Source organism: Lamprobacter modestohalophilus, from assembly GCF_016583905.1.
Lineage (GTDB): Bacteria > Pseudomonadota > Gammaproteobacteria > Chromatiales > Chromatiaceae > Lamprobacter > Lamprobacter modestohalophilus.
In genome coordinates this window covers 1-57298 of the sequence record NZ_NRRY01000030.1, presented here as the reverse complement: position 1 = coordinate 57298, position 57298 = coordinate 1, and the positions used below count along the sequence as shown (strand labels likewise).

Genomic DNA, 57298 nt, shown 5'->3' with positions numbered 1-57298 from the left:
GCGCATGTGTGTGGTAGCAACCGGCGCGAGCCAGAGCAATCCGCGTCGAATCCAGATCAGCGCCGGTGATCCGCATCAAGGCCGTGGCCTGCCGCCCCCAGCGCTCCTGCACCGTCATGGCCAACGAATAGGGCTCCTCGCCGCTCGAGCAGCCCAGCGACAGGATGCCGATCGGCTCAGCGCCCTTGCGCGCGGCGAGCAGACCCGGCAACAGATGATCGGCAAGCAGCTGCAGATGATGAGGTTCACGATCGAAGAAGGTCTCGTTGATGGTCACCAGACTGGCCAAGGCGTCCATCTCGGGCGCGCTGCGACGGAGCAGCTCAAGATAGGTCGCGGGCGAGGCCGACGTCGTTGCCTGCAGACGCTGCGTCAGCGCTCGCCGCAACTGGCGCTCGCGCAGCCCCTCGAACCGAAGCCCCAGCCGCTCGTGGATCAGACGCTTCGCAATAGCGAGCTGCTCAGTCACCTTGGTTTGCTCGGTGGGCAGGCGACGACACACACCGGAATTGATGCCTTACTTGGTCGATTCGTCATGCGCTTGATCCTTTTGCTCTCGCACTTTTGCTACCGCACTTTTACTGCCGAACTTTTACTGCCGAACTTTTACTGCCGAACTTTTACTGCCAAACTTTTATTGCCGCATTCACTCTTTGCGTGACAGTGCGGCGAAGGCAGCCTCCAAGGACGGCTCCATCGCGACCTTGCCGTTTTGGCTCACAATGACCCGTTTGAGCTGCGGGATCGCGACATTCCCAGCCGACTTTAAGTACACCGGCTGAACATAAGTGATGACGCCGTTGACCATGATCAGAATCAATTTCCCACGGTGGATTTCCGCGCCCCCGCGTCCCCACAGGGTAAACTGTTCCGCAATATCGGAATCCTGATCGATAAGCGCATCAATTTGTGATGGACCGTGAATCAGCGCTCCGGTTGGGAAGCTATAAACCATGATGCGGCCATAATTATCCCCATCCGAGCTGACCAATCCGATGGCACGCATGTTCTCGCGACCCTCTGGATTCATTGGTGCGAGCAATAGATGCTCGAACCGTGCAGGATCAATCAGATTGAGGGTGACATAGTAAGGCAGTAGTGTTTGCACCTGCCCCTCACGCGAGACGCTTGGAAACATCCAGCGGTCCTCTTGGCCGTAAAAAGCACCGGGGTCCGTTTGATGATACTTCGCGTAGACCTGCATCTGAGTGACGAATAAATCCCGTGGATAGCGAATATGCGCCCGCAGCGCGGCGGGAAATGCATCCATCTCTTTGATCAAGCCGGGATACATGCGCTGGTAGGCACGCGCGATGGGATCATTGGGATCAGCCAGATAGTAGGTCATGTCGCCGTTATAAGCGTCAACCACGATCTTCACGGAATTACGTATGTAATTGAATTCTTTATCGATCGGGCTAACCATGGAGCTATCTGGATCAGTCCCCAAGCCACGGTTTACCGGTTCCGCATAAGGGTAGAGATCAGACAGGGTGTAGGCATCGACGATCCAAAACAGCCGTTTCGGCGTGATCACGAGATAAGGATCGCTATCAAGCTCCAAGAACGGCGTGACAACCTCGATCGTACTCGGCACATTGCGCCTAATCAGGATCTTACTCTCGGGAATAATGGCTTGGGTAAAAAACAGCTTGTAATCGCGATAGTAGAGCGCGAAGATCGCGCGTCGAAACCAGTTGTAAATTGGAATGCCTCTTTCACTACTATAATCGTCAAGCACCACCCCATCCTTACCTGGGTAGGAGATTTCCCGCAGCGCATTTGGCGCGATCACATCGTAGAGATCCTGCATGCCAAAGTAGATGGCAGACTGCTCCAGCGTCACGCCAACATCCGACTGTGGTGGAATATCCTTGAGAAACCACTTTTTGGTATCTTCACCAACCTGTGCGGCCGGTGACATCACGGCACCATAGCCATGAGTATACTTGAACCAGCGATTGACCCAATTGCGCGAGTCCGGCGGCAGGCGGTCGAAATCAAGCTCCCGCGCGGCGACAAACACCTGCTGATATTCGCCCGCAATGGTGTAGCGATCACTGTTCACCTGCGGGAAGCGATAATAGGTGCGCAACTCCTGGAGCTCGCGATAGACATCGATCAACATATCCCGGTCCCACACCGGAATATTGCGCAGCTCGAGCTCGCCCGGTTCCGTGTTTGACGGCCCAGCGTCGACTACAGCGACATAGGGACGGGTTTCCACTTCAGTCAGATCGAAGGCATTCAGGGTGGCATCAATGTTGTTGCGGATATAGGGCTCCTGGCGTGCAAGCTCGTCCGGCTCAACCACAAAATCTTGCACCGTCTGCGCTAATTCATCCCATTGGCGCAGGCCGATCGTCGCGACGAAGAACAAAACAGAGATGAGTACAAGGAGACGACCGCTGCGCTGATTGATATAGAAGACCACAGCTGTCCCCAGCATGATCAAAGCCATCACCGATGCCCAGATGAGCGGCAGCACGACCGTCATATCGGTATAGCCCGGACCAAAGAATAACGGCGTGTTACTGTCACGATACAGGAGCAGATAGCGCTGAATCAGCAGCTCGAGAATGGCAACCAAAAAGATGAGCATCATGATCACGCTCAGATGCCGTCTGACACCAGGTGGCAAAAACAGATGGCGCTTGGTCAGGGTCCGCAATTGCAGATAATAGACAACGGAAAGAATGATCAGCAGGATGCCCAGCGCCAACAAGAACTCATAGACGATGGTGCGAAACAATGGCAGGCCAAACAAATAAAGGCTGATATCAAGCCCGTACACGGGATCAGCGATACCCGCAGGCGGCGCGAACAGAAAGAGAAGCGCGCTCTCCCAATGGTGATAAAGCGGATAGGCGACGAACAGCGCCAGTATCAGTGACGCCAGCACAGAGAAGCGACGCGAGCCAATGATCAGCCATCCCCACGACCGCCTGCCTTTACGCGGATCACGCAGCGCGCCCGCCTGGTCGGTGATGACCAAGGCGTTTCTCGGCGCTGCGCGTTTAAACTTGCGTCGCAGGCGCAGGACGAATTTCGTCGATCCTAACGGGCGGACCCTGAGTAGGCGTGAGGCGGTGATGAAATTATAATAGAAGAACGCAAAGAACAGCGCTGTTGCGCTGCCAAATATCAAATAGCTGTAAAGCAGCCGTTGCCAGAAATAAAAGCCGAGCCCGAGAGACTGGTACCACCAAAACTCGACCAGCGTATCCGCATAGAAGGCAGCAAGGGCAGGCACCAACACCAAGAGCACGAGAAGCACACCGAGTCCAAGGAGCCAAAACCGGCGTGCGTGCGTTTTTTTGCCCATCGATCAAAACCTCTGTCGCCGAGCCCTTCGCGCAAGCGCCGCCAAGCGGGACGCAGGCGAGCCTGGCAGCCGAAAACCCAAATCTCAGTATATTTCTTTGCCCCAGACTTTGCCCCATAACAACGCTCACTGCTCGAGCGCGGTCATGTGTAAAGACGAGCGCATCGCAATGTCGATAGACATGGACGCAACGCTCGACCCGGGGTCTCGGAGGCGTCCAGAATCGCCCGCGACCAAAGGCCCAGTCCTCGAGACCTTGAGACCCAGTCCTCGAGACCCAGTCCTCGAGCCCCTGTCACGGAGCGACATCACGACAAGACGCCGATGCAGCATAGCTTGGGCTGTCGCTGTACTATCTCCGGCAGGGCGGCGTTGACCGCCCCGCGATGCGCGCAAGGTACGCTGAGGCTTCACCCCACCTCACCCCCCAGCGCCCGCTCGCTCTGACCAAACAGGCACAGGTTAGGATAAGACCCGGCAATGCATTCCCCAGCGACGATACAGATCCCCCGCTACCTCGAGATCTACATTAGGACGATCAATTCGGAGCTCGATCGGTTCTGGTCGCGGTTTAACCTGTACGCGGCGATCGAGATCCTGGCCGTTGTGGCGCTGATGCTCGCGTTCGACAAGGTTCAGATCCATCCGGATACGGCGCGGGCAGCAAACACGGTCGTCTGCCTTTGGTCGATCACCGGAAGTCTCTTCATTTGGCAGTCGATGGAGATCCAGCGCCGACTGGTCACGGCAATCGTGGCAGCCGAAGCGAACCTGCCAGACGATGTCGGCCTCTTCCGCGAGGCGTTACGGTCGGTCAGCCCGTCACATTTCCTGATGTTCCGCGCCTGTTTTTCTTTTTCGGTCGTCTGCTCGATCTTCTGGGGAGGGATGATCTTTCTCGGTCCTTACGGTTAACCTGGATCTCACAGGATTCATCTGCCGGGGGCCTCCCAGGTCCGCCGACCAAGCAGTGCCGCGACCAGGCTGACAGGGACCGCAAGCGCCGGTAGCGCCCAAAGTGGATCATCGAGCCCCAACAGCAGCAAGCTGACGACCAGACACCAAAGCACAGGAACCGGCATCAATAGCAGCCCGAGGCGTGGACCGAGCATGGCGGCAAGCCCCAGTGTTCCAATCGCAGTGGGGGTCGCCGCGCTGCCGAAGAACGAGAGTCCCTGCCAAGGCTGCCCCACAGCAAGCTCAATCAGCGGCAGTAGCAGGACGGCAAACACCAGCATCCCAGCACCCAACCAGACGCCCAGTCGAGGCTGACCGGCCGGTGACTGTGCTGCCAACCCCCGCACCACCCAGTGTGGCGTCAAGCGAGGCTCCATGTGGTGCTTCAAGCGAGGCTCCCTGTGGTGCGCCAAGCGAGGCGTCGAATAGACTGCGCTGGCAAGCAACAACCCGCTTTGCAGCGCAAAGGCGATCGCGAACAGCTCGCCGGCCCAGAGCAGTGGCGCCAGGGTTTGCAGTTGATAGGCCCAGCTGATCCAGAGCCAGCACAAGCCAAGGCCAGCGAGCACCAAGCGCAGGCGTAGCGGCGTCGGCCGCCAAAGCAGCAACAACGCGAACAGGCCGATCCCGAGGCCAGCGACAACGGCAGCGCTGAAGCGTGCGTTGTAGAGCAGCCCAAGCCGCTGATAGGTCTCGAGCGAGAACGGCAGAAAATCGCTCAGCGCGTAACTCGACCAATCAGCCATCAGCTTTGCTCCTCTCCCCGTCGCGATCGAACCTACGAACACACCGGGCTGCCTCCGCACAGCTCAACGTCAGATACGGCTAAATGGGGTAATTTGCGGCTAATCGGGGTAATGCGGCAGCTCAATACCCTTTTATGCAGTACGCTTACCCCATTCCCACCGTCAACAATGAGCTAATGCATTCACTCTCACCCGGCTACCTTGCCAGATTGCGCTTTGACACGCAGCAACTGGCGACATTGCGCGCCTATGCGCTGGAGATTTAAGCGATGAGTGATGAACGCAAAGTCATCATCATTGCCGGGCCGAACGGTGCAGGGAAAACCACCTTTGCTCGCGAATTTCTGCCCAATGAGGCAAGCTGCCCGGTGTTCGTCAATGCCGATCTGATCGCGGCAGGCTTAGCCCCTTTTGCGCCGGAAACCGCCTCTGTGCAAGCGGGACGGCTCATGCTGGGCGAACTACAACGACACTTCAACAACAGCGAAAGTTTCGCCTTTGAAACCACGCTCGCCGGCAAAGCCTATTTGCGCCACATCAAGGCATGGCAGGTGCACGGCTACCGGGTGGAATTGATCTTCCTGAGCTTGGACAGCGCCGATGAGGCAGTGGCAAGAGTGGCGCAGCGCGTCAAACAGGGTGGCCATGATATTCCCGATGCAGTGATTCGTCGGCGCTTCGCCGCCGGCCTTGACAACTTTACGCGGCACTACGCAGCTGCCGTCGATGCTTGGGCGCTCTACGATAACTCGGCTGAGCTGCCACGGCTGCTAGATTGGAGGGACAACGCATGAAAACGCCAAACCCCATAGAGCAAGCCATCAACCCAGATTTGCGGGGTTCATGGCCAGCCTTACTGCGGGCTGCGCAACGCGCCCGTGCGCTGGCAATCCAAACTGGCACGACCATTGTCGTGTGCCGCAATGGCGTCATCGAGCACATCCGTCCCGAGCCGGAGCCAACAAGCCCGCAAGTGCGGGAACAGCAAGGCTCGCATCCTGAAAAGTCATGACAACCTCCGCGCCAAAAACCCATCGACATCACAGGGCTTCAGAGTGCAGCAAAATCCCGCGCCATCCGCCGCCGCAGCGCCGCATCCGGTAACGGCTCGCTCGCCGCGGCCATGTTCTCCCGCATGTGTGCCACCTGGCTTGTGGCCGGGATGGCGCAGGTGACCGCAGGATGGGCGACGATGAACTTGAGCAAGGCCTGCGCCCAGCTCTCGCAGCCGATCTCAGCCGCCCAGCTCGGTAGCGGATGACCCTCAGCCCGATGGATCAATGCCTTGCCCTGGAACGGTCGATTGGCAATCACCGCGATCCCCCGCTCCTGCGCCAAGGGCAGCAGGCGTTGCTCGGCCTCCCGATCGACGATGTTGTAGGTCAGCTGCACGAAGTCGATCGGCTCATCGCGCATGATCTGCTCCAGCTCGCGATGGCGCCGTCCGTGCGAAGTGGTGATGCCGATGTAACGCACACGCCCCTCGGCCTTCATCTGCTTCAAGGTCTCCAGATGCGCCTGCCAGGCGAGCAGGTTGTGGATCTGCAGCAGATCGAACCGCTCGACGCCCCAGAGCCGGGCCGACTCAGCGATCTCGATCGGCCCCGCTGGTCCGGAGCGGGTCCAGACCTTGGTTGCCGAGAACAGGCCCTGGGTGTCGTCGATCCGCGGTAGCACGCGCCCGAGCACCACCTCTGCGGAGCCATACATCGGCGAGGAGTCGATCATGCCGCCACCCGCGGCAAAGAAGGCACGCAGGATCTCGGTGCGGACCGCCAGCGCAGCAGGGTCATCGCCGACATTGAAGGTGATCCAGGTGCCCATGCCGATCACCGGCAGCGGCTCGCCACTGCTCGGGATCGGCTTCGTCAGCGGCGCCCTTTTCAACGCAGCAGCCAAATGGGGCGAACCGCTCGCAGCTGCCACGGCCAGGGCCAGCTGCAGGAACTGTCGTCGACTGAGTCTGTGCTTGGTCAATGGACCGATCTCCATGCTGATCACTTGCTCACCCAAGTGCGATGCCCTGATCAGCAACGCTTCCAGAGCCACCTGAACGGCCGGATGAGCGAAACCGCTGCATGCCCGGAACCATTGCGCTTGTTGCAGCGACGCCTGCAGCGCTGTGTTGCATCCTTACGCATCTTTACCCCGTGGCATCCTGAGCGCGCCGGCGACGGACCCTGCCCTTCTCAGACTCAACAATGAACAACACCGAGGAGGCAACCAACACGATCAGCAGCCAATGGCCAGCGCTCAGCGCGGCGGTCCCAAACAGCGTCTGCAGCGGACCCCAGTAGGTGAAGGCGAGCTGGAACAGGAGTAGCAAGCCCACCGCGAGCAAGACGTAACCATTGCCGAACAGCCCGCGCAAGTTGAGCACTGGCGCCTCCATATAACGCGAGTTGAACAGGTAAAAGATCTCGAACATCACCAGGGTATTCACCGCCACGGTGCGCGCATGCTCGATGCTCGCGCCTTGCCAGCGATCGAGCAGGAACAGGCCGAAGGTGCCGATCATCAGGATCAGCGAGACATAGCCGATGCGCCCGAGGAAGGTCAAGCTCAGCACCGGCTGTCGCGAGTCACGCGGTGGGCGGCTCATCATGCCCGGCTCCGGCGGCTCAAAGGCCAGCGCCAGCGCCAGGGTCACGGCGGTGATCATGTTCACCCAGAGGATCTGCACCGGCGTCAGCGGGAAGTGCTGAAAGCCGAACAGGATCGCGCCGAGCACCACCAACGCCTCGCCGCCATTGGTCGGCAGGATGAACAGGATCGCCTTGCGCAGGTTGTCGTAGACCGTTCGCCCTTCCTCGACCGCGTTGGCAATCGAAGCAAAGTTGTCATCCGCAAGCACCATCTCGGAGGCCTCCTTGGCCGCCTCGGTGCCATTGATGCCCATGGCCACGCCGACATCAGCGCGCTTGAGCGCCGGCGCATCGTTGACGCCGTCGCCGGTCATCGCGACCACGGTTCCGGTCTGCTGCAGCAGCTTCACCAGCCGCAGCTTGTGCTCCGGCGTCACGCGCGCGTAGACATCCACCTCGATGACGCGACGCTGCAGCTCCGCGTCGTCCATGGTATCCAGCTCGCGCCCGGTCAGCGCGGTCTCGGTGCTGAGCAGGCCGATCTGGCTCGCGATCGCCTTGGCCGTCGTCGCATGATCGCCGGTGATCATCTTCACCCGGATACCGGCTTGCTGACAGACGCGCACCGCCGCGATCGCCTCCTCGCGCGGCGGGTCCATCAGCCCGAACAGGCCGAGCAGCGTCAGCCCCTGCTCGACATCCTTGAAATCCAGGTCGCTTTGATGCGGCTGACCCGGCTTGACCGCCACCGCCAGCACGCGCTGACCCGCCGCGGCCATGGTCTCCATGCGCTGTTGCCAGGCCACCAGGTCCAAGGGCTGATCGCCTTCCGGCGTGCGCTCGCTCGCGCAGCGTTCCAGCACCACCTCAGGCGCGCCTTTGACGAAGATGAATGACTCCGAGGTATGGTTATGATGCAGGGTCGCCATGAACTTATGGCTGGACTCGAACGGGATCAGATCCGTGCGCGGTCGCTCCTTGGCCAGCAGCTCGGTATCCAGCCCGGCCTTGACCGCGGCGACCAGCAGCGCGCCCTCCATGGGACCGCCATGCACCCGCCACTCGCCCTCGTGCAGCTCCATCGAGGCGTCGTTACAGAGCGTCACCCCGCGCAATGCTGCCGTCAGCAGCGGATCGGCCTGTGCATCGATCGGCTCATCCTCAGCCAAGAAGACGCCATGCGGGTCATAGCCGGCGCCGGTCAGGCGCAGCTCGCGCGCTTGGGTGGCGATGGTGCCGACGGTCATCTCGTTGCGGGTGAGGGTGCCGGTCTTGTCCGAGCAGATCACGCCGACCGTGCCCAGTGTCTCGACGGCGGGTAGCCGCCGGATGATGGCGTTGCGCCCGGCCATCCGCTGCACGCCGATCGCCAGGGTGATGGTCATGATCGCCGGCAGACCCTCCGGGATCGCCGCCACCGCCAGCCCGACCGAGGCCAGGAACATCTCGGCGGCACTGTAATCACGCACCAGGTAGCCAAAGGCGAAGCTGGCCGCCGCCAGCACCAGAATCGCCAAGGTTAGCCAGCGGCCGAATTGCGCCATCTGCCGCAGCAGCGGCGTGGTCAGCTGTTGCACCTCGGCGACCATGGCACTGATGCGACCGATCTCGGTACCGGCGCCGGTCGCGACGACGATGCCGGTGCCCTGCCCGTGCGTCACCAAGGTGCCGGAATAGGCCATGCAGCGGCGATCGGCGAGTACCGTATCCACCCCGAGGGATGCAGTCCCCTTCTCGACCGGCACCGACTCGCCGGTCAGCGCCGCCTCTTCGATCTCCACCCCCTTGGCGCGCAGCAGGCGCAGATCAGCCGGCACCTTATCGCCAGACTGCAGCGCGACCAGATCACCTGGCACCACCGCAGTCGCATCGACGGTCAGCAGGCGGCCATCGCGCCAAACCCGCGCATTCGGCGACAGCATGCCGCGGATGGCCTTGAGCGCGTCTTCGGCCTTGCCTTCCTGCACGAAGCCGATGATGGCATTGACCAGCACCACCGCAAAGATGACGCCGGCATCCAACCAATGCTGCAGTAGCGCCGTCACCACCCCAGCGACGATCAAGACATAGATCAGCACGTTATGGAACTGCGCCAGGAAACGTATCAAGGGCGTGCGCGGCTTGGCCTCGGGCAGCTTGTTCGGGCCATGCTCGCTGAGCCGCCGCTCGGCCTCCGCCTGCTGCAACCCATCCTCGCTGACGCTGAGCTGTTGCAACACCGCGCCGGTCTCCAGCGCATGCCAATCCGGCACCTCTTCAGCTTGCGATGTTTCTGCTTGTGGCATGGCCGTATTGCGCCCTCGCCACCACCAGAGCACAGCCCCAGCAGCAAGCGCCAGTATGAGAACAGCCAGGAGGCCGAGCGACAACAGCCAGGGAAAACCAGAAGAGGTTGCAACGGTTGGGTCGGGCATCGATCGTCTCGCAGTTAGCGCCTCTAGCCGGGCTTTGACCGCATCCTAACAAGGCAAGGGCCATTTCCAAAAACGCTTGTACTGCAGGCTGCTGGACTTGACGGATCATCAAACAACAACAGCCTACCTTTAAGAAGAACCACGGATGAACACAGATGCACACAGATCCTCGCTGTTCTCAATCGCACCTCAATCTGAAGCCTGATGCAGGGTGATATGGGTGAAGGGGATCGCCCAGCCATGGCGGTTGCAGGCGTCGACCAAGATGCGCTGGATGCCGGCACGGATCAGCTCGCTGCGCGGGGCAGCTGCACCCGCAAGCTGAACCTCGATGCGGTAATCCAGTGACGATGCGCCGGCACTCTGGAAGATCACGCTGACCGCACGCAACTGACCCTCATCGAGCAACGACGACAGCGCCTCTTCAAGCGCCGCTTGCATCCGATCCGGCACCTCGGTGGTCGCAATGGACAGATGGCGATAATCGATGCCGAAATGCTCGACGATGCGGAAGCGCTCGGCGAGCCGCTGCGGATGCTGCTGCAGAAAGTCCGGGGTCGGAAAAAGGATCTCGGCGCCCCCCAAGTCGGTCAGGCGCACTGCGCTGGGGCTTTGATGACTGATCTGACCGAGCAGCCCATCCTCAAGCAGAACCCAATCGCCCTGACGCGTCGGGAACCAGGCCTCACCCTCGCCCGCCGGGCGCGAGTGATAGCCCACCAGGTCGCGAACCGGCAGCTCCTGTACACCGCCGTCAAGCTCGGGATTGACCAACTTGGCCCGGAAGGCAAGGGATTCGACCCGATACGGCACCGCGTTGAAGAGGATGCGCTCGCCCTCGCGCACGGTACCCAAGTTGAGGATCAGCTTCACCGATTCGATCTGGCTCGGTAGGGTGTGGATGCTGGCCCATCCGATACCGAGCAGGAAGATGATGATGATGCCGAGCATGAACCAGTCGCCGGCGGCGTTGAACACCGCCATCATCGCCAGCAACCCACCAAGCACGCTGAACGCATGCAGCAACAACAACGCCAGGCGGCTACTGAATTGATTCTCGGCCTGTGGCTTGCGTAAGCGCATCAGCTGGGTCGCGAGCCAACGCACGCCGACAAAGACGACGGCGAAGGCCGCCACCGCGAGCAACAGGTTCAGCCCACGGGTTTGGACGAAGTGGCGTGCATAAGAGGTGGTCTCGTCAAGCAACGATTGCCGCTCTTCGAGCTTGTTCTGTAACTGCAAGTCGAGCGCGGTATAGCGATTCTTGGCCTCGCCAGCGAGCCGCTGCCAATGCTCCAAGCGCGCCTCGAGACGCTCCCGAAGCGAACCTGATGGCGCTTGCTGGAGCAGCCATTGCAGCCGATCCACCGCTTGCTGGGCTTGCGTCTTGCGCTCGCCGATGGTGTCGAGCTCAGCACGCAGATCGCCGATGGCACGCGACTCCGCAGTCGCGCTCTTGAGCTCTGCCAGGATCGGCTTGAGCAGGTTGCTCAGCTCCTGCTGCCAATCGAAGGATTCCGCCTCCTCCTCGATGAAAGGGCTCAGATCGATCTCCAGAGCGTAGCGATCGAACTGGCGACGATCCTCGTACAATTCCGCGCGCAGCTCGCGCAGACGATCCGCCAGCTCCTCACGGGTGACCTGGTCCTGGGCGGCCACCAGCTGCTGCTGAACCTCATCGACCTGTTGCTCTTTACTGACCAATGCCTGGTGCAGGGCCTTAAGCGATTCGAGCGCCGTAGGGTCGAGCGGATCACCCTGCTCTGCCTCAAGCTCAGCGGTGAGACCAACCTGCGGGTTGGCGCGCTCGCTGCTTGGCGAGGGCTCGCCGTCAACAAGAGCGGCCGACGCCAGCGCAGCAGACTCCTCAACAGCCGTCTGCGCCTGAGCACCGTCTTCCGGAGCTGACGGCTGGCCCAACAGTGGCCCTGCGGTGCCAGCCCAGACCAGGATCAGCAGGATCGCAAGCGTCATCGATTGGAAAAAACGTCGGGACATCGCAGAACCTCAGCCTCGATTTCAAACAGGCGATCCGGACAGGATCGCGGCTAACGCCACTTCAGCGCTCGAGCCCGCGAAACCGGCCGGGGCGCAGCGCTCGTCGCCGACCTGCAACAACTGGATCAGACGGCAGCGCAGCGGGATGCGGCGCGCACGCAGCGCGATATCGGCGCCAGCAGCTCGACGGGCGCCTGAGAGCGGCACCGACGAAGACTGTCCGGCGCCGCCGGCATGTTATTGATACCTCGCACAGCCGGACTTGTCTTTGATCGCATCTAAGAACATCGCGTCGTACCAGGGCACCTCTAAATCGCAGATGTGGTAGAGGTTGACTGAATTGGAGTGCCCCTTAAAGAAAAAGCCAATTCCGACGATCACGATAGCGAACAAAAACAGCGGGATCAGTGATCTCATCAACGTTTCTCCTCATTTGATGGCCGAGAAGCCAATTGTTAGCTCGATCTCACTGTGAATGGGAAACCGAAGGCGATTGCTGGAAAAGCTCGTACCGAATTGCGCCGGGTTTTCGTCCACCTTCAAGGAACCCCGCCGGGAGCATAGCCGGGCTATGTGGCCGGTGATGCGAGGCGGAAGGTGGGCAAAAAGGCCAGCAAGGCGGTATAAGATTCGACAGAAACCGCCCAAGCACCCCGGCGAGCCTTCAGGGCACTACTCCCTGAGGTTAGCTGTGGCTGCAGGAGGGGTCAACGCTGAATCCATACGATTCCTGACCTTTCGAGCGGCGCCTGAACCCGGTTTGGGCGCTATTCGGCATCATCACTGATGCGGATGAGCGACGACGGGACCGCACCCATTCGTCAAGCCGCCGCTTCAGCGCCGTCAGCACATCACCGAACAGAGTCGCCGCGAGCCCTCAAATGCCAGTCAAGTTGTTTGCCGACAACAAACGTCCGATCCAGGCCTTGCTACTGGATATGGACGGCGTCCTCTATCACGGGAATAGCCTGTTAGCGGGCGCGACGGCACTGCTGCAACGCATCAAGACAACTCGGCATCTGTTCCTGACCAACAACCCGAGACGCACACCCGAGGCGGTCGCGGACCGGCTCGAGGCGATGGGATTGCCTCGCCCTGATCCAACGCAGATCCTGACCTCAGCACTGGCTACAGCCGAGCATTTGGCCAGACTCAAGCCCGGCTTCTCCTGGTACGCGATCGGCGAGGACGGGCTCGAGACAGCACTGCTTGCGGCCGGCGGCAGACTGGATGCACAGCAAGCCGATTTCGTCATCGTCGGCGAAGGACCTGGGATCGACTTCGATTGCCTCACAATCGCCATCAACCTGGTGTTGAAACAGGGCGCTCGGCTGGTAGTGACTAACCCTGATGCCAGTGTCGACGATCAGCATGAGGGCGAGCACCGGGTACTACCCGGCGGTGGTGCGCTCGTCGCCCCCATCGCCATTGCCTGCGAGGTCGAGCCATGGGTAATTGGTAAGCCGCAGCCCGCGCTGTTCGAAATGGCCTGCGCTCGGCTCGACGTTGAGCCGGCTGACTGCCTGATGATCGGGGATCGGCCTGACACCGACATCGCCGGTGCCTTGGCCATTGGCATGCGCGCTGCACTAGTGCGCACCGGCCGCTTCGGGCCTGATGCCAGCTGGCCCGCCGGACTGCCGCGGCCGCACTGGGATGCGCCCGATCTGCCGCACCTGTTGCAGGCCATCGAGCCTTGGCTGCCTTGAGCGAAGGCGCCCAAGGCGGCATCAACAAAGACCTGTCTAGCGCAGAGAGCGCATCGTCACCCAGCCCCTCATTCGGCCCCCTCATCCGGCCGGTGGCCACTGCATGTTGACCGTCTTTAAGCCGCTAGCCGGCACCGTCACTTGCCGGCCGAAAAAGAACGCCAACGGCAGCGCCGGGGAGCTGCCACTGATGATCCATCCACACTGGCGACAGCGGTAGCTGAACGATGACTCAGCCACCGCTATGCTCAAGGCGCACTGTCTGACCGGCCCCAGACGCTGCGCCTAGGCGCACATAAAAATGCGCGGAGAGATCCTGCCGATTGCGACGCATCGGCGTGACCTCAGTCTGCTCGAGCAACTGGCCATCCGCTCCAAGCAATGAGATGCGCACCTTGCCCGGGATCATGCCTCGATGCGGGATCACACGGGCAACCTCGCCGCTGACGCTGATCGACCCTGCCTCCGGCTCGACCCTGACGCGGCTGAAGTGATAGTGGCTCGAGGTTGCGCGCTCAACCACCAATGCGTCTGTACGCTCGCCAAGCGGCTGATTGGCACAGGCTGAGCCTACGACGACGCTGAGCGCGATGAGCAGCGAGATCCGAGCGATGCGCGTTGGGTTGTTGATCATGAGGTCATCTCCAATGGTTAAGCGAAATGATGGACGAAGCGAAACGGCCCGCCACAGCGCGCCGATGGGTGATCAGTCGATGTGGCCAGCCGCGAGCATCGGCAGCAGCCAGTAATGCAGCCCACTGCCGCTGAAATCGGCGCGCACGGCCTCGAGCAACGCACGCGCGGCCGGCTCCGGCAGCTCAAGCAGAAACATCACGCGTCGGCTGCGTCCGGCGACCTGCTCGGCCAGACTCATGGAATGCTCGGAAGAGCCATGACCGGCGATCGGCAGGCTGGTAAAACCGGGCACCTCGGCACGCTCGAGCAACCATTCGGCTAGGCTGTCCTCAAGCTTTGGTGAGCAGATCAGGTGCAGCAGACAATCAGCCATTCGCGCTCTCCAGTCAGGCTTGTGATCAAGTGGGCAATCACGTCGGTCAGCATGTTGGCCGACGGGCTGCCGAGGCTCAGGTCAACAGTCATCGGGTGAGTGGTGGTCGACTCCAGCATCGAGGTCATCCGTGGTCGCGGCCATCAGCATTGGCCCCGCTTAGCCGAAGCGCCGATACAGGATCGGCAGCAGCACCAGCGTCAGCAGCGTCGACGAGACCAGCCCGCCGATGACGACGATCGCCAGCGGGCGCTGGATCTCCGAGCCGGGGCCGGTCGCGAACAGCAGCGGCGCCAAACCAAAGGCGGCCGTGGTGGCCGTCATCAGGACCGGTCGCAGGCGGCGCTTGGCGCCTTCGACGACCACCTCCTGCATCGGCCGCCCAAGCGCACGCAGCTGGTTGAACCAGGTCACCAGCATGACCCCGTTCAGCACCGCGATACCGAGCAGCGCAATGAAGCCGACCGAGGCCGGTACCGACAGGTACTCGCCGGTGACGGCCAAGGCCACCACGCCGCCGATCAGCGCAAAGGGGATATTCGAGAGCACCAGCAACGACTGGCGCAGCGAGCCGAAGGTCGAGAACAGCACCAGGAAGATCAGCACCAGCGCCACCGGCACCACTAGCGCCAGGCGCGCCGCGGCGCGCTGCTGGTTCTCGAACTCGCCGCCCCATTCGATCCAATAGCCGATCGGCAGCTGTACCTGCTCGGCCACAGCCGCGCGTGCCTCCTCGACGAAGCCGACCAGATCACGCCCGCCGCCGACATTGGCGATGGCGACCGACATGCGGTTACCGAGCTCGCGCGAGAGCACCACCGGCCCCTCGACGCGCTCGATGCGAACCAGGTTCTCGACCGGCACCGAGCGCCCGTCCGGTAGCGCCAATTGCAGCCCACGGAAGCGCGCCGGCGAGGCTCGCAGCGCCTCGGAGGCACGGATCACCAGCGGCCGGCGCTTGCCCTCGCGATAGACAGTGCCGACCTCGAGCCCCTCGATCTGCGCGCGCAACATCGCCGCCAGCGCGTCGGCATCGACACCGAGGCGCCCGGCCTCGAGCCGATCGACGACCAGGTTCAGGTACTGCGCACCCTCATTCTTCGGCGTGAACACATCCTCGGCGCCGTCGAGCTGCTCGAGCACCGTGACGATCTCCTCGGTGATCCGATTCAGCTCATCCTGATTGCCGCCGAAGACCTTGACTGCCAGATCGCCACGGACGCCGGTGAGCATCTCCGAGACCCGCATCTCGATCGGCTGGGTAAACGCATAGTCGAGCCCCGGGAAGCCCTCGAGGACACTGCGGATCGCATCGACCAGCCCGTCCTTGGTCGCAAAGCGCCAGTCTTCGCGCGGCGCCAGGATCAGGAAGCTATCGGTCTGATTCAGCCCCATCGGATCCAGACCCAGCTCATCGGAGCCGGTGCGCGCCACGACCCCGCGGACCTCAGGCACCGCTTGCATGATCGCCTGCTGCACGCGCAGGTCGATGTCGAGCGATTGCTCCAGGTTGATCGACGGTAACTTCTCCAACTGCACGATCAGATCGCCCTCGTCCATGGTCGGCATGAAGGTCTTGCCGACGCGCAGATAGAGCGCGCCAGCGCCGACCAGTAGCGCCACCGCGAGCCCGACGATCAGCCATTCGCGCTTCAGCGCCCAGGTCAGCGAGGGGCCATAGACCTTGAGCAGTTGACGCACCACCCAGGGCTCCTCGGCGCCGCCCTTGCCGAGCAGATAGGAGGCCAGCACCGGGATCACCGTCAGCGACAACAGCAGCGCACTCGCCAGCGCAAAGACGATGGTCAGCGCCACCGGCACGAACAGCTTGCCCTCGAGCCCCTGCAACGTCAGCAGCGGCAGGAACACGATGACGATGATCAGGGTGCCAGACGCGACTGGGAGGGCGACCTCGCGCGTCGCCCGATAGATCAGATGCAGCCGCGGCAGCCGGCGTGCGCCGGTGTCACCTCCGCTCCCATTCGTGCCGTGACGAGCAAGCTGAGTGACCACGTTCTCGACCACCACCACAGCCGAATCGACCAGCATGCCGATCGCGATCGCCAAGCCGCCGAGCGACATCAGGTTGGCCGAGAGCCCGAACACACGCATCAGCACGAAGGTGGCCAGCGCCGCCAACGGCAGGATCAGGGCCACCGTCAGCGCGGCACGCAAGTCGCCGAGGAACACCACCAACAGGATCACGACCAGGACCACCGCCTCGACCAAGGCCATGCTCACCGTCGACACTGCCCGGTCCACCAGCACGCCCCGATCGTAGAAGACATCGATCTCAATGCCCTCAGGCAGGCCGGCCGCGAGCTCGTCGAGCTTAGCCTGGACGCCCGCGACCAGCTTGCGCGCGTTGGCGCCGCGCAGTCCAAGCACCAGCCCCTCGACGGTCTCGCCTTCGCCGTTGCGCGTCACCGCCCCATAGCGGGTCAGCGCCGCACGCCGCACCTCGGCGACATCGGCGACGCGCACCGGCTGGCCGGCATCGCCGCCAACGACGATCGCGGCCAGATCGTCCAAGGTCTGGATCGCGCCCTCGCTGCGCACCAGCAGGACCTCCTCGCCGTCATCGAGCCGTCCAGCACCGTCGTTGCGGTTGTTGGCCTCGATCGCCGCACGCAGCTGCCCGAGACTGATGCCGTAGGCGCTCATCCGGGCGTTGTCGGGCTCGACCTCGAAGGTGGTCACGAAGCCGCCCAGGGAGTTGACGTCGGCCACACCGGTCACCGAGCGCAGCGCCGGGCGGATGGTCCAGTCGAGCAGGTCGCGCTTCTCCGCCAGCGTCAGCGCATCGCCCTCGATGCTGAACATGAACATCTCGCCGAGCGGCGTGGTCAGCGGCGCGAGGCCGCCCTCGATACCAACCGGCAAGTCGCCACGGATCGCCGCCAGCCGCTCGGCGACCTGTTGGCGCGCCCAATAGATATCGGTGCCTTCCTCGAAGTCGACGGTGATGTCGGTGAGGCCGTACTTGGCGATCGAGCGCAGCATGACCTGATTCGGGATACCAAGCATCTCGATCTCGATCAGGCTGGTGATCCGGGTCTCGATCTCCTCTGGCGTCATGCCGGGTGCCTTCATCACCACCTTGACCTGCGGCACCGAGACGTCCGGAAAGGCATCGATCGGGGTCTGTTGGAAGGCGCGCCAGCCGGCCCCGACCAGGGCCAGGGCCACCAGCAGCATCAGCAGCCGCTGGGTGAGTGCGAAACCGATCAGGCGAGCAAACATCAGCCGGCGGCTCCTTGCTCGGACTCGGACTTGGTACCGGCTCCCGGAGTAGGCTCGGCATCAGGTTCAGGAGCAACATCAACAGGTTCAGGCGCGGCACCAGCATCGGCCCCGGCGCCGAGCCAGGCCGCCTTGAGCTCGACCACGCCCTTGACCACGACCCGATCTGATGCCACGAGCGAGCCCGTGACCACGGTCTCTCCCTCTTCCTCGGCGATCAGCCGCACCGAGAGCGGCTCGAACCCACCCTCGCGCGCGACGAACAAAATAGCCTCACCGGCATGGCGCACGACCGTCGCAGCCGGCACCCGCCAGCGGCCGCCCGCCTCGGTGGTCGCGGCGAGCTGCACCTCGATGAACTGGCCCGGACGCAGCTGCTCGGCACCATCGGCCACCTCGGCGCGCACCAGCACGCCCTGGTCCTGGCTATGGACCAGACGACCGACGGTGATGATGCGACCCTCGATGCCAAGCGTCGGCAGCAACGCCCGGTCGCCCGGCGCGAGGCCCGCAACCCGGTCGACCGGCACATGCACCTCGATCCACAGGGGCTTGAGGTCGGCGATGCGATACAGCGGCGTGGCCGCGGTCAATGATTCACCGGTGCTGACCATCTGCTCCAGCACCACGCCAGCGATCGGCGCACGCACGGGCAGACTGGTGGTCAGGGCTCGACTGCGAGCGAGGGTATCGATATCGGCCTCGGACATCCCGGCCAGCGCCAGCACCTGACGGCGCTGCTGGACCATGGTCGCGAGCTCGTCGCGACCCGCCTGGCTCTCAATCAGCCGCCGCTCGGCGATCACCCCTTCGCGCTGCAGCATGCGATCGCGCGCCACTTGGCTCTCGGCCAGCGCCAGGCGGGTCAAGGATTCGAGATAGTCGCTCTGCGCCGAGACTAGATCCGGACTCTGCAGACGCGCCATGATCTGCCCTGCGGTTACGCGTTCGCCTTCGGCGACCAGCAGCGTCTCGACCACCCCGGCCTTGCGCGCGGCCACCACCCGCAGTTGCGGATTAGGCACCGCGACGCGTGCCGGATAGCGGCGGGTCAAGGTGGTTTCAGCGGGTTGCGGCGAGGCGAGCTGGATGCCGAAGCGGTCCTGCTCGGCTGGTGTCAGTGGGATCAGATCAGCCGCGGCTGCACTCGTGGCGCTCGTGGCACTCAAGATAAGCAGGGTCGCTCCTAGTGCGAGGCCAAGCCCCGAGTCGAGCCGTGAGCCGAGCGCGCTCACCATGCACTGAATCTGACTCGACCAACGAGCGATGCGCTGATTGATAGGCGATCCTGACCAACAGCGAGCCGGTCCGGGACGCGGGGCTGCCGTCAGCGTCCGGCACTGCTGATGCCTCCCAATCAAACGAGGCGTCCCCGCCTGCACAGATGACACTGATTTGGTAAGCGTTTCCCTAGCGGCATTCAGCCGGCGCAGGCGACCGTTGCGATTGGAGCACATCATTGCGGGATCATCCCTAAGGCTTGATTGACTCGCGCCAGCGCCTGGCCTTGTTCGGCGCGGCGCAGGGCGAGGTCGAGATGGGCTTCGCGGGCGCGTCGCTCGGCAAGCAGCCGCTCGGCGAGATCGGTTTCTCCGAGATCGAAGGCACGCTGGGCGACCGACAGCGTATCGGCGGCCAAGCTTGCGCGCCGTTCGGCGACCTGCAAGGCATCCGCGGCGCCGCGCCGACCGAGTACCGCCGCCACCAGCTCCCGCTCGGCCTCGCGGCGCATCCGGTGCAGCTCAGCGAGACGCTCGGTCACCTGCCGCTCACTGGCGGCGATCTCCGGTGCCGATTGGCTGGCGAGGCCGAACGGGATCGACAGCTCCAGCTGCAGGGCATCGTCGTCAGGAAAGGCACGCGCGTCGCGCGTCCGCCTGCCACCGAGACTCAGAATGGGATTGCCACGGCGATCGCTGACGACCTGCTCACGCTCGGCGCGTGCGCGCGCCAATGCGGCATCGGCCTCGGCGAGGAGCGGATGATCGTTGGGTAGGCCGCCAGCGCCCTGGCCGTCATCGGAAAAAGCCCCAGCGCCCTGGCCGTCATCGGAAAAAGCCCCAGCCCCCTGGCCAGCAGTGATCGGTGGCACGCTGGGCCAGTTCGGTGGCTCCGGCAACTGCAGCCGACCAGTGATCTGCACATAGGCCGCTCTCGCCTGCTCCCAGTCCGCACGCGCCGCAGTCAGTTCGGCCTGGCGAGCGAGTGTCTCCTGCTGCGCCGTCAGCAGGTCAAGCCGCGCCAGCTCGCCGGCGTCGTAGCGCTTGGCCACCACTGACTCGAGCCCTCGTGCGGCCTCATAGGCGGCGTTCGCCTGCTGCAGCTGGACCTCAGCGAGCTTGGCTGCCCAGACCGCACCACGTACCGTACCGGTAACCTCCCAGCGCAATAGCCTCGCTAGGGCCTCGGCCCGCAGGCCGAGCGAACTCGCCAGCTCCAGACGCGCGCGGCGCTGGCCGGGCAGCCAGAGCGGTAGCTCGAGCAAGGCCTCGACCTCGTAGGCACCGTCATCGCCGGTGAAGCGATCGGACACCCCTTTAAGGCGCAGCGCCGGATCAGCAGCGGTCCAGGCACCGGCCTGGCGACGTACCGCGTCAGCCTCGCCGCGCAGCGCATCCGTGCGGATCAGCTGCCCGGCTTGCTCCAATGCGGCAGCGACGGCCTCAGCGAGCGTCATAGGTGATGCCGCATTGGCTCCAACGGCACGAGTCTTATCAGCCGTACCAGCAATAGCAGCAGCACCAGCAGCGTTAGCAGCACTAGCAGCACTAGCAATACCAACAGAACCAGCGATATCAGTAGACGCTAAAGCGCCGGCAGGCGAAGCAGCGTCAACCGTCATGGGTGCTGTCAGAACCAACATCGACAGCAGAAACCAGGCTGCACTAAAGCGCGCACTCAAGCTCTTGCAACGCCATCCAGCTGGCACCTGCACGTGCGCACCCGCTCGCCCAGTCAGGCGCCGAGCACCGGGAGCGACTTGGCGCCAAGAACCAGCACAGGGGACGCGTTGGCACCCAAAAGCGGCCGGCAGATTCATTGGCCGAGCGGTCGTTTGCGACCAGTGACCATGCTGCGTGGCAGGTTCTCGCGCGTGACGATGCTCGCGAAGACGACGCCTACGATGTGCAGCAAGACCAGTATCAGGACCAGATTGGCGAAGACTTCGTGCAGTTCCTCCCAGAGCTCCTCGGCGCCCTCGTGCGCTTCGCGCTGCCCAGACCCGCGCTCGGCATAGCCTTCACCGGCGCGCTCACCGGCTTTACCCCGCTCACCGCGCTCAGCATGTTCTTCGTCGTCATCATCATCAGCCTGAGCCGTCGAGACCAGTGCAAAAGGCGCAGCACCCTGGTTGAACTCATCGGTACTCACGAAACCCGCGAGCGGCCCGGCGTTCTCCTCCAGTGCATACAGCACTAGCCCAGAGCCAACGATGGCGAGCAGGCCAGCCAGCAAAGCCCAGACCATCACCGCACCGGCCGGGCTATGCCCGATGTGTCGGATCGCCTTGAAGCGGACCAGGTCGATCAGATACGCCAGCACCGCCTTGAGCGGGAAAGCGAAATCGGAGAACCGCGCGTGCTGCGGTCCAACGAAGCCCCAGATGATCCGTGCCAGGACCAGAACGCCGATCAGATAACCGGTCCAGACATGCAGCAGCTGCACGTCCTCGCTGAAATAGGCGACGAAGAACCCGACCGCGAGGGTCCAATGGAAGACGCGGACGAAGATGTCCCAGACCTGAATCGAGTCCGGCTGAGGGGTTGTACCGCTTGGATCGGCCATGGCGTTTCTCGCTTGGTCACAGAGCGTCACCCGCCTGCGGTCAACCGGTGAACGGCCGCTCGCGGGGACTCGAGATGGAACTTGATCGCGAGAGCCTAATGGTTGAAGCTGAAACCAAACTGAAAGGCGACCATGGCCGGGTCGCAAATCCCGTCTGGGCCCTGGACTTCAGCGGCTAGCGACCTGTCCCTGCCCCAGTGGCAGCCCCAGTAGCAGCCCAGTAGCAGCCCAGTAGTAGCCCAGTAGTAGCCCAGTAGTAGCCCCACCATTAGTAGTCCTAGCGGCAGCTCGTCGGCCCCCTCTCTCTTGGAGCTTTGAGCCATGTTTCTCGATCCTTTCCACGCCGTCGAAGACGGCGGGCTGCGTATCTCCGGAGCGCAAGGCAGCGCCTTCGCGAAGCAGATCGCGGGTGATTTCAATCCGATCCACGATGCCACGCATCCGCGCTTCTGTGTCCCGGGCGATCTGCTCTTTGCGCTGGTCCTCGCCCGCTGTGGTCTGGCGCGTCGGATGACCTTTCGCTTCACCGGAATGGTCGCAGCAGATGCCGCGTTGACAGTCATTGAGCAAGACGACGGTATCCTGGTCGAGACGGCCGAGGGCAAGCCCTGTCTCGAGGTCGAGCGCTCAGGGCCGGTAACCAAGGATTTGGCCTTGATCGAATCGCTGGTGCGCCGCTACGTCGCCTTTTCGGGGCAGAATTTTCCGCACATCCTGGTGCCGTTGATGGAGCAGCAGGGGGTGATGATCAATCCGGATCGGCCGCTGGTGATCTATGACCGGATGGCGTTCGAGCTGGACCGAGTGGACGACCCGGACGTGGACATTGCGCTGGAATCGACCGAGCTGGAGGTGAAAGGCAAGCGCGGCGAGGCCCGACTCGGATTCCGCCTCACGACGGCCGGAGAGCCGGTCGGACAGGGCGCCAAGACCCTCATCCTGAGCGGGCTGCGGGCCCATGAGCCCGCCGTGTTGCAAGGGTTGGTCGAGCGCTATGCCGAGCGCAAGGCCGCTGGGCTCGCTGGGGCCTGAACGCTTTGTGGATGGTTTTCCAACGTCAGAGAGGTCGTTGGTGTCGAATTCGCCCCAAATGCCGGTCAGACACGACCGGCCGATCGAGCACCATCGCCAACGACCTCGCCGTGGAGCCACAGCACTCGCTGATCGGGTTGCGGCAGCTTGAGTGGCCGTACCCCCAACTGACGGGGTCTGCCCGGCTCAAGGTGAGGGCTTCACAGGCGCTGCCCAGGGGCGGATGACGACCACCGAGAGGCTGTTCTTCGGCGAGCCTTCGATGATGCGGTCGCTAAAGTTCAAGTAGACGAGGGTATTGCGCGGGGCATCATAGAAGCGGACCACCTGCATGCTCTTCGTGAACAACGAGGTGCGCTTCTTGAACACCTCGTCACCGTCACGCTTGCCACTGGCGATCTCGTCGGGGAGACTGATCGGGCCGACTTGGCGGCAGGCCAGCGAGGCGTCCGAGGTGTCCTCAGCGACGCCGACGGCGCCACTGACGCCGCCGGTCTTGGCCCGGCTCAGGTAGCAGGCGACGCCGGGGATATCCGGGTCTTCGAAGACCTCGACGACGATCTTGTCGTTGGGGCCGACCAGCTTGAACTTGGTGCCGACCTCGCCGACCAGTTCGGCATGGGCGGCAAAGGGCAGGACCAGGACAACGAACAGGATTAGGTTCAGGGTGCGAATGATCGGGAGCAAGGGCGTCTCCAGGTTGTGGGTCGTCGGGGGCTTCGCCGGCTTCAGACGGATTATCCCTCAACCGCAGCGGGGCTTCTCAGCCCTTGCGTTAGCGGGAAGCCATGCGACGCTGATAGGCGGACAGAGCGCACCTGTTAAGGATAGCGGTTTGCGGTGCTGCTGCCGAGCCCTATGGGCCCTTTTCCCTGACCCTTTGGCGAGTCGTCGGGCCTCCCTGAACATAAAGCGATTCACAGGTTGATAGAATGCGCCTGATGGACACTCTGATCGACACCGGGGAACACTGTGCTTGCGACCGTTCGTGACGCCTGCCAAATCCATCCGATAGTCCACGACTACCGGATGACCGAGGCCATCGAGAACCTCTCCGACCTCATCACCGACCAGGGCGACGGACGCGCCTTCTTCGACCGTAACTACATCACCCAAGGCATGGCGGACCTGTTCCGCGAGGGCCTGTTGCGCCTGAGCGGAAAGTCGGATCAAGCCACCTTCGAGCTGGCTCAGGCGATGGGCGGCGGTAAGACGCACATGATGACCGCCTTGGGACTGCTGGCGAAGCACCCTCACCTGCGCGCCGAAGTGCTTTCCGCCGAACTGGCAGAGCGCCTCGATATCAGTCCAGCGCGCATCGCGGCGTTCAATGGTCGCAACGACCCGGATCATTACGTGTGGGGCGAGCTGGCTGAGCAGTTAGGGCAGGCGGAGCAGATTCGCCCTCACTGGGTTGATGGTCCACGCGGCGTCGATGAGGCCAAATGGATGGCGATCATCGGCGAGACACCGACCCTGATCCTGCTCGACGAACTGCCGCCCTACCTGCTCAACGCCAGTACCCGCGCCGTCGGCAAGGGCTCGCTCGCTGATGTGGTCACCTACAGCCTGAGCAACCTGCTCACTGCCGCGATCAAACTCCCGCGCTGCTGTGTGGTGATCGCCAACCTCGCCGGCAGCTATGAGGCGCAGACCAAGGACCTGGCGCGGGTCATGTCCAATCTGAAGCAGGAATCCAACCGCCAAGCCCAGTCCATCACGCCGGTACAGCTCGCCGGCAACGAGATCTACGAGATCCTCAAGAAACGCCTGTTCACCGACTTGCCCGATGACCGGACTATCGAGGCCGTGGCCGAGGCCTTCGCCGAGCAGGTCAAAGCGGCTGAGGACGGCGGCTACATCACCGCCCGCTCCATGGAGGAGGTGGCGGGAGAAGTCCGCAAGACCTATCCCTTCCATCCCTCATTCAAGAACCTGGTGGCCTTGTTCAAGGAGAACGAAGGCTTTCGCCAGACCCGCGGACTGATGCAGTTCACCGCCCGCCTGCTGCGCAGTGTCTGGACCCGAGAGGCCAATGATGTCTTCCTGATCGGCACCCAGCATCTCGATCTCAACAGCGTCGAGGTGCGCGATGAGATCCAGCGCATCAACCCCGCGCTGCTGCCGGCGGTGGTCAACGACATCGCCGACCAAGGCAACGCGCGCGCCGAAGAGATCGATGCCGATCTCGGCGGCGATGCCACGGCTCAGGTCGCCAGGCTGGTGCTGTCGGCCTCGCTGTCACGCGCGGCGGAAGGCCGTTTCGGTCTCACCCAGGCCGAGATCCTCGAATACCTGGTCGCCCCCCACCACAAACCCGACGAGTTCCTCACCGGACTCGAACGCCTACGTGATCGTGCCTGGTATCTGCACCGCGAGAACGAACAGTTCTATTTCAAGGAGACCGAGAATCTCGGTCGGCGCATCGAGCGTGATGCCCGCCAAGTCCCGGCACCCAAGCTCGAACAGGCCCTGATCAATCGCCTGACCGGCCTGTTCCAGGCGCAGAGCAAGTCGCGCGCCGCCTACCAGGAGGTGCAGATCATGCCGCGGCTCGACGACGTGAAGCTATCCGGCAGCCGCATCCTGCTGGTGGTGCAGCCCGATGGCCGCACGCCACCCGAGGCGATTCGGGGCTTCTATGAGTTCCAACAGGAAAAGAACAACGTCCTCATCCTGTCCGGCAACGACAGCCATCTGGCCAACGAGGTCGAGGCCCGGCTGCGCGAGCTGTACGCCATCGAGAAGATCCACGCCAACCTCAAGCCCGGCGACAGCCTCTATGACGAGGCCCGCGACAAGCTCGAGGAACTCGAAGAACGCTTCACCAAGGCCGTCTCCGGCGCCTACAACCGGCTGTTCTATCCTGGTCCCAGCGGGGGCGGCGAGGGCGAGCTGGTCATGGCGACCATCGACAATGGTCTGAGTTTCGGCGAAGGCGACTACGCCGCTGAGGCGCAGATCGAGAAACTGCTCGCCAGCGCCCGCTGCGACAACAAGCTTGCGCTCGATATGCAGGACGAGCTGCCGAACTACTGGTCCATGGCCGAGACCTTCCTCTGGCCTGCCTCGGATCGGCGCGTGCCCTGGCGTGATCTGGTGATGCGTGCCAAGACCGATCCCACCTGGCCCTGGCTGCCCGGCGCGCGTGGGCTGGAGCTATTGCGTGATGAGGCACTCAAGCAAGGCCGCTGGCGGCAACACCCGGACGGCCAACTCGAGAAGGGACCCTTTCCAGCCGAGAAGACCTCGGTCAACGTGATCACGCTCAGCACCAACCGCGAGACTGGAGAAACCAGCCTCTCACTCACCCCGCGTAATGCCGGGGAGAGTCCACGCGTCTATGTCCTCAAGACCGCATCCGTTTCTGAACAGGACGAACAGGTCGAGGATCTGGAGGAGTACCGCACCACCGAGGCGGCGCTGTATTTCATCGCTGTCGACAGCAGCGGCAAGTACCAGACCGGCGAGCCAACGCGCTGGACCGCCGAGCTGACCATCCGCCATGAGCTGCACCAGGTCGCGGACGGGCGCAAGCTCGAGCTGCGCTGTACGCCGGCTGCGGAGATGCACTACAGCCTCGACGGCACCAACCCCAAGGAAGGCAGCCTCTACCGCGAGCCCTTTGCGGTTCCAGCCGCGGCCACGACCCTCTTGGTCGCCGCCAAGGCGGGTGAGGTCGAGAAGACCACCCGCATCAGCATCCCAGCCGATGGCGACGACCGGCTGATCATCGACGACGCCAAGCCGGCCCGGATCAGCGACAGTAAACGCATCGCCATCGACAACACCGACAAGGTCTTCGAGCTCATCAATACCTTTCAGGATCGCGCCGACATTCGCCTACGCGGCGTGATCATCGTCATCGGCGAAGGCGAGCATGGCGTGCAGATCCGCTTCAATGAACGGGAACTGACGCCCACCGCCATCGAGACCGCCATTCGCGGCGTGCGCGAGGCGATCGGCGACGAACAGGCGAGCGTGCAGATCACCATCCGCGGTGGTATCGACTTCGGTGACGGCTATGCCCTGAAGCGATTCGCGGAGCTGGTGGGGATTGGGTTGGCGGCTGGCGATGTGGATCAGGAATAGGGATCGCCTGTAGCGGACCATGCAAGCGCTTGCTAGAATCCAGTCTTTGTCTTACTGAGTAAGAAGCGGGAGGGGTCGATGTCAACCGTGACCATATCCGAAAAGGGCCAAGTCGTCATACCCGCTGCCATTCGCCGGCGGCTTGGTCTCGAGCCAGGCAGCAAGCTCGATTTCGAGTTGGAAGGCGATAGCATTCGGGTTCGGCCACTGAGATCGATACCCCGATCGCGGACCGAGGATGGCTACGGACTCCTGCGGTGCGAACGGCCCGGCGAGCGGCGGTTGGCGGATTTCGATGTCGCCAACGCGATGCGCGAACAAGCGCAAAACGCTGCAGAATGATTGCCCTTGATACCAACATCCTGGCGCGCTTTTACGTGGATGATCCTGGCGATCCTGAAGCGGTCAAACAGCGTCCCATCGCCCGGCGCATCCTGATGGACAGTCCGAGTCTGTTCGTCCCGCTCACGGTGACGCTCGAGCTCGAATGGGTCTTGCGGGCCTTCTACCGTTTCGCCCCCGGTCAAATCGTCGCTGTCTTTGAGCATCTGCTCGGACTCGATCAGGTGAATACGGAAGAAGCGGAGCGCATCGCCATCGCCCTACCGCTGACCGAAAACGGCATGGACTTCGCGGATGCGTTGCACTTGGCGGGCAGTGGCCACTGCCAGGCGCTCTACACCTTCGACGACCGAGGTTTTGCGCGCCGGGCTCGGCGGTTGACCGACGCCACCGCGGTCGTGGTGCCAACCCAGCAGCTCGACAACCCGTGACCTCGCGCCATGAGGCCGAAACAGGTCGGCCAGCCCAGCGCGTCGCCCACGCCCACCAGACGCTGGGCTTCGGGGTACCGGCCACCTCCGACCCGCACCACTTCGTCGTCAGCATCCCACGCGGGAATACCACCGCCGTGCTGATCAGCGAGCACTTGGGCATGGGTGCCGGCACGGCCCCAGAGCAGGTGTTGGATCGCGTGATGCTGCAGCGCCTGCGTTGGACCGCCATTCGCGCGGAAGTGCAGCGTGCCTTCAACGCCCGGCTCAAGGCGCACAACCTAGCGTCCAGCACCTGGAAGGTGGGCGACAATCCGGTCGACCGCCTGCTCGGCAAGGAGCTTTGCGTCCTCGCTTGGGCGATTGAGCAGCTCGATCCACAGAAGATCCCGCTCGCCGTGCGCAACTGGCTCGCCCTGCGCCCGGAAGAACGCTGGTGGCTGTTTGGCATGACCGCCGTTGCCAGTGGTGGCCTGCAAGATGGCGAGCACGGCTGGCGGGTTGCCTTGCGTTATGCGCTGGGCGATGTGGCGCAGAATGCTCAACTTCACTCACGGCTCGAGACCCGCAAGCCCGATTCCAAAGGTCCAAATCAGACGTTGGGATTATTCGATTAACTACGTTTCAAGAGGTTCGAGACCAAATGCCACAGGTCATGCTCGATTTTGATCCTGGCGCGCTCTCCGCGCTGCGACAGGGACCAGACGAATTTGCTCGCGAGGTCAAGAGCGCAGCAGTTGTTCAGTGGTATGCAGAGGGACGAATTTCCCAAAGCAAGGCGTCCGAGATTCTCGGGCTCAGCCGATCCGCTTTTCTCAATGAACTTTATCGGCGCCGCGTGCCTGCCGTGCAAACAGACATGGCTGCGTTGCGCAAAGAAATCACATGCCTGACAAGCTGATCGTCAATGCATCACCGTTGATCTTTTTGCATCGTGTCAATGGATGGTCATGGCTATGTGAGTTCAGTGCCTCAGCGGTTTTGGTGTCTGATGCAGTGATGCGAGAGATTCGCGCCGGTTGGGATGGACCCGAGATCGCCGATGCCGTTGCACGCGAGTCTCGACTGGTGTCTGCCGACGACGTTGCGATTCCGCCGCTCGTGGCGGCCTGGGATCTTGGCGCCGGCGAAACGCAGGTTCTGAGTCATTGTCTCCGCTGTTCTACTGCGGTTGCCGTTCTGGATGATGCCGCTGCGCGTCGCTGTGCGCAGAGTTTGGATATTCCTGTTGTTGGCACCCTAGGCATTCTGCTTGCTGCCCGACGCAAGGGGTGGATACCAGCCGCTCAACCGGTCATTGAGCAGTTGATCAGCGAAGGCCTGTACCTCAGCCCTTCGCTGGTGGCTGAGGCTTTAGCGGAGATCGGCGAAGCGCTGCCTCACTGAGCGGATGCTCAGCAGAATCGCGAAGCGGAGAAGGAACAATACCGATGTATCCCAGACATGATCAACCTCAGCTCGAACCGTTTGCCCTCAAGGACGCCCCGGCGTTGATCGAAGCCGTATTTCCGGCGCAGAAGGTGTCGTTCGAGGCGCAACGCGAGCGCAAGGCCGGTGCCGGGCAGACGCTGACCGCCCTGGGTTCCTACTGGAAAGGCCGTAAACCGCTGATCTTGGTGCGCGCGATCCTGCTCGGCAGTCTGCTGCCTCAAACCGATGATCCGGAGAAGGATCTAGAGATTTTTGAACGACTGATGGCGTTCGATAACGGCGGATTGGCACGGCGTGAGCCGAAACTCAAACCTGCCGACATCGCCGAGCGGGTCGCCTTGGTCCATCCCTGGCACGTTTTCAGCTACACCCTCAAGGGCACCTCCCACAGCGTTGAGGAGATCGACCGGCTGCAGCTCCCCATTCAACTTGCGGACTACCCAGGGTTGACCCTGCGCTGGCAGCGCGATCTCCAACCGGACGCCAAGCTGGAGTTGCTGGCTCAAGCACTCGCGACCTTCTCAACCTACGAGGAACGCGCTGCCCTGTGCAAACGTCCAGAGGAGCTGGATCAGGCCGCGCTCTATGCGCCGATCTGGCCGGCGGTGAACGCCCATCTGGGGCGCTTCGGCATTCAGGCCCAATCCCATCAGGAACTGGTCGAACAGCTCGGTATTCTGCGCTTTGGCCATCGACCCAAGGTGGGCGACACCTTCTGTGGCGGCGGCTCCATTCCGTACGAGGCGGCGCGCCTCGGTTGCGATGTCTATGCCTCGGATCTGAACCCCATCGCCTGCATGTTGACCTGGGGGGGGCTGAACATTATCGGTGCAGCTTCAGAGAAGCACGTTGAGATCAAAAAAACACAAAAAAAGCTATCAGATAGAGTAGAAAAAATAATAGAAAAACTAGGGGTTGAGCATAACGAAAGCGGAGATCAAGCTCGCATTTTTATATACTGCAGTGAGGTTCAATGTCCAGAAACAGGCTGGAAGGTTCCTTTGCTTCCGACATTAATAATTTCGACGCGATCAAAATGTTGCGCAACCTTAAATTACAACTATGAAAAAAAATGTTTCGATATTGAAATAATTAATAATGCTTCCTCAGCTGATATGAAACGAGCAGAACTTGGTACAGTCCAAGGCGGTTATCTGGTCTACGAGCTGGACAGCAAGACGTATCGCACCTCAATCAAGACGCTGCGCGGCGATTATCGCGATGCCGAGGGTAATACCGCGAATCGACTGCGACGCTGGGAGAAGCACGACTTCAAGCCGCGCCCGGAGGATGTCTTTCAGGAGCGGTTGTATTGCATTCAGTGGATGACGCGCGACACGTTGGGATCACATCGACCAGAGACCTTTTTTGCGGCGGTGACCGATGAGGATCTGCAACGTGAGCGCCGGGTTGAGGCGATGGTTGCCAAGCACCTGGCCGACTGGCAGGAACAAGGGCTGGTACCGGATATGGCAATTGAGCCGGGCTACAACACGGATCAGCCGATTCGCGAGCGCGGCTGGATGTATTGGCATCAATTGTTTAGCCATCGTCAGCTATTAGTTAACTCTCTAGTTCTGAAGTATAGCAACTTAGAAGAAGGCCGTTTATTATTTCCAAGGGTTCTCGATTTTAATTCTAAACTCACACCGTGGGTTGGTCCTTCAGACAGGGACAAAAACAATAATACTTTCTCCCAGCAAAAACTCAGCACATTATTTAATAGGGGCGAGCGCGGTTGGTATTTTTTACGGGACATTGCTGAATATTCAGGATGCGAACAATACATTGGGACTATGAGTAGTACCGTCGAATGCATAAGCGCTTGTGACACAAAAGAGCTCTCTGATTTGTGGGTTACTGACCCCCCCTACGCCGACGCCGTCCACTACCACGAAATCACCGAATTCTTCATCGCCTGGCTACGCAAGAACCCACCACCTCCCTTCGATCAATGGACCTGGGACTCCCGCCGCGAGCTGGCCATCAAAGGCTCCGGCGACGACTTCCGCCGCGGCATGGTGGATGCCTACAAGTCGATGACCGAGCAGATGCCGGACAACGGCATGCAGTGCGTGATGTTCACCCATCAGGACACCGGCGTCTGGTCCGACATGGTCAGCATCTTCTGGGCCGCCGGCCTGCAAGTGGTCGGCGCCTGGTACATCGCCACCGAGACGACCTCCGAGCTGAAGAAGGGCGGCTATGTGCAGGGCACCGTGATCCTGATGCTGCGCAAGCGCCCGGCCGGTGATCGCCCCGGCTTCAAGCAGCGCATCCTGCCGGCGGTGAAACGCGAGGTCGACGAGCAGATCAAGCAGATGCTGCATCTGAACACCGAGACCGAGGCCAAGATGGGCGCACCGGTGTTCAACGACTCCGACCTGCAGATGGCCGGCTACGCCGCGGCACTCAAGGTGCTGACCGGCTTCACCAGCATCGGCGGCGAGGATGTCACCAGCTTCGCACTGCGCCCGCGCCGCAAAGGCGAGACCACGGTCGTCGATGAGATCGTCGGACAGGCCGCCGAGACCGCCAATAGTCTCCTGGTTCCAGACGGCCTCGACGCCGAGACCTGGGGCGCGATCAATGGCATCCAACGCTTCTATCTGCGCATGCTGGACATGGAGACCACCGGCGCCTCCAAGCTCGACAACTATCAGAACTTCGCCAAGGCGTTTCGCGTTGCCGACTATGCCGCGATCATGGCGAGCATCAAGCCCAACGCCGCCCGCCTGAAGACGGTCACCGAGTTCAAGCCGCGCGACCTGACCGAGCGCACCGAGATCGGTCCAACCCCGCTCGGCGCCCTGATCATCGCCCTCCAGGAGTTCCTCGCCGACAAGGAACCCGAAGTGGTGATGGCCAACCTGCGCGACGCGGTCACGGACTACCTCGGCCTGCGCCCCAAGCTGATCGACATGGCCCAGTTCATCGCCGCCAAGGCGCGCCAAGCCGAGACCCGACGCGCCGCCGAGGCCATCGCTGGTCGGATGCGCAACCAGCGGTTGCAGTAGGGGTCCGGCTAGATCGTCATGATCAAGAGTTTCGCCGATGCCGAGACGGAGCGGTTTTTCCAAACCGGCAAATCGCGTCGCCTGCCACCGGATATTTTGAAACGTGCCACCATGCGCTTGATCCAAATCCAAGCAGCCACACAAATCGGCGACCTTCGCCTTCCGCCCTCCAACCGGTTGGAAACCTTGGCGCACGACAGAGTGGGACAATGGAGCATTCGCATTAACGATCAATGGCGAATTTGCTTTCGATTCGACAATGGCGACGCCTTTGATGTGGAAATCGTCGACTACCATTGACATTGAGGTTCAACGACATGTTCACGAGTGGTCTTCCTGCAGTTCACCCTGGCGCATTTCTCGACGAACTGCTGCATGAGCTGGATCTCTCTCAGAGTGAGTTTGCTCAGGCCCTGGAGGTCGCACCGAATCGGCTCGAGGCGGTTATCCGGGGCGAGCAACCAGTGACAGCTGACCTGGCCTTGCTGTTTGCTCAAGCGCTGGATCAGTCGCCACATTATTGGCTAAACCTTCAAGCGGAATACGATCTAGCAACGGCATCGCTCAACATGGGCGCTCAGCTCAAGCGCGTGCACAGGATCACCGAGTATGATAATCGTCTATCACGAGAACGATGACATCCTGTTCATCGAGATGTCGAAGGAGCCGATTGTGCGAGATGAATCCCTGAGCTGGAACCTGAACATCGGCTATACCGCCGATGGCATTGGTGAGATCACGATCCTGGATGCCCAAAAAAGCGGTCTCTACCCACTGCAGATCGAGCGGGTTGTCTCCGAGGCGGCTTGATCGAGGAACCGCTGGGCGTCCAGTCGCCTGTTGATCCCATGGCCCTCCAACGCTTCTCCTCCCGCACCCACCGCCTCGACCAGAGCTTTCTCGCCGAGCAGCTGCAAGGTGCGCGTCGCTATTGGCGCATCGCCGGCTATTTCACCAGCTCGCTGTTTGAGATCGCCCACGAGTGGCTGGAGCCGATCCCGGAGGTGCGCATCGTCTGCAACGTGGATCTGTCACCCGAAGACCTGAAGGTCGCCCAGTTGCGCGAGATGCGTCTGCTCGGCCGCTGGAACGAGCGCTCCATCGAGGCCGAATCCCTGCTCAATCGCGAGCGCTATCAACGGCTGGATGCCTTTCTGGCCCAGCGCGGCCAGGTGATCCGGGTCGCACCTGATAGCGTCTGCGGCTTCGTCCACGGCAAGGCCGGTGTGATCGAGCGCGCCGATGGCCGCACACTCGGCTTCATCGGCTCGATGAACGAGACCCGCCACGGCTGGCAGCAGCACTACGAGATCCTCTGGCAGGACGACTCGCCCGAGGGTGTCGCCTGGATCGAGGCCGAGTTCGAGTTCCTCTGGAACGCGGCGCGGCCCTTACCGGAGGCGGTCTGCCATGAGGTGTCCCGCCGCGGCCGGCGTGTCGAGGTGCGGTTGCCCGCGCTGGAGCACGAGGAGACGCTCACCCCCGCCGCGCTGATCGAATCACCGCTCTACCGCGAAGGCATGGCCCTGCAGCCCTGGCAGCAAGGCTTCGTCAGCGAATGCCTGCGCCATTACCAAGAGCACGGCCAGGTGCGCCTGCTGCTGGCCGATGAGGTCGGCCTCGGCAAGACCCTCTCGCTGGGCACTGCGGCACTGACCCTCTGTTTGCTGGATGAGAGGCCGGTCGCCACCGGGGGCAAACGCCGCAAGCCAATCGTCATCTTCGCCCCGGCGACCCTCTGCGAGCAGTGGCAAACCGAGCTGCTCGACAAGCTCGGCATCCCCTGCGCGCGCTGGCATTCGACTCGAAAGGTCTGGCTCGATCCCGAGGAGCGGGCGATCTCCCCGAGCGGACCCGAGCAGATCGCCCGCTGTCCCTTGCGCATCGGCATCGTCTCCACCGGTCTGATGATCCAGCCCTCGCGCGAGAAAGAGGTCCTGCTCGGGATTAGCTACAGGCTGGTGATCCTCGATGAGGCGCACAAGGCGCGCTCACGCCAGGGCATCGGCGCCAAGGCCGGCGAGCCCAATGCCTTGCTGAGCTTCATGCTGTCGGTAGCCAACCGGGCAGAGCATGTCCTGCTCGGCACTGCGACCCCAATCCAAACCCGTGCCGAGGATCTGTGGGATCTGGTGCGGGTGCTGCATCGGGGCAGTACCGGGTTCGTGCTCGGCCATGAGTTCTCGCCCTGGCACAATCCGAGCGATGTCCTGCCTATCCTCTGCGGCGAGACGCAGGTTGAGGGGATCGAGTATGGCTGGCGACTGCTGCGCTCACCGCTCCCCACCATGACCTCCACCAACGAGCCGAATGCGCGTCGCCTGTTCCGCAATCTGCGCGAGGAGCTGGACATGCCGCCCAAGACCCATCTGGCCGGCGCGCTGAGCGAGCTGCCGGCGGACCTGCGCGAGGATCTGGACACCGAGCTGGAGCGCGTCATCGACGGTGCGACCTTCTTCCAGCGCGAGAACCCCTTCGTGCGCCATGTCGTGCTACGCAAGCGCACGACGCTGGAGGAGCGTGGTCTGCTCGAGCGCATCGCCGTGAACGTCCACCCCGATCAGGGGCTGGTCCAGTCGCCGTATCGCTTCTCGGCGCTGTTCCAGGAGGTGGCGCTGCGGACCACGCCGGACTTCGACCGCGCCTATGAGGAAGCGCGCCGCTTCGGGCGCGTTCTGGCCAAGCGCGGCAAGGGCAGTGGCTTCATGCTGACGCTGATGCAGCAGCGGGTCTGCTCCAGTGTCATCGCCGGTCTCAACACGGCGCAGACCCTGTTGGCGGGGCGTGAGGTCTCTGAGGCGACCGAGGAGGGCGACCAGACACTAGCGCTGCAGAGCGATGCCGAGCGCGAGGCCCTGACGCGCTTGATCGCCGTCCTAGAGGCCATGGACGAGGACCCGAAGCTGGCCGCAGTGCGGTTTTATCTGCACGACGAGGGCTGGCTCGACCTGGGCTGCATCATCTTCAGCCAGTATTACGATACCGCACGCTGGATGGCCGACGCCTTGGCGTCCGCGTCTCCAGCGGAGACCATCGGTCTCTACGCCGGCGCCGATCGCAGTCGACTCTATCGCGACGGACAGGCGGTCGGCATCGTCCGCGAGCAGCTCAAGCGCATGGTCGCCGATCGCCAGGTCCGGCTGATGGTGGCCACCGATGCCGCCTGTGAGGGTCTGAACCTGCAGACCCTGGGCACCCTGATCAATGTCGATCTGCCCTGGAATCCCACCCGCCTAGAGCAGCGCATCGGGCGCATCAAGCGCTTCGGTCAGGTCCGCTCAGCGGTGGATATGCTGAATCTGGTCCACCAGGGCACGGTCGATGAGGTGGTCTATGCCCGGCTCTCCGAGCGCATGCGCAACCGCTACGACCTCTTCGGCGGCCTCCCCGACACCATCCGCGACGACTGGATCGACGACCTCGAGACCCTGGGCGAGAAGATGGACCAGTACATCGAGGAGCGCCGCCAAGCCACCGGCTTCGATCTGCGCTACAACGACAGCCTGCAACCCAGTGAAGACGCCTGGCGTGATTGCGCGACGGTGTTGGCGCGTCGGGATGTGGAGAATCTGATGCGCAAAGGTTGGGGTGGGTGACTTGGACGATCACGCCGAGGCGTCAGTGCCGTGATGTCACTACCGCCCTAAATCGTCTTAAAGCATCGGCATAGCCTCTGGTTGATGTTGATGATACAGCCCTTGTTCCGACGGCGAGCCCTGGCTGCGACCATTTTGGCTGCAGCCACCAGATCAAGAGGCCGAACAGCAGCACGCCGAGCAAGGTCAGCAGCAGGAGGGATATCAGCTTAGCGAGCATAAGGCGTAACGATATCAGTGATGCCAAACGCCAGCTTGCAATCGGCACAACCTTGATGCTGAGATCGATTGCTTGACTGTGCGACATCAAAGACACTAGCCCTCATATCGCCGACCACTGACTCAGTCATTAGGACACCATGACCATCAAACAAGTCATCACCGAGGGCGAGAAGCCAGTCAAGATCTGGACCGATGAGCTCGACCCGCGCTCGCGCGAGCAGCTAGTGAACATCTCCAAGCTGCCGTTCATCCATCACCATGTCGCCGCGATGCCGGATGTGCATGCTGGCATCGGCGCCACCATCGGCAGCGTCATCGCCACCGATCGCGCCATCATCCCGGCGGCCGTCGGCGTCGATATCGGCTGCGGCATGGCCGCGGCACGGACCTCGCTCAGCGCCGAGCAGCTCGATGAGAAGCTGCTGAAGAAAATCTTCGACCAGATCAGCCGCGATGTCCCCGTCGGACGCAATCAGCACAAGGACGAGCGCGCCCTTGCCGAGGCGGCCCAACCCTTCGCCGCGCCGCTCGCGATCCTGACCGAGAAACATCCGAAACTGCTCAAAGCCTTCGGGCGCTTCTCCAACTGGGTCAACCAGCTCGGCACCTTGGGCGGTGGTAACCATTTCATCGAGGTCTGCCTGGATGAATCGAACCGGGTCTGGGTCATGTTGCACTCGGGCAGCCGGGGCATCGGCAATGCGATGGGCACCTACTTCATCGAGCTCGCTCGACGCGACATGGAGCGCTGGATGATCCAGCTCCCCGACCGCGACCTGGCCTACCTGCCGGAGGGCACCGAGCATTTCGATGACTATGTGGCGGCAGTCTCTTGGGCGCAGGCCTATGCACGCGAGAATCGTGATCAGATGATGCAGCTGGTGCTGGCCGCCCTCGCCCGCCATCTGCCGGCGTTTACGGTCACCGAGGAGGCGGTCAACTGCCATCACAACTATGTCGAGCGCGAGCATCATTTGGGCGCCAACGTTTGGGTGACCCGCAAGGGCGCGATCCGCGCGCGTGAAGGCGATCTTGGGATCATCCCCGGCAGCATGGGCGCCCGCAGCTATATCGTGCGCGGCAAGGGCAACCCGGAGAGCTTCAATTCTTGCGCCCATGGCGCTGGTCGGCGCATGAGCCGCACCGCCGCCGAGAAGCAGTTCACCCCTGCGGATCTGGCCGAGCAGACCCAAGGCGTGGTCTGCCGCAAGGATAAGGGTGTGCTCGATGAGATCCCGGGTGCCTACAAAGACATTGATCAGGTGATGGCCAACCAGACCGACCTGGTCGAGGTTGTGCACACCCTGAAGCAAGTGGTCTGCGTGAAAGGCTGATCCATGACAGCACCCGGAATGGCCTGGATCGCACTGATCATTGCTGGAATCTTCGAATGGGGCTGGCCGCTCGGGCTGAAGCTTGGCCTCTCCGAGCAGGGTCTGCGCTGGGGCTGGCTCAGTTTCAGTCTGGTCTCGATGCTCGGCAGCGGCACGCTGCTGCTGATCGCCCAGCGCACGATCCCGATGGGTACTGCCTATGCGGTCTGGACCGGCATCGGCGCCGTTGGTGCCTTTGTCATCGGACTCTTGGTGTTCAGCGAGCCGGCAACCCTGGCGCGGTTGTTCTTCGTTGGTCTGATCGTCGTCGGCATCGTCGGCCTGAAGCTGGCGTCGTCCTAATCAATCAACCGTTATCATCCTTTTGCTACAGTTCGCGCTCTGTCAAGCCGTGGCCAGTATGAGTTACTTGCGCAGCGCTCGTAGGAGGATGTGGTATCAGCGTTGTGTCGGCGTCAACTGCTTCGCAGTTAACTGCAGGCCTCAGTCTCTTCCCAACCTGACCATTTGCTGACAGTGACGATCAGCGTTCGGTCAGCGTCACCCCGTTAGTCTGCTCCCAAGGTCACGACCGATCGTGACCGACTGACCAACCGTCAATCAGGGGAGCCAACCAATGACGACGCACGCCGCCATCCCAACTGGGGTCGATTCACTCAACACTGACACAGCCAACCCCAGCGAGAAGGTCCGCGTCTGGGACCCGCTGGTCCGCATCTTCCACTGGTCGCTGGCGGCTGGCTTCGCGACCGCCTTCATCGTCGAGGACGACCTGCTCGGCGTACACGTCTGGGCCGGCTATCTGGTCCTGGCCCTGATCGCCATCCGTCTGGTTTGGGGTGTCATCGGCACCGAACATGCCCGATTCGGCGACTTCGTGCGCGGACCGGGACAGGTTTTGGCCTATGTCAAAGATGCCCTGCGGTTTCGTGCCCCTCGCTATCTCGGTCACAATCCCGCCGGCGGGGCGATGGTGATCGCTTTGCTGCTGTCGGTCGCTGCGACTGGGTTGACCGGTATGGCGCTCTATGGCGCCGAGGAGCTCTCGGGGCCGCTGGCCGGGCTGATGAGCGGGCTGCCGGCCGCCTCGGGTGAGGTGTTGGAAGAGGTCCACGAAGTCCTCGCCAACCTGACGCTCGGCCTGATCCTGCTGCACATTGTGGGCGTGGTCTTCTCCAGCCTGTCGCATGGCGAAAACCTGATCGGCTCGATGATCAGCGGCTTCAAGCGGAGGGAAGGTTGATGAAAGCAGCACGCACCATCGTTCTGATCGTCCTGGGCACGCTCGCGCTCCCCAGCGTCCTGCTCGCCGGCGATCCGGCGGCAGGCAAGGCCGGTTGGACCAAGGAATCCCCGCAGTCAGACGGCTCGGCGGCGCGCAGTTGCGTCAGCTGTCACGGACGTGATCTGACCCAGCCCGGCCGGCAGGTCAACACCGGTAAGGTCATCAAGCCGCTCGCCCCGTCGGTGAATCTAAAGCGGCTCACCGATCCGGCGAAGATCGAGAAGTGGCTGCGGCGCAACTGCCGCTGGACCCTGGGGCGTGAATGTACGGCCACCGAAAAGGCCGATTTCATCGCCTACATCAAGACGCAATAAGCGCAGGTGGGATCGATGACCGCTCACCCAAGCATGCTCATCCTCCTAGGCCTGGCTGCGGTTGGCGTCGCCGTCGGCGATGACGGCAACCAACACCTGAAACGCGGCGGCTGGCTGGCATCCCGCGCCGATGTCGCTCCGGTCGCCAATGCCACCTACAGCGAGGAATGCGGTTCCTGTCACATGGCCTATCAGCCGGGTCTACTGCCGTCCACTGCCTGGAGGGCGATCCTGTCGCCCGATGCACTCATAAATCACTATGGCGACGACGCCTCACTGACGGGCGAACTCCGTAACGAGATCAGCGCCTACCTGACCGCGAATGCTGCCGACCGCTCGGGCGGGAAACGGGCGCAGAAGTTTGCCGAGTCGCGTGCTGGGGCCGATGGTCTGCCGCGCATCAGCGCAAACCCTTATTTCGTGAAAGAGCACGACGAGATCCCGGCGCGATTGGTGAGGGACAATCCCGAGGTGGTCAGCTTCAGCCAGTGCAACAACTGCCATCGCAAAGCGGCGGAGGGCGATTACAGCGAGCGTGAGATCAATATCCCCGGCCACGGCCCTTGGGACGACTGAGCCGCAGCGGGCATCACCTGATTGGTGTTCGTACTGGGTCGTGAAGCCTCGGAGACCTGATCCTCCTCAAGATCATCGTCGACCAGCAGGATGCGCATCAGGCTGGCTCTGGCGGCTTAAACGATCGGGCTGTCATGCACCGGACCTCAATGCGGCCAATGCGGCGAGCGATAGTTGAGGCAAGCATAATGTGTATTATCCTATTCGGTGCACCAGATCCCGAACTCAGAAAGGACGTTTTATGAAGATAGTGAAACCCTGGCAGGCCGTCGCAGTCACTGTGGGCGTGAGCTTCCTGCTGGTGCTCTGGGATGTCCCTGTTGCCACCTGGGCCACCACCGCCACGCTCAGTCTCGCGGCCGGTGTGGCCGCGCTAGCGCTAATGGCGACCTCAGCAATCTTAGCCAGCCGTTGGTCCTGGGTAGAGCGGCTCCTCGGCGGCCTTGATCGCGTCTATTTGGCGCACAAGTGGATGGCGGTATGGGCCTTGGGGCTAGCCTCCTATCACCTCGTCTTCAAGGCGGGTCTAGACACATGGGAGGTTGCGCCAATCCTTGAGGTGACCAAGTTCTGGGGCCGTCTGGTGCGACAGCTCAGCTTTGTCGCGTTGATGTTCATCGTCCTGCTGGCGCTCAATCGCAAGATTCCCTATCACCACTGGCGCGGCTGGCACAAGCTCTCCGGGCTGCTGTTTGTGGTGGTCGTCCTGCATTGGCTGACCATCAAATCGCCGATCGCGCTCAACGATCCGGCAGGGTTGTGGTTGGCAGCACTGTCCGTGCTCGGTCTGAGCGCTGCCGCTTATCGGCTGCTGCTCTACCCATCTCTCGCCCACCATCGAGAGTACGAGGTGGTGGATGTCTCGCGTGTTAGCGGTGCGGTGCGTATGCGACTCGTGCCGGTGAGCGGTGGCTTGGACTTCAAGGCGGGCCAGTTCGGTTTTCTGCGCTTCAAAGAAGAGGGCATGCGCGAGCCGCATCCCTTCACAATCGCATCGGCGAGCCGTGAGGACGGCGCGGTGGAGTTTTTCATCCGCGGCCTCGGCGATTTTACCCGCAAGCTCGTCGCCGAGAGCAGCATTGGTATGCGCGCCGAGATCTATGCACCCCACGGCCACTTCTCGCGCCCCGAGCAAGCCGGCCGAGAGGTGTGGATCGCCGGCGGCGTAGGCATTTCGCCGTTTCTCGCCTGGCTGCAGGACTCGAAAGCCAAAGCCCTGGAACGGGTCACGCTCTTTTATTGCTTCACCCCCGGCCGAGCGTTCCCGAGCGTTGAGGAATTACAGGAGCGGGCGGATCAGCGCGGGGTCGAATTGGTGCCTGTGCCAAACGGCCCAGACAGCGCGGCGTTCCGCGAGCGGCTCGGCGAGATCGCCCGGGAGGTGCCGGCCAAGAGCATAGAGATCCGCTTCTGCGGCCCTGAGGGTCTGCGTGATGCCCTCGGTCGACAGATGCGGGAGTTAGGCATTCCGAGTCGCAACCTTGGCTACGAGCACTTCGAGTTCCGCTAAGAGCACTTGGGGTCTGACCAGCAGGCCATAGTCGACTACGCCAAGTAGCCGGAACAGCCGGAGGTGCATGCAGAAGGTCTGCATCGACAAGACGCAGGCCGCCGCTCTCGTCGAGGTGGTGCACACCCTCAAGCAGGTGTTGTGCATAAAGTGGTGAACAAGCCTTTCGAGCGCGCGCAAAGCGGCTGGCCAGGCATGCGCTGGCGCGAGCTTCTGGGGTTGTCATTCTAAACACTGGATGCTGTCCCCTGTCTGCGGCGCTGGTCGCGCCGCAGACATCGACAGGCTAGTCGTCGCGCTCGACTGCATCATCCTCGCTGTCTTGCTCCCCGCGACTCAGCGTCAAGCCCCGCTCGGGCCGAGAGAAATTGTGACAGGCGGCGCAGTCCTTGCCCTCTTCGCGGACGTGGCGCTCGTGCACCCCATTGAAGTCACGATCCTCGTGCTCGTTGTCGTGGCATTGGGTGCAGATGGCGTCCAGATTGCCGTTCAGGTTGGTCTCGCGCGTCTCGATGACCGCGCTTGGCAGGGTTCTGAGTCCATAGCCAAGGCCGGCCAGATCGAGCTGACGGGGGCCACCGCTCAGTCCGGCGTGACAGGAGCCGCAGCCGCGCGCATCACCGCCGAGGGCATTGTCCTCGGGCTCGACGCCATGATTGATGGTCTGGTAGGTGAAGACTGGCACGATCGAGGTGTTTGGCGGCATTTCCAGGTCGCCCGGAATGCCAGTGCAGACGCTGCTGACCAGGGCGTTGGGCTCGTCCAGGCCGAGGCCGACCGCGACGGCGCGACAGAAGCTGCCGGTGCGGAAGAACTCGAAGGTGGAATGGCCGACCAACCTGTTGTCCAGCTCATTGCGAGCCAGCTTGCTCCAGTGCGGCTTCATCGGATAGAGCTTGGCTGTCGCGCTGGACACATCGCCGTTGGGCTGACCGAGCACGTAGGCGGGATCACCGGGGTTGAAGTTGCCGGCGAAGCTCGCCGCAACGGTCGCATCGAGCGGCACCGTCGGCACGCCATCCAGGGACTCTTCGAGATAGAGCACCTCGCTGGTGCCATCGAACCAGGCATAGGTTGGGACCAGCGACGCGGCGCCGAGGCCGCCCTTGTCCTCGCGCGGCAGCCAGCCGCCACGTCCGTTGCAGGCCGCCGCTGAAGGGTGCGGGTCTTGCCAGTCGCGCGCGACCTCGGTGCCGACATTGGCCTTGGCGTAGGCCGGGATGTGGCAGGTCTGACAGGCGACCCTCATGGCGTGCTTGTCGCGGCTGCCACCATCGGTGCTGCTGAAGTCGTCATGCGGGCGTTCGTCGTGGCAGCCACCGGTCTCACAGGTGAAGCGCTCGGCCACGTCATTGGATCGGAGGTCGAGACCGCGACCGCGCATGCGGTGCCCCTCGCCAAAGGCACCTTCGGCGTTGTGGCAATCCGAGCACGTCATATCCTCACCCTGCGGGCTCATGTGCATGTCGAGCGTGATGCTGGGGTTCGCGTTCTCCTTGGCCATGTCGCCACGCTTGGTGCCGTCACCGCCGCCTGCTCCCGCGTGGCAGCTCAGACAGGACATGCGCGTGGTGGCATGGACGTTCTGGGCCGCTTGCAGGGTGGTGAGGGCCATGGGTGTCATCGGCACCTCGGGCGGAAGGGTGTCGCTGCCGGCCGGCAGGAACTGGAAGTCGCCAGTGGTGAGGTCGACCCTGGGTATGCCGGAGAAGCCGGTGCGCAGGACCGAGTCATAATCGGATCGGACGAGATGCCCATCGGCGTCTTCGGCCATGTTCAGTAGCGAGAAATTCTCGAAGCCCAAGCCATTCGCGGTCCAGTCCGGGAAGCGTTTGTAGACCTCCTGGTGGCAGGTCAGGCAGTCGATGTTGGCCAGTTGAGCATGGGCCTCGGCGGAGGCTGGGTCGAGCAGTTCAAACTGGGACTGGGCCATCGGGAAGCGGCCGTTGCCGACATGACAACCGGCGCAGGTAAAGCGCGGTGAGTTCTCGTGGGTGCCGCAGTAGGTGTTGATCCCGGTGGCGACCAGATCGCCGGCAGCCTTCGCCGGGCGCTCGCCAGCGGCGGCAAAGTAGCCCGGGATATTGGTAACGAAGTCGAAGGCACCGCCCTGCTGATAGTGCACCGAGCCGTGCATATCGCGCGCCTCGCTCTCATGGCAGGCCACGCAGACCTCGGGGCCGGTGTAGGCTGTGATGTTGCAGTGCTCGGAGATGGGCGAGGTGCAGCCGACGACGGGAGTGTCGGAGACGGCCGCCGTTGTGGTCGACGGGCTCGAGGTCATGCCGTCGTTGTCGGTGACAGCCAAGGTCACCTGATAGCTACCGGTTGTCCCATAGGCATGGCTTGGATTGGCGTCGGTGCTGGTGCCGCCATCGCCGAAGGTCCAAGCGTAGCTGGCGATGTTTCCATTCGGATCGCTCGAGCCGGCACTACTAAAGTTGATTGCCGTGCCAGGCAAGCCGCTGTAGGGGCCGTTGGCATTCGCCGTCGGGGCTTGATCGCCGCCGCCTCCGGAGCCGTTGGGCGCGCAATCAGAGGGGGCGCGATAGACATCACGCTCGGCCGTCTGGCCGTCGGATTGGATGGCGCGCACCCGGCAGGGTACCGGGCTGGGGCGCTCCTCCTTAATCGACCAGGAGCCATCGCTGCCCTCGGCCTCATCGCGGTCGAGCCGCTGTTCAGGGTCATAGGCATTGACCAAGGTGACGCGTGATCGGGAAGCAGCGGTCCCCGAGACGCGCAGACGGCGCTCTTCGCGGTCCCAGGAGGCGCGTTCGATGACGATCTGGCCGCTGGAATCGTCGCGATCGTGGTGGTGGTGGTCGTCGTCATCGTCGTCATCGGCATAGACCATAGCCGGCGATAGAAACGCCAGGGTGGCAAGCGCGGCCAAAACTAGCAGTGCCTGCAAGTGCCATCGCTTCTGGCGCCAGGGCAGCGTGCCCGGTACTTGGTGCTCTTCGACAGTTTTCATTAGGCTCACCTCTCGATCGTTAACGCCGCAGCGGCTCTATGCACACCCATCGCAGATGGCTGCTTCCGTGGCTTCCGTGGTCTGCGAGACCCGCGACTGGGCCGGCGTCAGTGATTCAGTGCTGCGGCTGGAGTGCCATTTCAGATTCTTCTCCAAGCTGCACCCTAACCAGGCCCGCCTTAAGAAAACCTTAAGAAAGAAGTGCGTTATTCGAAGAAGCGGCACTGGGCCGAGGAGAGTGCAAGCGACTGTGGGTTCCAAAAGCCGCTATAGCGAGCAATGTTGGCTCAAGATGATCGGCGAAAGCGGAGTTCCACGAGCAGTCCCGAGCTGCTCTCGGCATCAAGAAGCTCGATGTCGGCGTCGTAGAGATCGCAGATACGACGTACGATCGAGAGCCCAAGCCCGGCGCCGGGCTTGCTCTGGCCGACCGGTCGATAGAAGCGATCGAAGACACGAGCGCGGTCCGCGGCGGGGATGCCGGGCCCGGAGTCGATGACATGGAGCAGGAGATGGTCGCGTCTTCCCAAGACGATCACCCGGACCTCGCCGCCCCTCTGGCTGAACTTGATGGCGTTGTCCAACAGGTTGCCGATCAGGATCGAGAGCGGTGACGGTGGGATGTCGATCAGCGCGTCCTCGCCAGGTGGTGTGTTAAGCGTCAAGGCAATCTCCCCGGTTCGCGCAACCATCAACTTCTCCTCAACGACCTGAGCGGCTATTGCGACAAGGGAGCAGCTCGTTGTCTCGCCATCGTTAACCCGATGGTGCAGGCGCGAGAGAATGAGCAGCTGCGAGATCAAATGGCTCGCTCGGTCGATGCCGCGGATCAGCTGCGCTAGAGCCTCATGACGCTCTTGTGCATCTTTGCTGCGCTGGGCGATCTGTGCGTGCGTGCGAATGGCGGCGAATGGGGTACGCAGCTCGTGGGAGGCATCGGCGGCAAAATGACGCTCAGCCGCCAGTGCCCGATCCAGCCGCTTCATGAGTCCGTTGAGCGCTGCGGTCAACGGGCGAATCTCAGTCGGGATGCTGCGCATTTCGATCGGATCGAGCTGGTCGGCCGAGCGATGCGTGATCTGGCTTCTGAGGCGCCGCAGCGGACGCAGCCCGTCGGTTACAGCGAGCCAGATCAAGAGCACGGCCAGCGGCATCGACCAGAGGATCGGACGCAGGGCGTGGAGCGTTAGATACTCGATCAGCTCCTGGCGGATGGCGTAGCTCTGGCCGACGTAGAGGGCCTCGCCCGTCTCTTGATTCGACAGTCCGAACACGCGCCACCGCGCATCGGCGATCACCTTATTGGAGAACCCCGGAGCCTGGCCAAGCGGCTCTTCAGGTGCCGCGCCAAAGCGGCTGATGAGCCTGCCGCCACGCCAGAGCTGGAAACTGATCATCGACTCGTAGGCGTGGCCGACCGGCGATAGCCTCTGCGCTGTGCTGACGACATTGGGCAGGTTGCCAGCATGGGTGATCTGTCTCAGCACATGGGCAGTCTGTGCCAACTGAGCATCCATCAGCTCACCCACCTCGTGATTGGCGCGATCCACCGAAACGACGGCGACCGCGATCCAGATCGTCACCCAGACGACGAACAGGGTCAGCAACAGCCGGCGTCTGATTGAACTCATGTTGAGCTCAGGGCGATGGATCAGAGACGAGGATGTAGCCGACACCACGCACGGTTAGGATGCGCTCTTTACCGAGCTTGGCGCGCAGATGATGGATATGCACCTCAAGTGCGTTGCTCTCGAGCTGGTCATCCCAGCTATAGCCGGCCGCCAACAGACGCACCCGCGGGACCACATGGTCAGCCCTCGCGATCAGCGTTTCGACCAAGGCATACTCCTTTGGCGAAAGCGGCAGGATCTCACCGTCCAAGCTCAGGCAACGTTTTTGCGTATCAAGCTGCAAGGACCCCGCGCGTAGCATCGGGGTCGCATGGCCTGAGCCTCGACGCGTCAAGGCACGGATGCGGGCGGTCAACTCGTCCAGGTCGAAGGGTTTGGCCAGGTAGTCGTCGGCACCTGCATCCAGGCCGGCCACCTTATCCGCCACGGTGTCGCGGGCGGTGAGAATCAGGACCGGGAGCGTCAGGCCGCTTGTGCGAAGATCGCGCAACAGCGACAGACCGTCACGACCAGGAAGCCCCAAGTCAAGCACCGCGACATCAAAATGCTCAACCCGCAGCGCATGCGCCGCCAGCGCGGCATTCTGGACCCAATCCGCAGCGTAACCATCTTGAGCGAGACCGGTCTTGAGCCCCGGCCCCAGCAAGGGGTCGTCTTCGACAATCAGAATGCGCATGAACGCCTTATCTTCATGGTCTGGCCGCGGCATCGACGCAAGGGATAACTGTAACAACCGAAGCTGAAACCAAGCTGAAACCAAGCTGAAAGCAGGCTCAACTGAGGAGTAGCTCATGGCCATCAAACAAGTCATCACCGAAGGCGAGAAGCCGGTCAAGATCTGGACCGATGAGCTCGACCCGCGCTCGCGCGAGCAGCTGGTTAACATCTCCAAGCTGCCGTTCATCCATCACCATGTCGCCGCAATGCCCGATGTGCATGCCGGCATCGGCGCCACCATCGGCAGCGTCATCTCGACGAACAAAGCCATCATCCCGGCCGCGGTCGGCGTCGATATTGGCTGCGGCATGGCCGCGGCGCGCACCTCGCTTAGCGCCGAGCAGCTCGATGAAAAGCTGCTGAAGAAGATCTTCGACCAAATCAGCCGCGATGTCACCGTCGGACGCAATCAGCACAAGGACGAGCGCGCCCTTGCCGAGGCAGCCCAACCCTTCGCCGCGCCGCTCGCGATCCTGACCGAGAAACACCCCAAACTGCTCAAGGCCTTCGGGCGCTTCTCCAACTGGATCAATCAGCTCGGTACCTTAGGCGGTGGTAACCATTTCATCGAGGTCTGCCTGGATGAATCGAACCGGGTCTGGGTCATGTTGCCCCTCAAGCAGGTCGTCTGCGTTAAGGGATGAGTGAGTCATGCCCTATCGCAGCATCCAGGCTGATTGTCGAAATAGCCGAACAAGGATTGTCGAAACCGCCCGGCGTCTAGGGCATCCAGAGCATCTAGGGATTACCAACTCTAGATGTCAGAGCGAATCGCGCGCTATGGCCGCAGGCGCCTCGCGGCTCTGGCCACATCGGGGCTCGCAATGCTGGCGGCTGTTGCCGATGCTCTCTCTGGGGCTGCTGCTTGGCACCCTGGGACAATCGCTATCAGGTGAGCCACTCAACCCGTTAGACGCCCCTGACCCAGCCACGGCCGAAGCATCAGCCTCGGCTTCAGCTTCAGCCGAGAACCAAGTACTCGGCATCGATCTGTCAGCACTCGATGCTGATGGCCTCATTGGACCGCCCGATGGCAAGCGCGCCCTCAGCTACGAATTCTGTATCCCTACCGGCGAGCTTCAGACCAAAGAAATCAAGGACATCGACCCGAGCGCCCAGTTCTTCACTGCCTCGCGCGGACGCATCGGCTGTGCTCCCGATCAAACGCTGGTCATCGGCCATACCCATCAGCTCGACTTTGCGAGCATCTTGCAACAGCTTGCCAGCTTGCCTTATGTCGAGCGAATCATCGAGAGCCACTTTGAGTGATGGTGCTCGCTTGCAGACACTGCTCCAGTTAGCTACGTCCTAACAGACATCGCGCGTCGCCGCTCAAGAGACTGAACAATCTCAAGCCGACGCGACATCGGCGCCCAGCACGCCAGGCCATTCGACGCTTGCGCGGAAACTGCCTAGACTCGGTAACCGCCCGAGCTTAAGCCGCCAATGCACCTTGCTGTTCGCCCATTTGCAGGCGTTGTTGTTGAGCAGGTTGCCAAGCAGCTCGATCAGCACCGGCAGATCGGCGGTGATATCGAAGCCTTCGAGCGCGCGCGCAAAGCGGCTGACTCGTCAACTTCCGAGGTAAGCTCGTCAACTACCTGTTCGAACGAGATGGCAGCTCCTTTATCCGCACCAAGTTGCAGAAAAGGGAGAAAGCTGGGGGAAGCCATTACTGAGTCCGCTGACCTCCTGAAGCCGGTACCGCGGGTAGCAGGAAGCTGACCCTAAACCGCCCCGGTACCGGCTCATCAAGCCTGAGCTCGCCCTCGTGCGCGTTCAAGATGCGGCGCACAATGGCAAGCCCTAGGCCGGTGCCATTGGCTTTGGTTGTATACCAGGGTTCGATTAGGCGCTCCAGCGGTTGCGTTTGGGGTAGCAGGCCGTCGTTAGTAAGACTGAGACACCAGATGTTTTCATCGCGGGTCAAGGTCAGTTCTAACCGACCTGCAAGCGGTAACGCCTCCCGGGCATTGGCGAGCAGATTGTCTAGCGCCCGCCGCAGCTGCTCCGGGTCCCCGATGACCCAGGCCTCGGAAGGGAGCTCCAGAGCGATTTGGGCGCCTTGTTGCGTTAAGAGACGCTCGTACAGAGGCCATGCCTCGTTGACCAGGCGTGCGAGGTCGACCGGCTCGCGCCGCTGCTGCCCTGGCCGGGCATAGGCGAGTAAGCCGCTGATGGTGCCGTTGGTGTGCTGCACGGCCTGCATCACACGGTCGATCAGGTCGCGGTGCGGAGCTGTCAACTCGGCCGCCTCCAACTGCAGACGTTGGAGCCCGAGGCCGATCGCATTCAGCGGATTGCGCATCTCATGTGCGATGGTGCTGGCTGCCCGCCCGAGGCTTGCCTCTTCACGTTGGACCGAGAGGCGCCGCTCGTAGGCACGCAACTCGCGCTCATGGGCGTCTTGAACCTTCACCAACAGCCAGGTGCCGAGCGCCCCAGTCACCAAGAGGGTCAGCAGGAAGGCCGCGAAGGCCAGCCAGAGCTCGCTGCGCCGCTGCTGGAGCTCGATACCATCGAGCAGCAGAACGAGCTCGGCCCCGGCGACCGGCGTGCGAACCTCGGCAAAGATCCCACCATCGGTGGAATCGACAAGCCGGACTTGGGGAGGGGCGATCAGTGCGTTGTCCTGCTGGCCGTGGATTGGCCGTGGCATGCCTTCGAGCCGAACGGCGCGCACCCGCGCGAGCTGCCTGACCGATTCAAGGGCTTGCTGAACACTGATCGCGGCGCGCAGCGCCTCCACGGCCGAACTCTCCAAGACCACCATGGCGCACCCCGGGCGTCCTTCTGGCCGTGGCACACTGAATAGAACCCCCCCACCCTTCGAGAGTCGCCGGAGCTGCTCTAGCGGCAGGCACGACAGAGCGAGGTCTTGGTATCGATCTGGTGGACCCTGAACCCAAGGCCTAGCCCCATTAAGCCCCTTTCTAAGCATTGTCACGCTGTCATCGTCATCGAGCCTCTGACCGGAGGATGCGCTAAGCGGTCCATTAGGACGGCGTGCCTCGATCTCTTCAGACGCACTGCGCAGGATGCGAATCATCGCAAGCCCAGATTCATCGGCAAATGCGGTCAATTCCTCAGCGGTGAACGGCTCGATGTCGTCCAGATAGACCACAAAGCGCGCACTGTTGCCTAATAAGGTGGTCAAGATCTGGTCGGTCGCCTCGCCCGCAAGGACCGCCCCCCGCGCATAGAGCCGCACCGCATCGGCGAGCAGGCGGGTATGCTCGGCCGCTGCGAGAACAAAGCGCTGCTCAGCGGCGCGCGTCTGTAGAAAAAAAGCCATGATCGTCAGCGCGATCAAGAAGCCGAAGACGAGCAGGTTGCCCAGCCAAGGTGATGGTGGTCGAAAAACGAACCGAGGGGCCAGTGGCGGCGGTTTGCGCAACTCAGCGCCCTCCTCGTCCGCTGTGGCCGCTGCCGGACGCGCCCCGACCGCCCCGCTGGCTGCCTTTGCTCAGGCGGCGACGAACCCCGGTACGATCAAAGCCGCTGACTGCGCCGATTGACTGAATCCGCGGACCAGCGCGAGATGAGGCTCCAGGCCAAATACGCACTGGCATTCCAGGCTGCCAGCTTGTCTGACCGGATTGACCGGTGAGTGGGATGCGCTCAGGACCAACTCCAGAGCCATCGTCAGGCTCATCGTCGAACTCGACCAGCAATGCCCCTGGCTGCACCTCCACTACAATGCCGAGCCGCGGCCCTTCATCTGCTGAAGGGCCGTGCAAACTGAGCAGACCGAGCAGCAAGATGAGCGCACACTTCGATTGCAGCCCTGAACGGCACCGACTGGCTCGCTGCGCGCAAATCCCGGGCTCCTCCATGCGCATTGGGTTCGCGCACAGCACGCTGGACAGCTTATTGCCGAGCAAGAGGCAAGCGTCACCTCCCCATCGGTCGCTAGAAACGACGCTGCCAGCCACATTCTGTGCTCCACTGCCTGAACGCCTCAACCTCGATCGTCGAACGGCTGTCGAGCAGATCAAGGCCGCAATACAGAGCACCGTCGGCGAGCCACCGGTGCAGCGCGATCCCGAGCCAACGCTGGTGGTCGACGCGCTCAATCGTCCGCGGGGCTTGCCAGTAGTCACGTCGAGACAGGCCGGTGTCAGCGATTAAACTCCAGTTTGGACTGGGGTCAAAGGTCAAGGCCAGCCGGACCGCCTGCTGGCGATAGCTGTCGAGCGCAAGCGAACTCTCGCGCCAGCCACTGTCCAGGCCGAGCATCAAGCTGAGCTTCGCCGCTGGGAACCAGGTGGTTTCGAGCGCAAGCAGGTCGAATCGGTCCTTGCGCTGCTGAGGACTGATGCGCTGCGGGCAGTCGTCTTGCATCGGGCTGCTCCGACTCGCCGGACCTCGGCCGCATCCCATACCGGTGAGCACACCTCCATGCTGGTCGCGGACTGGGATCACCGGGCTTTGCCCCCGAATACTCAGGCCGATGCCACCCGGCCGCCCCGCCCAAGGGAGGACTAAATTGCGATAGTCGAGCCAGCGCCGCTCAGCGAAGAGCCTGAGGTCGAGCCTGGCGCTGAGCGGCCTGCGAGCCAGGACGCCTAATGCGTTCTCGTTGCGCTCGTCGGCGGTGACGAGTTGGTCCCGATACCAGCCAGCCTCGGCCCAAAGGTCGATCTGAGTGATGCCGAGCATCTGCGATGACACCAGACCGATGTCCAGGCGACCGCTGTCGTTCGGCCCCGCATAGTCGCGCAGCCAGGCATCGCCCTCCAGGCGCACGCCTCGGAGAAAGGGCAAGGGTTGCTCCACGCCCAGCGCAAGCGCAGCAAAGCCGAGGGCAGGTCCGTCACGACTCTGCGCTGGGTTGCTGTCGAACCCCATGCTGAGCATGGCCTCTAACTGTGGGCTAGTGATGGCATCAGCGCCGACGGCTGGCAGCGCAACGGCGCAAAATAGCCAGGCGGCGCAGTTACCGAGGACCGGTGCAATCAGCGAGGCCCTGACCTTGGCCACCAGCCTGGCCTTGCCCCTGGCCGCCGCCTTGTCCGCCACGCCAGGCCGGTTGATTGGTGATCGGATCGCGCAGCTCGACATAGGTGCCGTCCATCAAGGTAACCGCCATTGCAATGGCCTTGGTGGTCTCGTCAGAGAAACTGAGCCAGCAGATATCAGCGGTGATGGATTCGCCAACCTGCGGCGGCACCAGCTCGAGACTCGCCCAATAGCCGATCGGACCCAAGCCAGAGACGGTGACCGTTTCAGTGCCAGTGTCGATCACATAGCCTTCGCCTGCAACAGCGGCACTGGCGACGGTACCTGTGATGATTTCACAGCTGGCCGTGCTGAGGTCATGGATTGGGCCAGTCCCATTGCCGGGGCCTGCGCCTTGTCCAGCCAGAGCCAGCGTCGTGGTGCCGAGCGTGAGCGCGACGGCAGTGGCCATGATTGCATGATGATGCATAGGTGATCTCCTCAAGGGTTGATTCAGGTGCGGCGTGGGGCCTCAGGCTTGATGCGCGATGATGGCTTCGCCGCCCAGGTGCGCTCCGTTGCGCATGGCCAATACTAAGCAGAGTCCATGCCAAACTCTTATTGTTCTAAGATACAAGGAGATAGCGTTATTAGCGCCAAACTTTGGTCGACGTGGAGCGTCAGCCTCGACAATTTTGTCGAATCGATCAGCAGCCGTTATCGCATCGGCCGCTGGAGCCCGAGTTTATTCATCTTGTAACGCAGCACCCGCTCGCTGACCCCGAGCTCATTTGCCGCTTGTGTCTGAACCCAATCGGCGCGCTCAAGCGCGGCACGCAGCAGCTCGCGCTCCATTGCGTCGAGTCGCTCCTGCAGCGGGCCAGTCGCGCGCTTGCTGGGCTCGCGCACCTCTGGTGGCAAGTCCATTGGTCGCAGCACCGGCCCACGCGCGAGGGTCAGCATGCGCTGCAACAGATGCTCGAGCTCGCGGATGTTGCCGGGATAATCGTACTTGATCAGCCGATCGAGTGTTTCAGGCGCCAGGCGCGCCGAACGGCCGCCGTGACGCGCGATGAAGTGCTCGATCAGCGCTGGAATGTCTTCACGCCGCCGCCGCAACGGGGGCAGCTCGAGCTCGAGCACATTGAGTCGGAAATACAGGTCTTCGCGAAAATGGCCGGCCTCGACCTCTGCACGCAGGTCGCGGTTGGTAGCGGCGATGACGCGCCCGTCGACCGCGATGTCCTGCTCACTGCCGACCCGGCTGATTCGCTTCTCCTGGAGGGCGCGCAGCAGCTTGGCCTGTAGCGGCAAGACCAGCTCCCCCACCTCATCGAGGAACAGCACGCCACGGGCGGCCAGCTCGAACCGACCTCGATGCTGTTTTGCAGCACCCGTAAAGGCCCCTTTCTCATGCCCGAAGAGCTCGCTCTCGAACAGGTTCTCCGGGATCGCGGCGCAATTCAGCTCCACGAAAGGCGCCTCAGCCCGCGGGCTCAGTGCATGGATCAAGCGAGCGATCACCTCCTTGCCGGTGCCGGTCTCGCCGTGGATCAGCACATTGAGCTCGCTGCTGGCGATGCGTCGCGCTAGCGACAGGACATCGCGCATCGCTGGACTCTCGGCGATCAGATCAATCGGCAGCGGTGGCGCTGCAGAGCGACCGTCAGGGGGCTGAAAGACCGCCTCGACATCCTGCTCGATGGCAAGATCCTGCTCGATGCGCTGCAGCCGATCAAGCAGCGCGCTGAGATCGATGGGCTTCTCTAGGAAATCGTCAGCGCCCAGTTTGAGGACCGAGACCGCCGTCTCCACAGAGCCAAAAGCGGTAATCATGATCGCGCGCAGACGCGGATTACGCGCCTTCATCCGGGCCAGCACCTCCTCGCCGGAGAGGCCGGGCATACGCTGGTCCAGCAGCACGATAGAGATGGCCTCCTGCTCGAACAATGCCAGCGCCTGTTCGCCGTGCTCAGCCTGCAGCGTTTGATAGCCCTGGTTACTGAGGAATCCGGCTAGCAGCTCACGCTGCATCGGCTCGTCATCAACGAGCAGGATCTTCATCGTCGGGCCCCTGCCGGCTCAGACGCGGCTCGCGAAAACGTGCCTGGCAGCCTGAGCCGAACTTCGAGCCCACCAATCGCTGCACGACCAAAGGTTACACCGCCGCCATAGGCATCGATCACATCGCGCACGATCGCGAGCCCCAGTCCGCTGCCCTGGGTGCCCTGATCCAGCCGCAGACCGCGCTCACCAAGACGGGGCCATTCAGCAGCAGGGACACCAGGGCCGTCATCACTGATGCGGATCTGGATCGGATCGCCGCTCTGGACCTGGATCTCGACGCACTGCTTCGCCCAGTGCGCGGCGTTTTCGAGCAGGTTACCGAGCAGCTCCAGCAGATCTCCGGGCATCAGCGCCGCCAGCGCTGGCTGAGGGACATCCACTGACCAGTCGATGCATTCACCAAAGGGGGTGCGACGCAGGGTGCGCAACAGCCGCTCGATGGCATCCCCAACCTCGGCCTGCGCCTGATGCGTGGCGGCGCCTGAGCGCAACCGGGCGCGGATCAGCTCGCGATCGACACGACGGCGCATCGCCTCGGCGAGCTGATCCAGATCGTGGGCAAGCGCGCGGTTGCCCTCAGTGCGCAGGCGCTCGGCATCGGCACTCAAGGCGGTGAGTGGAGTCTTGAGACCGTGCGCCAGGTCTGCCGTCCAAGCGCGAGCGCGTTCGACCGCCTGCTCGCGCGCGGCGAGCAGAGCGTTGACCTCATTCACCAGGGGCATGACCTCATCCGGGTAGTTTGCAGCCAGCTGCTGCTCGCGGCCGGAGCGTACCGCGCCGACGCCACGGCGCAGAGCCTCGAGTGGTGCCAGGCCGGCACGGATCTGGGCCAGGGTGGCAAGACCGAGCAACACTGCCAATAGCGCCAGATAGGGCAGGATATCGGCGGCGAAGGCATTGCGCGCCTGGGTCAGCTCGTTGGCATCAATGGCGGTGATCAGTCGCAGCCGGCGCTGACCACTGTCGTGCTCGAGCAGAATCAGGCGCTCGCGCACCAGCACAGATTGGCCATTTGGGCCGCTATTGGGACCAGCAAGGCGATGGGCATGGACGGTGCCAGGCTCGAGCTCATCCGACGGCAGGCGCAGCAGACTGTCCCAGAGCGAGCGCGAGCGGGCGATGCCGAGCTGCTGTTTGGGTTCTGTTTCATCGTCGATCTGCCAGTAGAGGCCACCGAGTGGATGCTCAAGACGCGGGTCGACTGGGGTTGGAACAACCTCGAGTTGTCCCTCGGCGCCGATCTGCACACTGGCCGCAAGCTGGTCGAGCTGGGCCTTGAGCTCGGCACCGATTCGCCGCTCGACGTGAAGCTCGAACAGCATGATCAAGCCACCGGCGGCCACCAGCAAGGCGAGGCTGATCGAGATCGCAGCCGCGACCCCGAGTCGAACGCGCAGGGAGCGGCAGGTCATTGCTCGACCACATAACCAAACCCGCGTCGGGTCTGGATCAGCTCGCCGCCGAGCTTGCGCCGCACTCGACCGACCAGCACTTCCACGGCGTTGGACTCGCGCTCAAAGTCCTGCGCATACAGCTGCTCAGTCAGCTCCAACTGCGAGACCACGCGCCCGGCGTGATGCATCAGATAGGCAACAAGCCGATACTCCTGCGGTGAGAGATGGACCGGCACGCCGTCGCGACTGACCTGCATCCGGCGGGTGTCCAGACGCAGGCCGCCGATCTCGAGCAACGCCGAGGACTGGCCGGCAGAACGCCGCACCAGGGCGCGCAGCCGTGCCAGCAGTTCTTCCATCTGGAATGGCTTTGGCAGGTAGTCATCAGCGCCGGCGTCGATGCCTTCGACGCGCTCTTGCCAGTCGCCGCGTGCCGTCAGAATCAGCACCGGAAAGCGCTGCCCGGCAGCGCGCCAGCGACGCAGCACCGAGAGCCCATCCATACGCGGTAGCCCGAGATCGAGAATCACCGCCGCGTAGTGCTCAGTGTCGCCGCGAAACCAGGCCTCCTCGCCATCGCTGACGCGCTCGCTGACGAAACCGGCAGTCTCGAGCGCTGTGCAGACACCGGCCGCGAGCCGATCATCGTCCTCGACAAGCAGGACACGCATCGGTCGGCCTAGTCTCTGCGATACTCTTGCTCGACCTCGATCAGACTCGCATCGCTCGCGTCCATCTCGACCTCGAGCAGGCGGCCATCGGGAGCGATGATCTTCAACTCATAGATCCAGCGACCGCGCTCCTGCTCAAGCTCCACCTCGACCACATCGCCGGGAACCTCGGCGCTGGCCTTGGTCAGGATTTCGCTGATGGGTCGGATCTGACCAGCCTCGAGGGCGGCTCTGGCTTGATCCTGGTCTTTGGGACTGGCCTGAGCGCTAGCGCCGAACAACAGCACGCTTCCCAGCAGGAAGGTGCCGGTAAGGAGGGTGGCGGTTGCTGTCCGCATGGTGGGGACTGTCGTGTTGGGGCTGATACTGGCGCTTGCCCGGGTACCGGCACCACCAGTGCCGGTGACAGTGTTGGCGCTGCTGTGGCCAATACGGCGAATGAGTTGTCGAGACATGCCTAATGCTCCTAGTCGGGCTGAAGGGACTCTGGTTGATTGGGTCGGTGATGACGGGACCGGAGTCTGCACCAACCGAGCTGACCAAAGGCTGACAAGGGTGGCTGGAAAAGCGTCAGCCATGCATCGTTGGTGAGACCAAGCGGATGTAATTGAGCGTTTCAACAGCCTTGTACACCAGTTTTATCTGTTTCAGCAGTAGCGGGACGGCGGCCGTCGTTACCCACTGGCACCGGCAGCTCGATGCTAGCGCGAAAACCACCGAGACTCGGTGACCGCCCGAGCTCAAGCTGGCCTCGGTAGAGGTCGAGGATCTCTTGCACGATCGAGAGGCCAAGGCCATGGCCGTCGACACGCTCATCGACACGCACCCCGCGTGCGCCAATCGCGGCGAGTTCGGCCTCACTGCAGCCCGGGCCATCGTCGTCAACCCAGAGACGCAGGCCCGCCGCGTGGGGCTCAAACCGGCAATGCACCTCGCTGTTCGCCCATTTGCAGGCGTTGTCGAGCAGGTTGCCCAGCAGTTCGAGCATGTCTTCGCGGTCGACCGTCAATGGCGCTGAAAGCACGTTGTCATAGCCGATGGTCAAACCCTTGTGTGCATACATGCGCTCCAGCAGCTCGATCAGCACCGGCAGATCGGCGCTGATATCGAAGGTCGAGCCGGTCCGCAAACCGCCAGCGATGCGCGCGCGTTTCAGTTCGCGCTCCACCAAGGTCTGCACCCGCTGCACCTGCTCGACACAGCGCTGGCGTTGCTGTCCGATACAGCGCTGATGCTGCGGCCCGATGCAGCGTTGCGCGGCGTCGGGCGGATCATCCAAGCGCTCGAGCTGCTGCAGCAGCAGGTTGAGCGGCGTCTTGAGCGCATGCGCGAGATTTCCGGCGGCGTTGCGAGAACGCTGCAGGCGCTGTCCATAGACGACCAGCAGTGCGTTGAACTTTCGCACCAGCGGCAGGATCTCGATCGGGACGGCTTCCGTGATGGCGTCTGTGGTGCCGCGCTCCAGCGCATCGATGTCTCTGTAGATCGGCTGCAATTGGCGCAATGCCCGCCGCACAATCAACCGTTGCACGAACAGCATGAGCAAGAGCCCGCCGATGGCGAGCCCCGCAAACAGCTGCTCGAATACCTGCAGCTCTTCCAACAGTGGATTCAGATTTTCAGCAACGGCAATCGTCACCGTCGCATCGCCGATCCGATAGCCGGCACTGCGCACTAAGAGCCGCTGACCAAGCGGACCCTGGGTCTCCCAATCGATAATCTGGCCAGCCGGCAACGACTCGGCCGCAAGCTGTTGGTCCCAGAGCGAGCGTGACAGGCTCCGCGAGCCATCGGCCTCAATGACCTCGTAGTAATGACCGGAGAATGGCTGCTGATAGATCGGGCCGAGAATGCCCGACTGGGGTTGTTGGGGCCTGAGCTGCTGCTTGGTCTGGTGGTTCGGTTGGAGTTGAGGGCTGATCTGAGGCTGGGGCTGGGGCTGGGGC

The 57298-nt window shown here is 62.6% G+C and carries 53 protein-coding genes (1 of these 53 cut by a window edge); 23 read left to right on the top strand and 30 right to left on the bottom strand.

Annotation, left to right across the window (positions count from 1 at the left end):
• A protein-coding gene (locus CKO42_RS16630) for a CheR family methyltransferase (protein ID WP_200246461.1) crosses the window boundary here: on the bottom strand, positions 1 to 469 show its 5' portion. 353 nt of this gene lie to the left of the window's left edge; 469 of the gene's 822 nt are visible here — the first part of the coding sequence; the start codon lies at positions 467 to 469; the stop codon falls past the left edge of the window.
• A gap of 177 nt (positions 470 to 646) precedes the next feature.
• On the bottom strand, positions 647 to 3325 hold the full coding sequence (locus CKO42_RS16625) for a UPF0182 family protein (protein ID WP_200246459.1): 2679 nt from the start codon (positions 3323 to 3325) through the stop codon (positions 647 to 649).
• A gap of 480 nt (positions 3326 to 3805) precedes the next feature.
• Between CKO42_RS16625 and CKO42_RS16620 the strand changes: the two genes are divergently transcribed.
• On the top strand, positions 3806 to 4240 hold the full coding sequence (locus tag CKO42_RS16620; RefSeq protein WP_200246456.1) for a hypothetical protein: 435 nt from the start codon (positions 3806 to 3808) through the stop codon (positions 4238 to 4240).
• A gap of 17 nt (positions 4241 to 4257) precedes the next feature.
• Here CKO42_RS16620 and CKO42_RS16615 read toward each other — a convergent pair whose 3' ends face one another.
• Complete coding sequence (locus tag CKO42_RS16615; RefSeq protein WP_200246454.1) at positions 4258 to 5028, bottom strand: hypothetical protein; 771 nt, start codon at positions 5026 to 5028, stop codon at positions 4258 to 4260.
• Positions 5029 to 5297: 269 nt separating this feature from the next.
• Between CKO42_RS16615 and CKO42_RS16610 the strand changes: the two genes are divergently transcribed.
• Complete coding sequence (locus CKO42_RS16610; protein ID WP_200246452.1) at positions 5298 to 5822, top strand: ATPase; 525 nt, start codon at positions 5298 to 5300, stop codon at positions 5820 to 5822.
• 256 nt (positions 5823 to 6078) lie between these two features.
• Here CKO42_RS16610 and CKO42_RS16605 read toward each other — a convergent pair whose 3' ends face one another.
• The 5 genes from CKO42_RS16605 to CKO42_RS16585 form a co-directional block, all read right to left on the bottom strand.
• Positions 6079 to 7020 (bottom strand): aldo/keto reductase, encoded by a 942-nt coding sequence (locus CKO42_RS16605; protein WP_200246449.1) that lies wholly within the window; start codon positions 7018 to 7020, stop codon positions 6079 to 6081.
• A 151-nt stretch (positions 7021 to 7171) separates the two neighbouring features.
• Positions 7172 to 9898: a cation-transporting P-type ATPase gene (locus CKO42_RS16600; RefSeq protein WP_200246486.1), complete on the bottom strand. Its 2727-nt coding sequence runs from the start codon at positions 9896 to 9898 to the stop codon at positions 7172 to 7174.
• Positions 9899 to 10216: 318 nt separating this feature from the next.
• The gene (locus tag CKO42_RS16595) at positions 10217 to 12025 is read right to left on the bottom strand and encodes a coiled-coil domain-containing protein (protein WP_200246447.1); all 1809 of its coding nucleotides are present in this window, start codon (positions 12023 to 12025) and stop codon (positions 10217 to 10219) included.
• Positions 12026 to 12046: 21 nt separating this feature from the next.
• Entirely contained in the window at positions 12047 to 12232 is a 186-nt protein-coding gene (locus CKO42_RS16590; protein WP_200246445.1) for a hypothetical protein, read from the bottom strand.
• Positions 12233 to 12262: 30 nt separating this feature from the next.
• Positions 12263 to 12442, bottom strand: a complete 180-nt coding sequence (locus CKO42_RS16585) for a hypothetical protein (RefSeq protein WP_200246442.1) — start codon at positions 12440 to 12442, stop codon at positions 12263 to 12265.
• Between the two features lie 464 nt (positions 12443 to 12906).
• Here CKO42_RS16585 and CKO42_RS16580 point away from each other — a divergent pair, with 464 nt between their 5' ends.
• A complete protein-coding gene (locus CKO42_RS16580; RefSeq protein ID WP_200246439.1) occupies positions 12907 to 13734 on the top strand; it encodes an HAD-IIA family hydrolase in 828 nt (275 codons plus the stop codon).
• A gap of 232 nt (positions 13735 to 13966) precedes the next feature.
• Here CKO42_RS16580 and CKO42_RS16575 read toward each other — a convergent pair whose 3' ends face one another.
• From CKO42_RS16575 to CKO42_RS26950, 8 genes are all read right to left on the bottom strand, one after another.
• Complete coding sequence (locus tag CKO42_RS16575; protein ID WP_200246437.1) at positions 13967 to 14368, bottom strand: hypothetical protein; 402 nt, start codon at positions 14366 to 14368, stop codon at positions 13967 to 13969.
• 72 nt (positions 14369 to 14440) lie between these two features.
• Positions 14441 to 14743: a DUF3240 family protein gene (locus tag CKO42_RS16570; RefSeq protein WP_200246434.1), complete on the bottom strand. Its 303-nt coding sequence runs from the start codon at positions 14741 to 14743 to the stop codon at positions 14441 to 14443.
• Positions 14719 to 14862, bottom strand: a complete 144-nt coding sequence (locus CKO42_RS16565; RefSeq protein WP_200246432.1) for a hypothetical protein — start codon at positions 14860 to 14862, stop codon at positions 14719 to 14721. The genes CKO42_RS16570 and CKO42_RS16565 overlap by 25 nt, the downstream gene beginning before the upstream one ends.
• 40 nt (positions 14863 to 14902) lie before the next feature.
• Positions 14903 to 17986, bottom strand: coding sequence for an efflux RND transporter permease subunit (locus CKO42_RS16560; protein WP_200246429.1), 3084 nt, complete (start codon positions 17984 to 17986; stop codon positions 14903 to 14905).
• Positions 17986 to 19155, bottom strand: a complete 1170-nt coding sequence (locus CKO42_RS16555; protein WP_242479451.1) for an efflux RND transporter periplasmic adaptor subunit — start codon at positions 19153 to 19155, stop codon at positions 17986 to 17988. Before CKO42_RS16555 ends, CKO42_RS16560 begins: the two co-directional genes overlap by 1 nt.
• Positions 19156 to 19442: 287 nt before the next feature.
• Positions 19443 to 20663: a TolC family protein gene (locus CKO42_RS16550; protein WP_200246424.1), complete on the bottom strand. Its 1221-nt coding sequence runs from the start codon at positions 20661 to 20663 to the stop codon at positions 19443 to 19445.
• A 359-nt stretch (positions 20664 to 21022) separates the two neighbouring features.
• The gene (locus tag CKO42_RS16545; RefSeq protein ID WP_200246422.1) at positions 21023 to 21772 is read right to left on the bottom strand and encodes a cytochrome b/b6 domain-containing protein; all 750 of its coding nucleotides are present in this window, start codon (positions 21770 to 21772) and stop codon (positions 21023 to 21025) included.
• 95 nt (positions 21773 to 21867) lie between these two features.
• Positions 21868 to 22095 carry a hypothetical protein gene (locus CKO42_RS26950; RefSeq protein WP_207148758.1) on the bottom strand — a complete coding sequence of 76 codons (228 nt, stop codon included), beginning with the start codon at positions 22093 to 22095 and terminating at the stop codon, positions 21868 to 21870.
• On the opposite strand from CKO42_RS26950, the gene CKO42_RS16540 reads away from it, so the two are divergent.
• Complete coding sequence (locus CKO42_RS16540) at positions 22094 to 22804, top strand: DUF3581 family protein (protein WP_200246420.1); 711 nt, start codon at positions 22094 to 22096, stop codon at positions 22802 to 22804. The two genes, CKO42_RS26950 and CKO42_RS16540, sit on opposite strands and share 2 nt — an antisense overlap.
• Positions 22805 to 22990: 186 nt before the next feature.
• On the opposite strand, the gene CKO42_RS16535 is transcribed toward CKO42_RS16540, so the two are convergent.
• A complete protein-coding gene (locus CKO42_RS16535) occupies positions 22991 to 23482 on the bottom strand; it encodes a CreA family protein (RefSeq protein WP_476737473.1) in 492 nt (163 codons plus the stop codon).
• Between the two features lie 294 nt (positions 23483 to 23776).
• On the opposite strand from CKO42_RS16535, the gene CKO42_RS16530 reads away from it, so the two are divergent.
• The 11 genes from CKO42_RS16530 (at position 23777) to CKO42_RS16480 (ending at position 35713) form a co-directional block, all read left to right on the top strand.
• The gene (locus CKO42_RS16530) at positions 23777 to 26896 is read left to right on the top strand and encodes an anti-phage-associated DUF499 domain-containing protein (protein WP_200246417.1); all 3120 of its coding nucleotides are present in this window, start codon (positions 23777 to 23779) and stop codon (positions 26894 to 26896) included.
• 78 nt (positions 26897 to 26974) lie between these two features.
• Entirely contained in the window at positions 26975 to 27238 is a 264-nt protein-coding gene (locus tag CKO42_RS16525; RefSeq protein ID WP_200246415.1) for an AbrB/MazE/SpoVT family DNA-binding domain-containing protein, read from the top strand.
• Positions 27235 to 27669 (top strand): type II toxin-antitoxin system VapC family toxin, encoded by a 435-nt coding sequence (locus CKO42_RS16520; protein ID WP_200246413.1) that lies wholly within the window; start codon positions 27235 to 27237, stop codon positions 27667 to 27669. The genes CKO42_RS16525 and CKO42_RS16520 overlap by 4 nt, the downstream gene beginning before the upstream one ends.
• Positions 27666 to 28286, top strand: coding sequence for an anti-phage-associated DUF3780 domain-containing protein (locus CKO42_RS16515; protein WP_200246411.1), 621 nt, complete (start codon positions 27666 to 27668; stop codon positions 28284 to 28286). The genes CKO42_RS16520 and CKO42_RS16515 overlap by 4 nt, the downstream gene beginning before the upstream one ends.
• 26 nt (positions 28287 to 28312) lie before the next feature.
• A complete protein-coding gene (locus CKO42_RS16510) occupies positions 28313 to 28570 on the top strand; it encodes a UPF0175 family protein (RefSeq protein WP_200246409.1) in 258 nt (85 codons plus the stop codon).
• A gap of 17 nt (positions 28571 to 28587) precedes the next feature.
• Positions 28588 to 29055 carry a PIN domain-containing protein gene (locus CKO42_RS16505; protein ID WP_476737472.1) on the top strand — a complete coding sequence of 156 codons (468 nt, stop codon included), beginning with the start codon at positions 28588 to 28590 and terminating at the stop codon, positions 29053 to 29055.
• A 44-nt stretch (positions 29056 to 29099) separates the two neighbouring features.
• Positions 29100 to 32117: an anti-phage-associated DUF1156 domain-containing protein gene (locus CKO42_RS16500; protein WP_200246405.1), complete on the top strand. Its 3018-nt coding sequence runs from the start codon at positions 29100 to 29102 to the stop codon at positions 32115 to 32117.
• Positions 32118 to 32135: 18 nt separating this feature from the next.
• The gene (locus tag CKO42_RS16495) at positions 32136 to 32417 is read left to right on the top strand and encodes a type II toxin-antitoxin system RelE/ParE family toxin (RefSeq protein ID WP_200246403.1); all 282 of its coding nucleotides are present in this window, start codon (positions 32136 to 32138) and stop codon (positions 32415 to 32417) included.
• Between the two features lie 17 nt (positions 32418 to 32434).
• A complete protein-coding gene (locus CKO42_RS16490; protein WP_200246401.1) occupies positions 32435 to 32755 on the top strand; it encodes a HigA family addiction module antitoxin in 321 nt (106 codons plus the stop codon).
• On the top strand, positions 32727 to 32927 hold the full coding sequence (locus tag CKO42_RS16485) for a DUF2283 domain-containing protein (protein ID WP_200246399.1): 201 nt from the start codon (positions 32727 to 32729) through the stop codon (positions 32925 to 32927). Before CKO42_RS16490 ends, CKO42_RS16485 begins: the two co-directional genes overlap by 29 nt.
• 38 nt (positions 32928 to 32965) lie before the next feature.
• Entirely contained in the window at positions 32966 to 35713 is a 2748-nt protein-coding gene (locus tag CKO42_RS16480) for a phospholipase D-like domain-containing anti-phage protein (protein WP_200246397.1), read from the top strand.
• A 22-nt stretch (positions 35714 to 35735) separates the two neighbouring features.
• Here CKO42_RS16480 and CKO42_RS16475 read toward each other — a convergent pair whose 3' ends face one another.
• On the bottom strand, positions 35736 to 36020 hold the full coding sequence (locus CKO42_RS16475) for a hypothetical protein (RefSeq protein WP_200246395.1): 285 nt from the start codon (positions 36018 to 36020) through the stop codon (positions 35736 to 35738).
• 52 nt (positions 36021 to 36072) lie between these two features.
• Here CKO42_RS16475 and CKO42_RS16470 point away from each other — a divergent pair, with 52 nt between their 5' ends.
• The 6 genes from CKO42_RS16470 (at position 36073) to CKO42_RS16445 (ending at position 40954) form a co-directional block, all read left to right on the top strand.
• Positions 36073 to 37269, top strand: a complete 1197-nt coding sequence (locus tag CKO42_RS16470; protein ID WP_200246393.1) for an RtcB family protein — start codon at positions 36073 to 36075, stop codon at positions 37267 to 37269.
• Positions 37270 to 37287: 18 nt separating this feature from the next.
• Positions 37288 to 37611: a DMT family transporter gene (locus tag CKO42_RS16465; RefSeq protein WP_200246482.1), complete on the top strand. Its 324-nt coding sequence runs from the start codon at positions 37288 to 37290 to the stop codon at positions 37609 to 37611.
• A 274-nt stretch (positions 37612 to 37885) separates the two neighbouring features.
• Positions 37886 to 38512 carry a cytochrome b/b6 domain-containing protein gene (locus tag CKO42_RS16460; RefSeq protein ID WP_200246390.1) on the top strand — a complete coding sequence of 209 codons (627 nt, stop codon included), beginning with the start codon at positions 37886 to 37888 and terminating at the stop codon, positions 38510 to 38512.
• The gene (locus CKO42_RS16455; RefSeq protein ID WP_200246387.1) at positions 38512 to 38868 is read left to right on the top strand and encodes a DUF1924 domain-containing protein; all 357 of its coding nucleotides are present in this window, start codon (positions 38512 to 38514) and stop codon (positions 38866 to 38868) included. Before CKO42_RS16460 ends, CKO42_RS16455 begins: the two co-directional genes overlap by 1 nt.
• Before the next feature lie 15 nt (positions 38869 to 38883).
• Positions 38884 to 39444 carry a cytochrome C gene (locus CKO42_RS16450; RefSeq protein WP_200246384.1) on the top strand — a complete coding sequence of 187 codons (561 nt, stop codon included), beginning with the start codon at positions 38884 to 38886 and terminating at the stop codon, positions 39442 to 39444.
• 241 nt (positions 39445 to 39685) lie between these two features.
• Positions 39686 to 40954, top strand: a complete 1269-nt coding sequence (locus CKO42_RS16445) for a ferredoxin reductase family protein (RefSeq protein WP_200246382.1) — start codon at positions 39686 to 39688, stop codon at positions 40952 to 40954.
• Between the two features lie 286 nt (positions 40955 to 41240).
• Here CKO42_RS16445 and CKO42_RS16440 read toward each other — a convergent pair whose 3' ends face one another.
• The 3 genes from CKO42_RS16440 to CKO42_RS16430 all read right to left on the bottom strand — a co-directional run bounded on the left by CKO42_RS16440 (position 41241) and on the right by CKO42_RS16430 (position 46238).
• Complete coding sequence (locus CKO42_RS16440; protein WP_200246379.1) at positions 41241 to 43931, bottom strand: PKD domain-containing protein; 2691 nt, start codon at positions 43929 to 43931, stop codon at positions 41241 to 41243.
• A 287-nt stretch (positions 43932 to 44218) separates the two neighbouring features.
• On the bottom strand, positions 44219 to 45562 hold the full coding sequence (locus tag CKO42_RS16435; protein WP_200246377.1) for an ATP-binding protein: 1344 nt from the start codon (positions 45560 to 45562) through the stop codon (positions 44219 to 44221).
• 7 nt (positions 45563 to 45569) lie between these two features.
• A complete protein-coding gene (locus CKO42_RS16430; RefSeq protein ID WP_200246374.1) occupies positions 45570 to 46238 on the bottom strand; it encodes a response regulator in 669 nt (222 codons plus the stop codon).
• A gap of 115 nt (positions 46239 to 46353) precedes the next feature.
• Between CKO42_RS16430 and CKO42_RS16425 the strand changes: the two genes are divergently transcribed.
• Both CKO42_RS16425 and CKO42_RS16420 read left to right on the top strand, forming a co-directional pair.
• Positions 46354 to 46923 (top strand): RtcB family protein, encoded by a 570-nt coding sequence (locus CKO42_RS16425; RefSeq protein WP_242479449.1) that lies wholly within the window; start codon positions 46354 to 46356, stop codon positions 46921 to 46923.
• A gap of 193 nt (positions 46924 to 47116) precedes the next feature.
• Positions 47117 to 47548: a hypothetical protein gene (locus CKO42_RS16420; protein ID WP_207148755.1), complete on the top strand. Its 432-nt coding sequence runs from the start codon at positions 47117 to 47119 to the stop codon at positions 47546 to 47548.
• 81 nt (positions 47549 to 47629) lie between these two features.
• Here the strand turns inward: CKO42_RS16420 and CKO42_RS16415 are convergent, their stop codons facing one another.
• The 9 genes from CKO42_RS16415 to CKO42_RS16375 form a co-directional block, all read right to left on the bottom strand.
• Positions 47630 to 47794, bottom strand: a complete 165-nt coding sequence (locus CKO42_RS16415; protein ID WP_200246370.1) for a hypothetical protein — start codon at positions 47792 to 47794, stop codon at positions 47630 to 47632.
• Between the two features lie 157 nt (positions 47795 to 47951).
• Entirely contained in the window at positions 47952 to 49574 is a 1623-nt protein-coding gene (locus CKO42_RS16410) for an ATP-binding protein (RefSeq protein ID WP_200246368.1), read from the bottom strand.
• Positions 49575 to 50191: 617 nt separating this feature from the next.
• The gene (locus CKO42_RS16405) at positions 50192 to 51262 is read right to left on the bottom strand and encodes a hypothetical protein (protein WP_200246366.1); all 1071 of its coding nucleotides are present in this window, start codon (positions 51260 to 51262) and stop codon (positions 50192 to 50194) included.
• Complete coding sequence (locus tag CKO42_RS16400) at positions 51219 to 51710, bottom strand: hypothetical protein (RefSeq protein WP_200246364.1); 492 nt, start codon at positions 51708 to 51710, stop codon at positions 51219 to 51221. Before CKO42_RS16400 ends, CKO42_RS16405 begins: the two co-directional genes overlap by 44 nt.
• Positions 51711 to 51937: 227 nt before the next feature.
• Entirely contained in the window at positions 51938 to 53284 is a 1347-nt protein-coding gene (locus CKO42_RS16395) for a sigma-54-dependent transcriptional regulator (RefSeq protein WP_200246362.1), read from the bottom strand.
• Positions 53281 to 54699 carry a sensor histidine kinase gene (locus CKO42_RS16390; protein WP_200246360.1) on the bottom strand — a complete coding sequence of 473 codons (1419 nt, stop codon included), beginning with the start codon at positions 54697 to 54699 and terminating at the stop codon, positions 53281 to 53283. Before CKO42_RS16390 ends, CKO42_RS16395 begins: the two co-directional genes overlap by 4 nt.
• Positions 54696 to 55352 carry a response regulator gene (locus CKO42_RS16385; protein ID WP_200246358.1) on the bottom strand — a complete coding sequence of 219 codons (657 nt, stop codon included), beginning with the start codon at positions 55350 to 55352 and terminating at the stop codon, positions 54696 to 54698. Before CKO42_RS16385 ends, CKO42_RS16390 begins: the two co-directional genes overlap by 4 nt.
• An 8-nt stretch (positions 55353 to 55360) precedes the next feature.
• On the bottom strand, positions 55361 to 55807 hold the full coding sequence (locus CKO42_RS16380; RefSeq protein WP_242479448.1) for a PepSY domain-containing protein: 447 nt from the start codon (positions 55805 to 55807) through the stop codon (positions 55361 to 55363).
• Positions 55808 to 55968: 161 nt separating this feature from the next.
• On the bottom strand, positions 55969 to 57298 hold a 1330-nt coding region (locus CKO42_RS16375; RefSeq protein WP_200246356.1), incomplete at its 5' end, for a sensor histidine kinase.

Excerpts from the sequence above, each read along its gene's own strand:
- CKO42_RS16495 (WP_200246403.1), top strand. The coding sequence starts at position 32,136 with ATGATCAAGAGTTTCGCCGATGCCGAGACGGAGCGGTTTTTCCAAACC.
- CKO42_RS16540 (WP_200246420.1), top strand. The coding sequence starts at position 22,094 with ATGTTTCTCGATCCTTTCCACGCCGTCGAAGACGGCGGGCTGCGTATC.
- CKO42_RS16490 (WP_200246401.1), top strand. The coding sequence starts at position 32,435 with ATGTTCACGAGTGGTCTTCCTGCAGTTCACCCTGGCGCATTTCTCGAC.
- CKO42_RS16465 (WP_200246482.1), top strand. The coding sequence starts at position 37,288 with ATGGCCTGGATCGCACTGATCATTGCTGGAATCTTCGAATGGGGCTGG.
- CKO42_RS16480 (WP_200246397.1), top strand. The coding sequence starts at position 32,966 with ATGGCCCTCCAACGCTTCTCCTCCCGCACCCACCGCCTCGACCAGAGC.
- CKO42_RS16620 (WP_200246456.1), top strand. The coding sequence starts at position 3,806 with ATGCATTCCCCAGCGACGATACAGATCCCCCGCTACCTCGAGATCTAC.
- CKO42_RS16605 (WP_200246449.1), bottom strand. The coding sequence starts at position 7,020 with ATGGAGATCGGTCCATTGACCAAGCACAGACTCAGTCGACGACAGTTC.
- CKO42_RS16510 (WP_200246409.1), top strand. The coding sequence starts at position 28,313 with ATGCCACAGGTCATGCTCGATTTTGATCCTGGCGCGCTCTCCGCGCTG.
- CKO42_RS16455 (WP_200246387.1), top strand. The coding sequence starts at position 38,512 with ATGAAAGCAGCACGCACCATCGTTCTGATCGTCCTGGGCACGCTCGCG.
- CKO42_RS16595 (WP_200246447.1), bottom strand. The coding sequence starts at position 12,025 with ATGTCCCGACGTTTTTTCCAATCGATGACGCTTGCGATCCTGCTGATC.
- CKO42_RS16395 (WP_200246362.1), bottom strand. The coding sequence starts at position 53,284 with ATGAAGATCCTGCTCGTTGATGACGAGCCGATGCAGCGTGAGCTGCTA.
- CKO42_RS16445 (WP_200246382.1), top strand. The coding sequence starts at position 39,686 with ATGAAGATAGTGAAACCCTGGCAGGCCGTCGCAGTCACTGTGGGCGTG.
- CKO42_RS16475 (WP_200246395.1), bottom strand. The coding sequence starts at position 36,020 with ATGTCGCACAGTCAAGCAATCGATCTCAGCATCAAGGTTGTGCCGATT.
- CKO42_RS16380 (WP_242479448.1), bottom strand. The coding sequence starts at position 55,807 with ATGTCTCGACAACTCATTCGCCGTATTGGCCACAGCAGCGCCAACACT.
- CKO42_RS16400 (WP_200246364.1), bottom strand. The coding sequence starts at position 51,710 with ATGCATCATCATGCAATCATGGCCACTGCCGTCGCGCTCACGCTCGGC.
- CKO42_RS16425 (WP_242479449.1), top strand. The coding sequence starts at position 46,354 with ATGGCCATCAAACAAGTCATCACCGAAGGCGAGAAGCCGGTCAAGATC.
- CKO42_RS16610 (WP_200246452.1), top strand. The coding sequence starts at position 5,298 with ATGAGTGATGAACGCAAAGTCATCATCATTGCCGGGCCGAACGGTGCA.
- CKO42_RS16435 (WP_200246377.1), bottom strand. The coding sequence starts at position 45,562 with ATGAGTTCAATCAGACGCCGGCTGTTGCTGACCCTGTTCGTCGTCTGG.
- CKO42_RS16545 (WP_200246422.1), bottom strand. The coding sequence starts at position 21,772 with ATGGCCGATCCAAGCGGTACAACCCCTCAGCCGGACTCGATTCAGGTC.
- CKO42_RS16560 (WP_200246429.1), bottom strand. The coding sequence starts at position 17,986 with ATGTTTGCTCGCCTGATCGGTTTCGCACTCACCCAGCGGCTGCTGATG.
- CKO42_RS16410 (WP_200246368.1), bottom strand. The coding sequence starts at position 49,574 with ATGGCTTTTTTTCTACAGACGCGCGCCGCTGAGCAGCGCTTTGTTCTC.
- CKO42_RS16565 (WP_200246432.1), bottom strand. The coding sequence starts at position 14,862 with ATGCTGGAGTCGACCACCACTCACCCGATGACTGTTGACCTGAGCCTC.
- CKO42_RS26950 (WP_207148758.1), bottom strand. The coding sequence starts at position 22,095 with ATGGCTCAAAGCTCCAAGAGAGAGGGGGCCGACGAGCTGCCGCTAGGA.
- CKO42_RS16525 (WP_200246415.1), top strand. The coding sequence starts at position 26,975 with ATGTCAACCGTGACCATATCCGAAAAGGGCCAAGTCGTCATACCCGCT.
- CKO42_RS16470 (WP_200246393.1), top strand. The coding sequence starts at position 36,073 with ATGACCATCAAACAAGTCATCACCGAGGGCGAGAAGCCAGTCAAGATC.
- CKO42_RS16385 (WP_200246358.1), bottom strand. The coding sequence starts at position 55,352 with ATGCGTGTCCTGCTTGTCGAGGACGATGATCGGCTCGCGGCCGGTGTC.
- CKO42_RS16615 (WP_200246454.1), bottom strand. The coding sequence starts at position 5,028 with ATGGCTGATTGGTCGAGTTACGCGCTGAGCGATTTTCTGCCGTTCTCG.
- CKO42_RS16485 (WP_200246399.1), top strand. The coding sequence starts at position 32,727 with ATGATAATCGTCTATCACGAGAACGATGACATCCTGTTCATCGAGATG.
- CKO42_RS16500 (WP_200246405.1), top strand. The coding sequence starts at position 29,100 with ATGTATCCCAGACATGATCAACCTCAGCTCGAACCGTTTGCCCTCAAG.
- CKO42_RS16520 (WP_200246413.1), top strand. The coding sequence starts at position 27,235 with ATGATTGCCCTTGATACCAACATCCTGGCGCGCTTTTACGTGGATGAT.
- CKO42_RS16600 (WP_200246486.1), bottom strand. The coding sequence starts at position 9,898 with ATGCCACAAGCAGAAACATCGCAAGCTGAAGAGGTGCCGGATTGGCAT.
- CKO42_RS16625 (WP_200246459.1), bottom strand. The coding sequence starts at position 3,325 with ATGGGCAAAAAAACGCACGCACGCCGGTTTTGGCTCCTTGGACTCGGT.
- CKO42_RS16440 (WP_200246379.1), bottom strand. The coding sequence starts at position 43,931 with ATGAAAACTGTCGAAGAGCACCAAGTACCGGGCACGCTGCCCTGGCGC.
- CKO42_RS16575 (WP_200246437.1), bottom strand. The coding sequence starts at position 14,368 with ATGATCAACAACCCAACGCGCATCGCTCGGATCTCGCTGCTCATCGCG.
- CKO42_RS16550 (WP_200246424.1), bottom strand. The coding sequence starts at position 20,663 with ATGACGCTCGCTGAGGCCGTCGCTGCCGCATTGGAGCAAGCCGGGCAG.
- CKO42_RS16450 (WP_200246384.1), top strand. The coding sequence starts at position 38,884 with ATGACCGCTCACCCAAGCATGCTCATCCTCCTAGGCCTGGCTGCGGTT.
- CKO42_RS16585 (WP_200246442.1), bottom strand. The coding sequence starts at position 12,442 with ATGAGATCACTGATCCCGCTGTTTTTGTTCGCTATCGTGATCGTCGGA.
- CKO42_RS16580 (WP_200246439.1), top strand. The coding sequence starts at position 12,907 with ATGCCAGTCAAGTTGTTTGCCGACAACAAACGTCCGATCCAGGCCTTG.
- CKO42_RS16570 (WP_200246434.1), bottom strand. The coding sequence starts at position 14,743 with ATGGCTGATTGTCTGCTGCACCTGATCTGCTCACCAAAGCTTGAGGAC.
- CKO42_RS16390 (WP_200246360.1), bottom strand. The coding sequence starts at position 54,699 with ATGACCTGCCGCTCCCTGCGCGTTCGACTCGGGGTCGCGGCTGCGATC.
- CKO42_RS16460 (WP_200246390.1), top strand. The coding sequence starts at position 37,886 with ATGACGACGCACGCCGCCATCCCAACTGGGGTCGATTCACTCAACACT.
- CKO42_RS16430 (WP_200246374.1), bottom strand. The coding sequence starts at position 46,238 with ATGCGCATTCTGATTGTCGAAGACGACCCCTTGCTGGGGCCGGGGCTC.